The organism is Roseobacter denitrificans OCh 114 (genome assembly GCF_000014045.1).
Classification (GTDB): domain Bacteria; phylum Pseudomonadota; class Alphaproteobacteria; order Rhodobacterales; family Rhodobacteraceae; genus Roseobacter; species Roseobacter denitrificans.
The window spans coordinates 3915206-3972876 of sequence record NC_008209.1 but is presented as its reverse complement, the minus strand read 5'-3'; the positions used below and the strand labels follow the sequence as shown (position 1 = coordinate 3972876).

Genomic DNA, 57671 nt, shown 5'->3' with positions numbered 1-57671 from the left:
TGGCAACCACGTTGATCTGGTCAGCGCTGAAACCGGCACGCAGAAACTGCAGCTTGTGGCCAGCGGTGTGGTGCAAACGCGCGATACCGCCGGTGTGCTGGGCAAGGTCTATGGGCGCGCGCCGCTTTGGCATTTTGCGCAGGCAACGCCGCTGACCAGGGCGGGGCCGCAGATCAGCGCTCTTGCGGAAACTGTCGGCTCCGGAAAAGACCCGCTTGACGGGTTGCATGCGCTCAGTGCGGCGATCCTGAAGAAGGTGCCATATGAAGCGGGGCACACGAATTCAGCGACCCCGGCCGAAACGGCAGTGACCCTGGGCAAGGCCGTTTGTCAGGATCACGCAAACATCTTCATCTCTGCTGCCCGGATCGCCGGGCTGCCTGCGCGCTATGTCAGCGGATATCTGTTGATGAATGACACGGTTGATCAGGATGCCAGTCATGCCTGGGCCGAGGTGCACCTCGACAGCCTTGGGTGGGTCGGCTTTGATGTGTCCAATGGTGTCTGCCCGGATGAAAGATACATCCGCATTGCCATCGGGCGCGATGCCCATGACGCCGCACCGGTTTACGGCTTGCGCGGCGGGTCCGGTGCGGAAAGCATGATGGTGTCCCTGCAGGTGCAGCAATAGCCCCGCGCGGTGTGGGCGCGCGCACCGGGCCATGGCGTGCATCAGACGCTTCAGGTGTTGATCAGGTCTGACAATTCGCTGGCCGCCGCGAAAAGGCTGTCGATTTTGGCGACGAGGTCTTCAAGGCTCTGGCGTTGCAGGGGGGCGTGGACGGACAGGGTCGAGACCAGCCGCTTTTGCGTGTCATAAATCGGGACGGCAACAGCGGCCATGCCTTCCATGAACTCTTCGTCATCCGTGGAAAAACCGCGTTTGCGGGTCAGGTCAAGCTCTGCCTTGAGTGCGTCCCGGTCGGTGATTGTGCCAGGGACATATTCATCCAGTTCCAGATTGGCCAGCAACCTTTCGAGATAGGCGGGGCGCAATGCCGACAGGTACATCTTGCCGCTGGCGGTGCAGTGAAAGGGCACGTTCGAGCCGACAGGCAGTTGAATGCGCAAAGGCCAATGCGTTTCCACCCGGTCGAGATAGGTCATGCCTTCGCGGTCGGGAGTGGAAATGTTGCAGGTCTCCCCGATCTCCTCGGCAAGGCGGCGCAGGATGACGAGGCGCAGCATGCGTACCCGTTGTGACGAAACGGTATTGACGGCCAGTTGCCGCAATCGAGGGCCGGGACTATAGGACCGCCCGTCGATATCGCGTTGTAAAAACCCTGCTTCCTCCGCGGTATGAAAGAGACGGTGCAGGGTTGGTTTGGGCAGGTTCAGCGTATCTTTCAACGCTGAAGGCGTGACCGGAACCCCCACCCGGGCGACCTCTTCGAGCAGGACCAGCAGCCGCAAGTTCGTCGGGATCTGGCCGTGCTTTTCAGGGGAACGGTCGTCAGGCATAGGGGTTCCGTCTCAGGTTACTGCATGAAGCCAACCAACCACAAAGCGGTGATCGGCGTGAGGGCGACAAATATCCAAACGATCAGCAGCGATGCAAGGTACATCGTGGAGAATCTGAGCAGCCGGAAATATGGCACCCCGGTAACCCCTGAGGCAACATATAGGTTCAACCCGTAGGGCGGCGTAATGAACCCAATTGACGCACCGACAAGGAAGACAACCGCAAAGTGGACCGGATCGACACCGACAGATACAGCAATTGGCGCGAGGATCGGCGCAAGGATGATCGTCACCGGCAGGGATTCAAGGATCATGCCCGTGATGAAGACGATTGCCATCGCGGTAAACAGCACCGCGTAGTATCCGCCCATTCCTGTCACGAAAGCGCCGATGTATTCCTTCGCACCCAGCGATGACAGGACCTGTTGCATGGCGACCGACACCGCGATCAGGGGCACCAGAATGCCTGTGATCTGCGCGGAGCGGGACACAATGGCCGGCACGCTCGGCAAGGTGAACCCTTCGACGACAAACATCGACAGAAAGCTCTTTTGTTCAACGGGGACATCTGCGTCACTGCCCAAGACCTTGTTGAGCGGATAGCACAGCAGACCCACGAACACACAGAAACCAACGGTCACACCCGCAGCCTCGGTCGGGGAAAACTTGCCGGTGTAAATGCCCCAGAGCACCAGGCCGATGGCAAAGAACCCGAGCCACGCCCCGAACGCGGTCTTGATCACCCGCTGAAAGGACAGACCGATCAGGATACCCCAGCCGTTGATGGTGCAGACGATGAACGCAACCGTCATCATGGCAAGAACCATCAGTGTTCCGGGCACGATACCCGCGATGAACAATTCGGAAATCGGCAGGTTCATCAGGAACCCGTAGACGATAAAGATGATTGACGGTGGAATGATGATCCCAACCGTGCCGCCCGCCGCCGCCGTGGCCGCAGAGAAGCGTTCGTCGTAGTTGCCCTTGACCATTTCAGGATGCAGCATCGACCCGATGGTGGCCGTTGTGGCCGAGTTCGACCCCGAGATCGCCGCGAAAAGCCCGCAAGCCGCGATGGATGCCATGGCCAAACCGCCGCGCAGCCACCCCAGACAGGAATAGGCAAAATTCGACAATCGTCGCGCGATGCCGGATTGGTTGATCAAATCCCCGGTCAGGATGAAGAGGGGCATGGCAAGCAGGGCAAAGCCTTTGCTGAACACGTTGATCAACTCGTTGCCCGTGTTGGCCAGTGGCAGACCGATCACAAAGCTGCAGCCGATGACCCAGTAAAAGATGACGAGCAACACAGGCGTGCCGAGCATGAACAAAGCCGTGACGCCGAGCGAAATAAGGGTAATCCAGGATCCATCTGTCATTATACGTCTCCGCCGATAACAGCTTGTTTGATGATGGGGGTGCCGGAGCGGAAGTTGTTCCAGTCCTCCAGCCAGTTCCCGATGACGCGCCCGGACATGAGCGTGAATGCAATCGGGACGGTCAGGTAGAACCACCATTTCATGACATCATCGACCCCGTCGACCAGTTGGAAATTGTCTGCGGACAGTGCGGTAAAGCGCAGCGAGGTGGTAATGGCGATCCAGCAGAACCCGAGCCACAAAGCGGCATCCAGCGTGAGTGTAAGCATCTGCCCAGTGGGCGGCATTTTTGCGCGAAACTCACTGAAGCTCAGGTGCGTGCGCAGTTTCACGTTATAGGAGCAGGCGAACCATGCCATGACCATGAAGAGGAAAGGGGGCACGGTCGTTGAACCGGACCATTGATGCGAAAACACAAAGCGGTCGATCACACCCCAGCAGATGATACCCGCGATGATCAGGTACATGGTAACTGACAGGCCGCGTTCCAGATGTTTTTCGGCGAATGGAACATATTTGTAGAACAGATGCGCCAGATACCCGCCAACAAGCGTGGCCACGAAACAGAACAGCCACATGCCGTCTTTGTCAAACGCGCTTCTCTTTTCCCAGGAACTTCCTGAAAAAAGAGTGGGAACGATAGCAATCGCTTCAGAAACAATAGACATACAGATCTCCCCCTCACTGTAGGAATTCCACCATTATGAGGTGGTATTTTGAGATAAGAAGGCCGACCCGAACGCCTTTTCGGGTCGGCCCTTTCTCATTGTGTGTCAAGCCTGGTTCAGGCTTTCCACCACCGGCGCGGCTCAACATTCTCGGGCAGGGTGTCACCCGGAATCTTGCGGACTTCGTTGTAGATGTCCTGATAAGTGTCGAGGCCACCGGACCAGCCGTTAAGCCGCTCGCGCCACTGCTCCCACAACTGTGGTTGATACTCTGGCGAACACATTTCCTCGGCTTTCTTGATTTCCGCGTCAGACAGGAATGCGTTGCGCACGTCGTTCTGGGCAAAGATCGTGTTTGGCAGCTGGGGATCGGATTGGCCAACGGTGTTGATCAGCGCGACCTCATTCGCGGCTTGTACATGGACCTGCGCGAGATAGGACGATTCCATCACGGCGTCCTGCAACTCGCCACCAAGGCTGTCGAAGACGGAGGCAGACATTGCCGTATGCTCTGTGCCGCAGAAGAAGTTCAGGTGAACCGACTGCGATACAACCGGCGCCATGTTGGCATAGGCCACCGCGGACGCCCATGTTTCGGCCCCATCAATCAGACCCTGCTTGAGGCCATCAAGGGTTTCTTCCCACGCCACCGGAACCGGGTTCAGGTTCAGCGCTTCCATGGCGATCCGGCCAAGCTGTGTCCCTGTGACACGGTTCTTGGTGCCTGCAAGCTCTTCAACGGATGTCACCAGCGGCTTGTCTGCGAAGTTCAGGCCCAACTGGATACCGCGCAGTTCTGCGTGGCTGAACAGGAACTTCAGTCCGTGGCGTTTTTCATAAGGCTCACGCAGCAGTGCCTGCGACGCGGGTGAATAGAGGAAGTAATACTGATCCGCGCGGTTGCGGAACATATAGGCGTAATCTAGCACGTTCAGATAAGGCGCACCGCCCGCAGAGTTCTGCGTGGATGCCGCATAGATATCGACGATACCCTGCTGCGTTTTCTCAACGCAGGATGTTTGACCGCAAATCTGGTTGTCGCCGATGAACTCGACGCGAATCTCGCCGTCTGTGCGGCTTTCAAGATCGCGCGCGAATTCCAGACAGCCGGCGCGTTCAATCAAAAGGTTGCGGGCATTGAAGCCGGACGCACCGAACTTCAGCGTAAATTTCGGCTCTTTCGCGAACCGCTTTTCATATGTGGATTCAGCAGCTTTTGCCAGATTTGCAAAGCTCATCGCACCGCCGAACGTACCGGCCGCCAGAAGCGTAGAGCTCATGCCATAGCGGCCAGCGATCTTGAATAGATCGCGACGCGATATGCCATTGATGTTGTTTGATGTTTTCATGCGTTCCTCCCTGAACGTCGATTATTGAGACATTTCGTCCCAAAAAACACTAGTATGGTTAATTGTTTTTGCCTAGAGTTTTTTTTACTCTACATGTGGGAGAACGGTGTGGAAGCAGATTTTATCATTGTCGGAGCAGGTTCAGCCGGTTGTGTCCTCGCCAATCGTCTGAGCGCTGATCCCAAAAACAAGGTGATCCTGTTGGAGGCAGGCGGGCGCGATCTGAACCCGTGGATTCACATCCCTGTTGGATACTTCAAAACCATCCATAATCCAAACGTTGATTGGTGTTACAAAACCGAACCTGATCCGGGCCTGAACGGGCGGTCCATTGAATGGCCGCGTGGCAAGGTGCTGGGTGGGTCATCATCGCTCAACGGGTTGCTCTACGTCCGTGGTCAGCCGCAGGACTATGATCGCTGGCGGCAGATGGGCAATACCGGGTGGGGCTGGGATGATGTTCTGCCGCTGTTCAAGCGCGCCGAATGCAATGAACGCGGTGCGGATGAGTTTCACGGCGATCAGGGGCCGCTTTCAGTCTCGAACATGCGCATCCAGCGGCCCATCACGGATGCCTGGGTCGCGGCGGCGCAGGCTGCGGGCTACAAATACAACCCCGATTACAATGGCGCCGAACAGGAAGGCGTCGGCTTTTTCCAGTTGACCAGCCGCAACGGGCGGCGGTGCAGTTCGGCGGTGGCCTATCTGAACCCTGTCAAGAAACGGCCCAACCTCAAGATTTTAACGCATGCGCAGGCGGACAAGGTCGAGATCAACGAGGGCCGCGCGGTTGGTGTGACCTATACGGACCGGTCAGGTCAGCAACAGATGATCCATGCCCATCGTGAGATAATCCTGTGCGGCGGGGCGATCAACTCGCCGCAGCTTTTGATGCTGTCCGGGATTGGCGATGCGGAGCAATTGGGCGAACACAACATAGAGGTCAAAAAAGCCCTGCCGGGTGTTGGCAAGAACCTGCAGGACCATTTGCAGGCGCGTCTGGTCTATAAATGCAACGAACCCACCCTCAATGATGAGGTGACAAGCCTGATCGGACAAGCCAGGATCGGGCTGAAATACGCCTTGTTCCGGTCGGGTCCCATGACCATGGCGGCGAGCCTTGCCACCGGATTTCTGAAAACCCGCGATGATTTGGAAACGCCGGACATCCAGTTCCATGTACAGCCCTTGTCGGCGGAAAATCCCGGCAAGGGGGCAGACAGGTTTTCGGCCTTCACGATGTCGGTGTGTCAACTGCGTCCTGAAAGCAAAGGTGAAATCAGACTGGCCTCGGCCAATGCGCGCGCCTATCCCAAGATCATCCCCAATTACCTCTCGACCGAGACGGATTGCCGGACGGTGGTTGCTGGCGTCAACATCGCCCGCACCATTGCGCGCCATGCCCCGCTGACGTCCAAGATTTCGCAGGAGTTCCGCCCGCATGAAAGCCTGGACATGGATGACTTTGACGCCACGCTCGATTGGGCGCGCAACAATACCGCGTCCATCTATCACCCCACGGGTACGTGCAAGATGGGCGATGGCGCGGATGCGGTCGTGGATCACAAACTGCGTGTTCACGGTATCGACGGGCTGCGTGTTGCAGATTGCTCGATCATGCCGGAGATCGTGTCGGGCAACACGAATGCGCCCGCGATCATGATCGGCGAAAAGGCCTCTGATCTGGTGCTGGAGGTTGCGTAACCTCTGCCTTGGAGCCGGGCTGGCGTAGGGGCGGGATTTACGTGTAGCTTGATGCCATCCGGCAGTGCTGCTGCCCGGTGCAGGTTACCGTTGGGGTTTCCTGTCAGGCTGATTGAGATGGCACAGTGACGACAAGGTTTTTCTCGACTGCAAAGCGCCCGCCGCACCTCGGTCCCTATCCGATGGAACGCTTGCAGCGTGGCGCAATGCCCGATCTTGCAACCGTGCCGGCGATGCAGCCCTTGTCGTTTGAAACCCACGATGACCCGCTGTCGATCATTCATGCGATGGATGAATATCAGGCCACCATGGATGCGATCCGCGACGGTTTGGTAAACCGAACCCGTGCGACCTGCCCGGAAGATCCGCGGGAAAGGGCCGAGCACCTGAAAGCCTTCGGGTATTTCAGTGACGCATCCATGGTGGGCGTTGGGCCTGTTCCCCGAAGCGCCTTGCTCGATCAGCCTGTGCGAAATGCGGGCATTGATCGTTTGGCGCAGGAACTCAAGACCAGGCAGGTCAAGACGCTGGCGTCCGGCATTGATACGATCATGGCGGATTTGCAGGAAAGCGTGCAGGCTCCCCCCAGCACCATCGTGGATCATGAACACGCGCTGGTCTTTCTGTACGACATGCCGCGCGATCCACGCGCCGATGAAACGGGCGCCGCCTGGATTCAGAGTGCGCAGGCGCATCGGGCCTGCCTGCGCGCGTCCGAAACGGCGGTCGTTCTGGCCGAATACATCAGGTTGCTGGGCTGGGATGCCAAGGCGCATACCGCGACCAGCACGGATGTTGATCTGAACCAGTTGACGGTCGCCGCAGGGCTGGCTGTTGTAGACGACGGCACATTGGTGAACCCCTTTCTGGGGGATCGTTTCGGCGTTGCGGTCGTAACGACGAGTTTGCCTGTGGCGCATGACCAACCCCTGCGCCCATTGCCCGAACAAGGATGGCTGAAAACAAACGCACCAGCTTGGTGGGTTGGCTATGGCACCGCAAAATCAGCACTGAACAGGGACCCGTTTGCGCGGCGCGATTTTGCCCAAGGACCGCACCCTTTCGAGACGCTGAAACGGGTTGAGCAGCCGACGACCTATATTGACGAGGCACATGTCGCGCGGGTGCCCAAGCGGGCGGACATGTTCGCGCGCGCGCAATTCGGTGATCTGGGCAAGGCGGTGCAGAAGGCCGCCGCCGGGGGCTATTACGCGCGCAAATCGGCCCCTTCGATGGCACAACGGCGGATGTTGGGTGCTTTGATCCCGTTTCAGGATGGTGCCGTGGCTGGCGAAAAGCAGACCGGAACGGCAGAAGAGAACGCCGCGAATATCAAAGCCGCAAGCTATTTTCTGGGCGTCGATGCGGTTGGCATCAGCCGCTGCCCCGACTGGACGTGGTATAGCCACGATGCAACGGGTGCTGTGCTGGACCCGCCGCACGATCAGGCGATCAGCATGATCATAGATCAGGGTTTCGAGACGATGGAGGGGGCCTCGGGCGATGACTGGATCAGCGTGGCGCAATCCATGCGGGCCTATCTGCGGTTCTCGCTGCTCGGCGGGGTGATCGCGCGTCAGATCAGGCGCATGGGATACAAGGCCAAGGCGCATACGGTCATGGACGGCGAGGTGTTGCAACCGCCCCTGTTGCTTTTGTCTGGTCTGGGTGAGGTCAGCCGAATTGGCGAGGTGATCCTGAACCCCTTTCTGGGGCCGCGCCTGAAATCCGGGGTGGTTACGACCGATATGCCGCTTGCGCATGACAGGCCGATTGATTTCGGGCTCCAGCGGTTTTGCGAAAGCTGCAACAAATGTGCGCGCGAATGCCCCTCGGGCGCAATCACTGCAGGGCCGAAAAAGATGTTCAACGGCTATGAAATCTGGAAATCGGACAGCCAGAAATGCGCAACTTATCGCATTACGACCAAAGGCGGGTCGATGTGCGGGCGCTGCATGAAAACTTGCCCGTGGAACCTTGAAGGGTTGTTTGCAGAAAAGCCGTTTCGCTGGGCGGCGATGAAAGTGCCAAAGGCCGCACCGGTGCTGGCGCGGTTGGATGACGCTTTGGGCAATGGGGGGCTGAAGCCCGTCAAAAAGTGGTGGTGGGACATCGAGCTTGACCGGGACGGCGGCTACCACCCTGCGCGTGCGCCGGTGAATGCGCGGGATCTGCAGGTCGACCTCGACCTGAAACACGCCGATCAGACGCTGGCGGTATACCCGGCACCGCTGGCCCCGCCGCCTTGGGCCTACCCGTTTCCCATGGACCGTGAGGCGGGGATCGCGGCCTATCAGAACCTGATATCCGCAGCGGAATACAAGCGTCGGCGCAAGGCCGGTGAAACAGGTGCCTGGGCGCATGCTTACGCGGCCGACGCCAATGACAGCCCTGTTGTTCAGGTGCAGGTCGCACGCGTTACACATCTGACGGATAAGATCAGCCACTACGTGCTGAAAGCGACAGATGGTGCGATGCTGCCCCGCTGGGACGCCGGGGCGCATCTGGATATTGTCATCGCGCCCGATACCCTGCGCCAGTATTCCCTGATGGGGGATCCGGCAAATCGCCGGTGCTATGAAATTGCGGTGTTGCGCGAAGACAAAGGCAAAGGCGGTTCGCGGCTGCTGCACCGCATTTTCAGCGAGGGTCGAAAGGTCTTTGTTTCCAGACCCATCAACCATTTCCCGCTGGTGTGCGACGCCGACCACAGTTTTCTGATGGGCGGGGGCATCGGGTTGACGCCCATGATTGCGATGGCCCATGCGCTTCATGCTGCGGGGCGCTCGTTCGAGGTGCATTACTCGGTCTCACATCAGAAAACGGCTGCATTCGTGCCGCTGCTGTACTCCGTGCCATGGGCAGACAGGGTGCATATTCACAACAGCCAGAATGGTAGGCGGGCACCGCTTGATGCGATTTTCCGCGCCCCCCGGACAGGTGCGCATGTCTACGCATGTGGCCCTGATCGCTATATGTCGGCCGTCATGGCGGCGGCTGAAAAGGCGGGTGTCTCTGAGGAGGCGCGCCATCTGGAGTATTTCACGGTTCCCGACCTGCCGGAGTATCAAAACCATGATTTCACGCTGGTGTTGAAAGACGGTCGGCGCATCCCGGTGCCTGCGGATCAATCTGCCGCGCAGGCGCTGATTGCAGCGGGCGTCGCCGTTGATCTGAAATGTTCTGACGGTCTGTGCGGCGTGTGCAAATGCGGCGTCATCTCGGGTGAGGTCGAGCATCGCGATTTTGTCCTGTCCGCCAAGCAGCGCAGCGATCAGATGATTTTGTGCCAGTCGCGTGCGCTGCAGGATGGCGGTGAATTGGTGCTTGATCTGTAAACCACGCCGCCCGCGTTTGTGGATCAGGCGGGGAGCGCCCTCATGCGGCTAGGCTTCATTTTGCGGCACCGGTCTGCGGGTCGCGCAGCCTCGCCTGCTCTATCGACTTGAAAGTACCATCCGGGCGTTCGCCGACAAGCGTGATCGTGGAGATTGTCAGCGGTACAATTTGCGCTGGCGCGAAATGCGCCTCGGCCTGCGCCATCACCCTGTCGCGGATGTCTTTGGGAAGCGGACCGCTCAGCGTCATGTGAAACCGGAACGAGTCCATCACATGGGCATATCCCCATTTTTCGAGGTTCTGGCGATGCGCCTGCGTCATATTCGGTTTGGTTTTTCGCAGACGCTCCGCTTCGCTCATGGGCGCGCGAAGAGCGTCAAGCCGCGTGACGCAATTGGCTGCAAGGCTTTGCAAGGCATCCGTATTTCCAAACGGTACCAATGCCACAAACCCGCCGAGACGTCTGACCTCCAGCCCCTCCAATGCGACGGGCGCGAGGTTCTGAGCCAGATCGCGAAACGCACAAGTCAGGTCATCTTCCGTGACCCCGTCCACCAGAAAGAACGGCGCTTTCAGCGTGGCATGAAACCCGTATCTGCGCGGGGTTGCGACGATATCAAGGTCGGGTGTCCCAACGGGCTGGCCTGTTGCGATGTCCCATCCAAGCCAGCGCGCACCAAGCTCGGCAAACTGCCCGGGCGGTGGCGTGTAGTAGATGGCATAGCGGGTGTAGGTCATCCTGTGTCCGGTGGCTTGGTTGCACCGCTGTTCTGACATGGCGATTGCAGGCTTGCCAAGACCAAAAGGCGCATCACCCCGCCGCGCCCCTTGCAAATACGCACGCCCTCTGGGCAGATAGGCGCTGAAAGCGGCAGTAAAGGATGTTTCGATGCGCGCAATGCAAGTGACGGAACTTGGCAAACCCCTCAGCCTGCGAGACATACCGCACCCCTCCGCCGGGGCCGGGCAGGTTGTCGTCAAGGTGCATACCTGCGGTCTGAACTTTGGCGATTTGCTGGCAATCAAAGGCACCTATCAGGAACGGCCCGACGTGCCCTTTACCCTTGGTATGGAGCTCTGCGGGACGGTCACGGAGGTGGGGCAGGGCGTAACCAGGTTCACGGCCGGCCAACGGATCGCTGCCTATTGCGGCTTTGACGCCTTGGCGGATTTCGCGGCCATTTCCGCCGATATCTGTGTGCCGATCCCGGATGTCATGTCCGATGAAGATGCCGCCGCTTTCCTGATTGCCTATGGGACCAGCCATGTTGCGCTCGATTACAAGGCGCATCTGCGTGCGGGGGAGCGGTTGCTCGTGCTTGGGGCCTCGGGCGGCGTCGGGCTGACGGCGGTCGAGTTGGGCAAACTGATGGGCGCAGAGGTGATCGCCGTGGCGCGCGGGGCGCAAAAGCTAGAGGTGGCCAAGGCGGCAGGCGCGGATCATCTGATCGATTCCGAGACGGATGATATTCGGGACTGCGTCAAGGCATTGGGCGGCGCGGATGTGGTCTATGACCCGATTGGCGGTGATCAGTTCAAGGCGGCCTTGCGGGCGTGCCGACCGGAGGCGCGCCTGATCCCGCTGGGGTTTGCCTCGGGCGAGGTGCCGCAAATTCCGGCCAACCATCTGCTGGTCAAAAACCTGACGGTGATCGGCTTTTACTGGGGCGGTTATACGCGGGTGAACCCAAAGGTCCTGACAGATAGTTTCGAGGTGCTGACTGATTGGTATGTGGCCGGCAAGATCAAACCACATGTCAGCCACGTCCTGCCGCTGGAGCAGGCCAATGAGGCGCTTGACCTGCTGCGCACGCGCAAGGCGACCGGCAAGGTTGTGGTCCGGGTGGCGTAAGGGGCCGGGCGTGCAGGTTTTCGAAGGGATCATAAGCGATCGCGGTTCAAAATATGCCGTCTCCGGCGGGCCCTGTGCAGATGAAACAGCGGCCAAAGCCTTTGTTGAAGCGCTGCTGCGGCGCAAGAAATTTTCCAAGGCGACGCATCATTCATGGGGCCTTTTGACGTCCAGCGGTCCGCTCAAGAACGATGATGGTGAGGCCGGGGCCGGTATGGTGATCCTGCGCATGTTGGAGCGCGAAGGGCTGCAGGACGAAATCGTTGTCGTGACGCGCTGGTATGGCGGCAAGCATCTGGGCGGAGACCGATTTCGCCATGTGCAGGACGCTGTGCGGTATTATCTGGAGCGACGCGACGCTATTGACGTTTGATCGGGCCGCGCGCCACCACGCGGGCTTTTTGCTGTTCGCGCAGGAACACGAACAGACCGGAACCGAGGATGAGCGCGATGCCCGCCCAGACCTCCCAGACCGGGAGTTGCGCAAAGATCAGCCAGCCCCAGAAAACCGCCAGAGGCAGCCCGACATATTCAAACGGCGCGACGGTTGCGGCATCCGCGATACGGTAGGCCTGGCTCAGGCAATAGCCGATGATAGCGGCATTGGCGCCCATCCCGAGGATGAACCACCAGTCTGCCCCGCTGGGCCAAATCCACGCGCGGAGCAGGAATTGCAAAGACGGGTTTTCCGTACCCGCCGCGAACCGGCCATCCCCGGCAACAAGATAGAACCCCAGCGAGACCACGATGAATGACATATGGATATAGACCGACAGCGCAGAGGCTTTGCTGCTGACGCCAAGCTTTCGCGTCATCAACTGGTTGAGCGCATACATCAAGGCGGCAAAGACCGGCAGCAACAGGACAAGGCGCGAGACCTCGAGCGTTTCTGCACCCGCCCAGGGCCGCTGCATCAGGATCACACCGCAAAACCCGACCAGAACGGCCGTCATGCGCAGGATGCCGACCTTCTCCCCCAGAATAGGGATCGACAAAAGGGTGATCAAAAGTGGTGCGGCAAAGAACAGCGCCGTTGCATCCGCCAGCGGGAGCGCGGCAAGGGCTGCAAAATAGCTCATGTTCGCCGCAACGATAAGCAGGCCGCGTATCGCGTGCAGCACAGGCTGGCGGGTTTTCAGAATGCGCCATCCGCCTTCCATCTGGACCAGAAACATCGAAAACGCGAGCCCCAGAGCCGAGCGCAGAAAGACGAGTTCATGCAGCGGGTAGTCACCGGAAAGCTGCTTGATCAGCATGTCATTGACCGAAATGGCCAAAACGCCGAATAGGATGAACAGGATCGCAAGGCCTGACTTATTCTCAGCAGATGTGGTCATGAGCCACCCATATCATGCAAATGATGCAGGTCTTGCACAGATGCGACACGCCGTGCTGCATCCGGGACGTCGGGGCACAGCGCAATTCTGCTCTGTCCATTCGGCGCATGCGGGACTATCTCTTCGGGGGATTATGTGGGGAGGCGCTTTTATGACGGCCATTCTTGAAATCAACGACCTGCGCAAGGTTTACGCTGATGGTTTCAAAGCGCTCAAAGGTGTGAGCCTTGAGATTGAAGAAGGCGAGATCATCGCCCTGCTGGGGCCGAATGGGGCTGGTAAAACGACGTTGATTTCCACCGTTTGTGGCATCACACAAGCCAGTGGTGGCACCGTTTGCGTTGGTGGGTTCGATATCAAGAAGGACTTTCGCGCCGCCCGCAGTATGATCGGTCTGGTTCCGCAGGAGGTCAACCTTGAACCCTTTGAGCGCGTGATCAACACCGTGCGCTTTTCACGTGGGTTGTTTGGCAAAGCGAAGGACGACGAGAAGGTCGAAGCAATCTTGCGCCAACTGTCCCTCTGGGAAAAACGCGACAACCAGATCCGAGAATTATCTGGGGGCATGAAGCGGCGTGTGTTGATCGCCAAGGCGCTCAGTCACGAACCCCGCCTGCTGTTTCTGGATGAACCAACGGCAGGTGTGGATGTCGAATTGCGCAAGGACATGTGGGAGATTGTTGCGGGCCTCAAGGCGTCCGGTGTGACGATCGTGCTGACGACCCATTACATCGAAGAGGCCGAAGCCATTGCGGACCGGGTTGGCGTGATTGCCAAGGGTGAGTTGCTGCTGATCGAGGAAAAATCCGAGTTGATGAAGCGCATGGGTCAAAAGCAGCTTCAGGTGCAACTGACCCAAAGGCTCGAAAGTATTCCCGCGTCCTTGGCGACATACAACCTCAGCCTCGCTCCGGACGGCTGTTCTCTGACCTATACCTATGACACGCGCGGCGAACGCACGGGCATTACCTCGCTGTTGGCGGATGTGTCCGCCGCGGGTCTGGTGTTGCGCGATGTGGTCACGCGGCAAAGCAGTCTGGAGGATATTTTCGTTGACCTCGTCCACCGTGAAGAGGAGGCCGAGGCATGAACCTGATCGCTGTAAAGACCATTTTCAGATTTGAAATGGCCCGGTTTTTCAGAACCATCGCACAAAGCCTGATCTCCCCTGTCCTGTCGACCTCGCTTTACTTTGTGGTGTTTGGCGCGGCCATTGGCAGCCGTATTCAGGAAGTCGACGGCGTCAGTTACGGCGCGTTCATCGTGCCGGGGCTGATCATGCTGTCGGTGATCACGCAGGCGATTTCCAACGCCTCTTTCGGCATCTATTTCCCCAAGTTCATCGGCACGACCTACGAACTCCTGTCCGCCCCGGTCAGCTTTCTTGAGATTGTCGCAGGCTATGTGGGGGCGGCGGCTGCCAAGGCGATGTTCATCGGTGTGATCATTCTGGGCACGTCCTTTGTTTTCGTGGACATTCAGATCGCGCACCCCATCGCGATGGTGCTGTTTTTGATCCTGACCTGCCTCAGCTTTTCGCTTTTGGGCTTTATCATCGGCATATGGGCAAGCAATTTCGAACAGCTGCAACTGGTGCCTTTGCTGGTCATTACGCCTTTGGTTTTTCTGGGCGGTGCATTTTATTCAATTTCGATGCTGCCCCCGCTTTGGCAAACGATCTCGCTTTTCAACCCGGTCGTCTACCTGATTTCCGGGTTTCGCTGGTCGTTTTTCGGCGCTGCAGATGTGCCGATTGGCCTTTCCCTTATGGCGATTGCGGGTTTTACCGGCCTGTGTCTGCTGGTGATCGGCTGGATCTTCAAAACCGGCTGGCGTCTTCGGCAATAAAGTGACGTGTGAAAACTCTTGTCTGATCCGCCTTGTTTGAGGAGGGGCGTCATTCTACATGAGCACTCATGAAACGATGGATACCCTTTCTGAAAGCAGACCCGACGGTCGCCGTGATCCGCCTCTCCGGGGTGATCAGTGCTGCGGGGCGCGGCACGTTGAACGACGAAAGCCTTGCGCCTGTGATTGAGAAGGCGTTCGCGCGCGGCAAGCCTGCGGCGGTCGCGCTTGAGGTGAACTCGCCCGGCGGCAGCCCTGTGCAATCCTCGCTCATAGGGGCGCGGATCCGGCGGCTGGCCGAGGAAAAAGACATCCCCGTCATCGCCTTTGTAGAAGACGTGGCCGCCTCCGGTGGCTATTGGCTGGCTGCGGCGGCGGATGAAATCTATGGCGATGAAAGCTCGCTCGTCGGGTCGATCGGTGTTATCTCCGCGTCTTTCGGGGCGCATGACTTGTTGGCGCGGCAAGGAATCGAGCGACGCGTCTACACGGCGGGGAAATCAAAATCCATGCTCGACCCGTTCCGCCCGGAAAACCCCGAAGACGTGGCCCGCCTTAAAGGCCTGCTCGAGGACATCCATGGCAATTTCAAGGACCATGTCGCTGCGCGCCGCAAGGGTAAACTTACGGACGACCGCGACCTGTTCACCGGCGAAGTCTGGCTGGCGCGCCGCGCTGCTGAGCTTGGGTTGATCGACGGCATCGGGCATCTCAAACCCATGATGACCGAGCGCTTTGGCGAGAAGGTAAAATTCCGCAACTACGGTATGCGCAAACCGCTGCTGACCCGCTTTGGCAGCCGCATCCTGGATGATACGTTGCACAGTATCGAAGAACGCAGCGCCTTCGCGCAGTTTGGTTTGTAACCGAATGATTTTCAAAATCGTCACTCTGTTTCTCGTCTTCATGGGGGTGCTTGCCATGTTCGGCAAGATGCACTGGCTGGGCGGTAAACGCCTTGCGTCGGCCAAATGCAAATCCTGCGGACGCTACCGTATCGGACGGGGCCCCTGCGCCTGTGGCGATAAAGGAAACCGCACATGATGCCTTGGCTGTTGTCCGGCCTTGGGCTGGTGATCCTGCTGCTTGCGGGCGATTCATTGGTCAAGGGTGCGGTGAACCTCAGCCTGCGCCTTGGCGTGCCCGCGTTGATCGTGAGTCTGACGATTGTTGCATTCGGCACCTCTGCCCCTGAGTTGCTGATTTCGGTGCAGGCCGTGCTGGACGGTGTGCCGGGGTTGGCCCTCGGCAATGTGGTGGGGTCGAATACGGCGAATATCCTGCTGGTGCTTGGCATTCCGGCCTTGCTGGCGACGATGCACACCTCGGAGTGTGACACGCGCAAGACCTATATTCACATGATCCTCGCGTCGGTCCTGTTCATCGGTTTGGCTTATCGCGGTGTCTTTGACTGGATTGCGGCGCTTGTTCTTCTGGGCGCTCTGGCGCTGGTGCTTGGGGACGCTTTTCGCGACGCCTACAATCACAGCACGTCAGAATGTGACAACCCCGAAGAAGACCTCGAAGGGGTTGATCCCGACCTGCCCATGTGGCGTATCCTTATCTTTCTCGGGCTGGGCCTGATCGGTCTGCCTTTGGGGGCGAACCTTCTGGTCGAAAATGCCACCGTGATCGCCAAGCAATATGGCATCTCTGACACGGTCATCGGCCTGACGCTCGTGGCGATTGGAACCTCGCTGCCGGAATTGGCAACCACCGTCATGGCCGCGTTGCGCCGTCAGGCAGATGTGGCCCTTGGCAATGTGATCGGCTCGAACATGTTCAATCTGCTGGCGATCATTGGCATTGCGGCCTTTGTCGGCCCGATCCCGGTTGATCCCGAATTCATGCGGCTGGACTTCTGGGTCATGCTGGCGGCGTCCTTCCTGCTTTTGCCTTTCGTCTTTTTCGGATGGAATATCACGCGGGCATGGGGTGTGCTCTTGTCTGTGCTCTATGTCGCCTATCTTGTACTGCTCTTGGCGTGAGACCAGAGCAGGGGGCACTGAAATGAGCAGAGCATTGGTGACAGGCGCCGGGCACCGGCTGGGGCGCGAAATGGCGCTGTATCTCGCCGGGCGCGGCTATGATGTTGCTGTGCACTATGCGTCCTCCGCAGACGGCGCCGGGGAAACGGTGCGCATGATCGAGGCCGCGGGGGGGCAGGGGCATATGCTGCAAGCCGATCTGCTGGACGATGGGCAGACCGCCAATCTGTTCGCGCAGGCGCGCGCGTACCTTGGCGGGGACATCACATGTCTGGTCAACAACGCATCCATCTTTGAATACGACACCATCGACACTGCCACGCGGCAGAGCTGGGACCGTCACATGCAGAGCAACCTGCGTGCCCCTTTCATCCTGACGCAGAAAATGGCGGACCAGCAGATGGCACCGAAAACTGATGATGCAGGCGAGCCCTATGCGTCAGGGGTCATCGTCAACATGATTGATCAGAGGGTGCGCAAACTCTCGCCGGAGTTCATGACCTACACGCTCGCCAAGATGGGGTTATGGGCGCTGACCCAAACGACGGCACAGGCATTGGCCCCTGCGATCCGCGTCAACGCCATCGGGCCGGGCCCGACACTCAAAGGCGGGAGGCAAACCGATGAGCAATTCAGGACGCAAAGAGAAAGCACCGTTCTGAAGCGCGGATCCAATCCCGCAGATATCACCGCCGCTCTCGGGTATATTCTGGATGCGCGCGCGCTGACCGGGCAACTGCTGTGTATCGACGGTGGACAGCATTTAGGCTGGGAAACACCGGACATACTTGGGGTTGAATAGGCCTGAGCGAGAAAAGTTTTACACGTTCCGGATCGCCGTCACAAAACCGTTACAAAATTGCTTGTATTTTCAAACCCTTGCCCGATATATTTAAAAATATATAGTAAAAACAATAGGTTAAGTTTGCGCCTAATTTTTAGGCATTTCGTGGAAATACTAAGAAAACAAGGAAAAATTCTGGTCTGGACCAAGTTATCAGCAGAGTTGTCCACAGCTTCGGTGGACACCTTAAGCCTTGCAGCCACCTGCGTTACAGTGCCGCCGGAAAGGGAATCATGTACAGAGTGCTATGACAGGTAAAGTTGACACTCATCCAAAAGGCGAGGTGCTGGGCTGCGAGGTCATCCAAGGGTATCTCAAGACGCTGGATGTCTCACCGGGCGTCTACCGGATGCTCGATTCTGAAAGCCGGGTGCTCTATGTGGGCAAGGCGCGTAACCTGCGCGCGCGTGTGTCGAATTATGCGCGCCCTACCGGTCACACGCCCCGCATTGCGCGGATGATTTCGCTGACCGCGTCGATGATGTTTCTGACCACAAAGACAGAGACCGAAGCCCTTCTGCTTGAGCAGAACCTCATCAAGCAGCTCAAGCCCAAGTTCAATGTGTTGCTGCGCGATGACAAGAGTTTTCCAAACATCCTCGTTTCTGCGGATCATGAATATCCGCAGATCAAGAAACACCGGGGTGCAAAAAAGGAAAAAGGCAGCTATTACGGTCCCTTCGCATCAGCGGGGGCGGTGAACAGAACGCTGAACCAACTGCAACGCGTGTTCTTGCTGAGAGACTGCTCCAACAGCATGTTTGAAAGCCGCACCCGCCCGTGTTTGCAGTATCAGATCAAACGTTGCTCGGCGCCCTGTGTCGGCAAGATATCCCCGCAGGATTATCGTCAGACGGTCAAGGATGCGGAAAAATTCCTGACCGGCAAAACGACGGATATTCAGGCGCGGCTCGCACATGAGATGTCGCAAGCTTCGGAGGCGATGGAGTTTGAACGCGCGGCGGCCTTGCGCGACAGGATCAAAGCGCTGACGCAGGTGCAGACCGCACAGGGCATCAATCCCAAGGGCGTGGCCGAGGCGGATATCGTGGCACTGCATCTGGAGAACGGGCAGGCTTGTGTGCAGGTGTTTTTCATCCGGGCAAACCAGAACTGGGGCAATCGCGATTATTACCCGCGTGTCGGGGCCGATGTGGAGGCCGCTGAAGTTCTGGAAGCGTTCCTCGGTCAGTTCTATGACACCCGCGAACCGCCGCGCCAGATTATCCTGAGCAATGACATCGAAAATCCGGATCTCATGGCAGAAGCCCTCTCCGGCAAACTTGGCCGCAAGGTCGAGCTGATCGTGCCAAAGCGCGGAGAAAAGGCGGAATTGATTGATGGTGCTCTGCGCAATGCCCGCGAATCCCTTGCGCGCAAGATGGCCGAGACGGCGACACAGGCGCGTCTGATGAAAGGGCTGGCAGAGGCCTTTGACCTCAAGGCGCCGCCCGAGCGGATCGAAGTCTATGACAACTCGCATATTCAGGGCGCGTTTGCGGTCGGTGCGATGATCGTGGCCGGGTCCGAAGGGTTCCTGAAAAACCAGTACCGCAAGTTCAACATACGTGGCGAGGATCTGACACCGGGGGATGATTTCGGCATGATGAAAGAGGTTCTGAAACGACGCTTCAAACGCCTGATCAAGGAAGATCCTGACCGCAGCGAAGGTCATTGGCCGGATTTGCTGCTCATCGACGGGGGCGCCGGGCAGGTCAGCGCCGTGGCCTCGATCATGCGCGAATATGGTGTGGAAGACATCCCCATGGTGGGCGTCGCCAAGGGCATCGACCGCGATGCGGGCAAGGAAGAGTTCTATCGCATGGGCAATCGCCCCTTTGCCTTGCGCCACAATGATCCCGGTCTTGTATTTCATCCAGCGCATGCGGGACGAAGCGCACCGTTTTGCGATCGGCACGCATCGCGCCAAACGGTCCAAGGCGGTGGGGGCCACCCCGCTGGATGATGTGCCGGGCGTCGGCGCTGCGCGCAAACGCGCGCTTTTGGCGCATTTCGGCTCCGCCAAGGCGGTGGCGCGCGCGAACCTCAACGACCTCAAGGCGGTGGATGGCGTCTCGGGCGCGTTGGCGGAAAAAATATATGACTATTTTCACGAACGCGGCTGATCTGTTCACGCCCCGTTCAATGATCAGGGGTTTTCTGCCATTGGCGATATTGCACTTGGTTGATGCTTTCGCACGCAAACCCGGCGGTGTAAGGTGCTGAAATGAGAATGACTATTCCAAACCTGTTGACGATCATCCGTCTGATTGCCGCACCGATGGTGGCGGTCATGTTCCTGTATTTCACGCGACCTTATGCGGATTGGTTCGCCTTGATCCTGTTCGTCACAGCCGCCGTGACGGACTGGTTCGACGGTTATCTGGCGCGCGCATGGAAACAGGAAACGAAACTGGGCACGATGCTGGACCCGATTGCGGACAAGGCCATGGTTGTGATCGCGCTTATGGTGATCATCGGCTTTTCCAGTTGGTCGCCGTGGCTGGTTCTGCCTGCCACCGTCATCCTGTTTCGCGAGGTTTTTGTATCCGGTTTGCGCGAGTTTCTTGGCGATACGGCGGGCACCCTGAAAGTGACCGTGCTGGCCAAGTGGAAAACGACCACTCAGATGGTTGCCATCGCGGTGCTCTTTTCGCACGGCGTCTTTGAACATTATCTGGGCATGTCTGCATGGGGCATGGATCAGGCACTGGTCGATGCTATATTCGCCGGTGTTGAACCGGATCTGCAAGGGCTGCGCTGGAAACATACGGCGATGGAATGGGCCGGATCAATCGGGTTGACCCTGTTGTGGGTGGCGGCAGGTCTGACGTTGATTTCCGGTGTGGACTATCTGATGAAAGCCATGCCGTATCTGAAGGATGACGACAAATGAATGTGCTTTATTTCGCATGGGTTCGGGAACGCATCGGCGTCCCGCGTGAAAACATTGAAACCTCGGCGGCGACGGTCAACGATCTGGTGGCGGAATTGCGCGCCAGGGAAGAGCGTTACGCCGTGGCCTTTGCCGATACTTCCGCCCTACGGGTCGCCATTGATCAGGAGCTGACCGAGTTTGACGCCCCGCTGGCAGGGGCAAAAGAGGTCGCCTTCTTTCCGCCCATGACCGGGGGCTGAGCGATGCGGGTCGTGGTGCAGGACGCTCCCTTTGACTTCGGCCATGAGGCGCAGGCCTTTGCGCGCGGCCACACCAGCATGGGCGCCATCGTCACATTCACGGGTGTTGTGCGGGACACGAATGAAGCCCCGCTTGAGGCCATGGAGATTGAGCATTACCCCGGTATGACCGAGGCGGCGCTGACGGACATTGCTGAGCAGGCCATATCGCGTTGGTCGCTGGGGAACGCGCTGGTCATCCACCGCCATGGCCGCCTGGTGCCGGGGGAGATGATCATGATGGTCGCCACCGCCGCACGCCACCGCAAGGATGCGTTCGAGGCGGCGGAATTCCTGATGGATTACCTCAAGTCCCGCGCGCCGTTCTGGAAGCGCGAAATCACATCGCAGGGCGCATCATGGGTCGCCGCACGCGACGAGGACGAAGCCGCGCTGGAGCGATGGTAGCCGGCACGCAGTAGCGTTGATCCAGGTCATTTCGCAAATATGGATGTCGCAGTATAATCTACCTATCAGAAATAGAGGGAGATCAGACGATGTTCACGACAATTTGTGTAGGCTATGACGGATCGGAACCTTCGGACAATGCTGTTCGGATGGCCTGTGATCTGGCAACGAAATATGACTCATCCGTGCATGTCGTTCATACACCACATCCCGAAACAGTCGCTTTTGCCATGGGCGCGGTCGCGGGCTACCACGTTGCAACAACGATGCCCTCTGCCGAAGAAACCGCCAAATCCGCCGCTGTAATGCTTGAAAAAGCAGTCGAGACGGCCAAGGCGGCTGGCCATACGGGAGAAATCAAAACCCATGTGGGCGAAGGCGATGCAGCGAAATCGCTGATCGAATACGCCAACAGCGTTGATTCAGACCTGATCGTGACCGGACGCCGCGGGCTTGGCAATCTTTCTGCGCTCGTGTTGGGCAGCACGTCGCAAAACGTGGGGCATCACGCAAGCTGTGCGCATCTGACGGTGAAATAGAGGCGCTTGCCTTCAGCCAGCCTGTTGTTTCTGGTTGAGGCGGGCACGCATCTCTTCGGCTTCGTGGCGGGCGTCACGCAGCCCATCCATCGCCGCGCGAAGCTCCGCTTCGGTCTGTGCAAGCTGGTTGGTCAGTTCGGCTTCGCGTTGTTGCAGGTAGGTGATTGCCTGATCGCGGGTTTCCTCCGCCTCATGCAGTTCCTGCGCCATGCGGTCGAGTTGTGCGACATCATCGGCTGCGACACGCGAAAAACGGTGCACCAGCCAGTTTGCAAACCATCCGAGGCAAAATGCGATAAACAGCATGATTGCTGTCGCCACCACGAATTGCGGGCTGGTCATTCTACTGTCCTTTCGACGTGCCGGTTGGCCCGGATCATTCCGTTTCTGTCACTGTATCGCTCTTTTCGGCGATGCTTTCCAGCGCAGATTCGCCCTCTGGCACGCTTGGTTCCGGCCGGATCAGTTTAAATTCGATGCGCCGGTTGGCCTCGCGCCCCTCTTCGGTGTCATTATCCGCAATCGGGTTCGATTCCCCGTAGCCCTTGGCAATGAAGTTTGACGTCAGCACCCTGCGCGCGCGCAACTCGTTCAGCACCGATTGCGCCCGCGCCTGACTGAGCGAGCGGTTCATTTCTTCGCGCCCCTGACTGTCGGTATGGCCCTGCACCTCAAGCTTCAGATCGCCACAGACCCGCAAAACGTCGGCGATCTGATCCATCGTGGTGAGCGCTGCCGCATCTATCGTGGCCGACCCGGGTTCAAAGTTGATCTTTTCCCCGGCCATGATGTCGGCAATCTTTGCCTCGCATTCCTCCGCAGTGGGCAGCGCCGCAACAGGGTCGAGCGCCTCGACATAGGCGACATCGACATCAAAGGCGGCGTCATTGCCCAGCTTCTCCACCATCAATCTCGCAATCGCCTCGCTGGCCTCGGCATTGCCCGAACGTCCTGACAGGGTGACGCGGTCGGGCGTGACCGTAACAGCTCCGCTGTTGAGGAAACCGAGCGCTTCGATGCCGGCAAGAACGCGTATCGACCAATCCATGGGCAGGTCCGCGACATTGCGCGTGGCCGTATAGACGTTGTCTGATCCGAATTTGGCCTTGGCAAAGCTGTCCGCAACATCGCGTATCGCTTCACCCGGCATCCGTCCGCGCAACTGTACCTGCCCTTCGGGGCTGAGGGTTGCGATGAATTCAGACGGGCCGCTGTCTTTTTCATCGGGCAAGGGCAAAACGGCGTTTAGCACGAAGACATCGGGCAGGGTCGCCTCCAACTCCCCGATGACCCGGTCAAAGAGTGCGGGCTGCGTGCCCTCGGCGGCCGCAAGGGTGATGTCTGCGTCGGAAAAGGTGACCGTCCCATCCCCCAAGGCGTTAAGCGCGTCAATGGCGTCTACGACCGCATCGGTCCACGAAGGGGATGGCACGCCCATGCCAACAGTGCAGCGACCCGGACCCGTCAGCCCGGCCCTGAACGCTGCATCCAGAATACGGCCCCGCGCCTCATCCGTATCGGCAGAACAAGCATCAAATCGCGTACCATTTTCGTCTTTCACGAAACGCAGCGTAAAAGGCGTGATCACCGGGCGCGGCGCTGTGATATTCAAAGAGACGCGCAGCGCCGGCGGGGCGATGCGGAACAGATGCGCCTCCATCTGCGCCTTGTCTGCCGCGCTTTGTGCAATGGCGGTGATTGATACGCGACCGGCCTCGACCGACACTTTGGCGCGCGGCAGATCCTTGATGGCGGTGATGGCATAGGCCACGGCGTCCTCCCACCCGGTTGGGGCAGGGTAGTCGGCAGTTTCCAGCAGGTCGGTGATGGGCAGATCGCTCATGGCGGAAAAGCCGTCGATGAGTGCGGCGCGATCAGTGCTTTGCGGGATCAGCCCGATGACCGAAAGACCGGCAGTATTCCTCAGCACTTCTGCGGAAAACCGGGGTGCCTCCAGTTCGGCAACTGCGGCCACTTCCATCTCATCCACGACGCGCGCGGCATCCACGATGGATCCGGCGAGACTCAGGGCCTGAAACCGCAGCGCTTCGGTCGGTGCAACGCCCGCCATCATGACCTGCAGCCCGTCGGCCTCGACTTCGGCCCAGGTCAGCCCGTTGCGATCGAGCAGATAGCGTATTTCAGTCTCTGACCTGTCTTCTATGACATTTACGGAATAGCTCGCCGCCAGCAAGGATGCGCCTGCGGCAATCGCAAAGGTTGTGACAACGAGGTGAGCGCGAGAAAGTGGCATATCATCCTGAAACTGTTAGATGTCGGTTTCTTTGATAGGGGGCGGGCGCACAGGTTTCAATCACAGCAACAGGGCGATGCCAAAGAACACAAGCGGGATCATGCCGGTGTCCCGGTTCGCGCGAAACAGCTGCAACAGCTTTGCGTTGTCGTCCGTATCCAGACCGCGCAGCTGCCACGCCATGTGCCAGCCCATGGCCCATGGCCCGCCGAGCGCAACCACAAGCGCGAGCAAGTTCGCGGCTGGCATGACGGCAAAAATCACGGCGACCCCCATAAGGCCCACGGTCGCCATCAAAAAGCGGCGCAACCACGCCGGGGTCTTGTCCCCAAAGAGCCGCGCGGTGGATTTGATCCCGATCAACGCATCATCTTCGGTGTCCTGATGGGCATAGATCGTGTCATAAAACAGGGTCCACGCGATACCGGCGGCGTAAAGAACCACGGCGGGCGCATCAAGCTGGCCGCTATGGGCCGTCCACGCCAGCAGCGCACCCCAGTTGAATGCAAGGCCAAGGAACACCTGCGGCCACCATGTGAACCGTTTGGCGAAAGGATAGATTGCAACAGGCAGCAGCGCCAGAATACCAAGGCCAATCGCGGCAAGGTTGAACGTGAGCAGAATGCCGAACGCCAGTACCGCCTGCGCGCACATCCAAATGACGGCGCCGCGCACCGTGACCTGACCCGAGGGGATCGGACGCGAGCGGGTACGTTCAACGCGCCCGTCAAAATCACGATCGGTGATGTCATTCCACGTGCAGCCCGCACCGCGCATCAACCAAGCGCCGAGCGCGCAACCTATGGCGATCCACAGATCAAACCAGCTTGCCTGCTGGGTATAGAGCATCGACAGCGCAAGGCCCCACCAGCAGGGCAGCAGCAGCAACCACGTCCCAATCGGGCGATCCGCGCGGCTGAGACGCAGATAGGGGCGCGTCGCCGCCGGGGCATAGAGATCGACCCAGTTGTCTTTTGGCGCATCCGCGACCTGACCATCTGGCGCTTGGGCTGGCTCTTGCATATGTATCTCCGTATGGACCGCTCAGTCACAGCCAAAATCCGGCTCTATGTAGATCACCCTTTGGGGGAGGGGCAATCTGTTCCTGTGTCGCGGGATCAGGCGCATTACCTTTTCGGCGTGATGCGCTTGGGTGTGGGCGCGCATGTTCTGGTGTTTGACGGGCAAAGCGGCGAGTGGCTGGCTGAAGTCGCGCAGGCGGGCAAGCGGGCTGGGGAATTGCGTCTGCTCCGTCAGATACGGCCCCTCTTGATGCCCCCTGACCTCTGGCTTTTGTTCGCGCCGATCAAAAAGGCCCGAACGGATTTCATCGTGGAAAAGGCCGTGGAGATGGGGGCCGCGCGGATCATGGCCGTCCAAACGGAATTTACCAACGCAGGGCGTATTCAGCGCGACCGATTGCAGGCCCATGCGGTTGAAGCTGCCGAGCAATGTGGCGGTACTTTTGTGCCGCCGGTTGATGATCTTGTTCGGCTGGACCGGGTGCTGGATGGTTGGGATACCACGCGAAGCATCATGTTTTGTGACGAAGAACGTGCAGGCGAGCGCCTGACGCTGCCTCAAAACGCGGGGCCCTGGGCGATCCTGATCGGCCCGGAGGGTGGTTTTTCGCCCCGTGAGCGGGAAAAACTCGGCAGCCTTGCGCATGCGCACCCCGTGTCGCTAGGGCCACGTATCCTGCGGGCGGATACGGCGGCGGTTGCCGCATTGACCCTGTGGCAGCAGGCCTTGGGGGACTGGACATGAGGGCGCATGATGACAACGAAAGGACGCAAGATGATCCGTCCTGAAGCCAAAGCGCAGATCATCCGCTGGCGCGAGGCTTTGATCGGGGTGATTGCCGTTTGCATCGGGCTCTTGTGGCTCAGTGATGCAGGGCCTCTGTTCTTGCTGCCCGCACTTGCCGCGCTGATCGGCGGGGCCGCGCTGATCTGGATCGGGGTTCAGCGTGCCAGATTTCGCCACGCGGGTGACGGTCCGGGGTCGGTGCGGGTGGATGAAGGGCAGATCATCTATTTTGGCCCCCTTACAGGCGGCGCTGTGGCCTTGCGCGAACTGACCAGCGTGACGCTTGATCACAGGCATTTCCCTGCGCATTGGCGGCTGCGCGAAGGCACAGCGCCCGAGCTGCTGATCCCGGTGAATGCCGAAGGGGCGGAGGCCCTTTTCGATGCCTTTGCGACATTGCCCGGCCTTCGGATGGAACAGGTGCTGGCCGCTTTGAAATCATCCCGGAAGACCACAATGCTTTTGTGGCAGCGCGACAGACCTGTTGACGTAAAGGCCCGGTTGCATTGACACCCGGTTCATTTCGGCCCATCCCTCAGAAGTCACAGTGAACAAAACACACGGAGCCTCCCCCTATGTCTATTCCTCAGTCTGGCGGCGGCCCAATCACGTCATATGACCAGATGGTTGGCTATCTCGCCAGTGGGTGCAAGCCCAAGGAAGACTGGCGGATCGGCACCGAGCACGAGAAATTCGGTTATTGCAAGGACACGCTACTGCCCTTGCCCTATGAGGGGGACCGCTCCATCCGGGCGATGCTTGAAGGGTTGCGCGATACCTTCGGCTGGGCACCGGTTTCCGAGGATGGCAAGATCATCGGCCTTGAAAAGGACGGCGCGAATGTCAGCCTTGAACCCGGTGGCGCGCTGGAACTGTCAGGCGCGCCGCTCGAGACGATCCATGAGACCTGCGACGAGGTCAACGTCCACCTGCGCGAGGTCAAAGAGGTCGCGGATCGGATTGGCGTGGGTTTCATCGGCTTGGGTGCGGCCCCCATCTGGACGCATGAGCAGATGGATCTGATGCCCAAGGGGCGTTACAAACTGATGAACGATTACATGACCAAGGTCGGCACGATGGGCCGTGTCATGATGCGGCGCACCTGCACGGTTCAGGTCAATCTGGACTTCGGTTCCGAGGCGGACATGGTGCAGAAAATGCGCGTGGCCCTCGCGTTGCAGCCCGTTGCGACGGCCCTTTTTGCGAACTCACCGTTCTTTGAAGGCAAGCCAAACGGCCATAAATCCTGGCGTTCACGCGTGTGGCGCGATCTGGATGCGGCACGTACGGGCATGCTCCCCTTTGTTTTTGAGGAGGGTTTCGGGTTTGAACGCTGGGTCGAATACGCTCTGGATGTGCCCATGTATTTTGTCTACCGCGATGGCAGATACATTGATGCGCTGGGGTTGTCGTTTCGCGATTTTCTAAAGGGTGAACTGTCGGCCCTGCCGGGTGAGGTTGCGACACTGTCTGACTGGGCGGATCACCTGACCACCGCCTTTCCCGAAGCGCGCGTGAAGAAATACATCGAAATGCGCGGTGCGGATGGCGGTCCGTGGCGCAGGCTCTGCGCGCTGCCGGCGTTTTGGGTTGGCCTGATGTATGACCAGACTGCGCTTGATGCCGCATGGGACCTTGTCAAAGGGTTTGACGCCGAGACGCGCGACGCTTTGCGTGTTGCGGCCTCGGTTGATGGTCTTCAGGCAAAGGTCAACGGCATCAGCATGCATGATCTGGCCCGTGAAGCGGTCGCGATCAGCCAGTCAGGCCTTGCCGCGCGTGCCCGCCCGGGTGCCGGTGGCATGGTGCCGGATGAAACGCATTTCCTGAACGCGCTGCATGAGAGCATCGAAACCGGCAAAACATCCGCCGATGAACTGCTCGATCGCTATCATGGCGACTGGAACGGCGACCTGACGCGCATCTACGACGAATACTCCTACTGAAAACAAAAAGCAGCCCGCAAGGGGGCTGCCTTTTTATCGATCGGTTTGGGTGTCTTAGGCAGTCCTGAGTGGACGCGCCCTGGCGGAAGTTCCAGGACGCGTGCGCTGTGGATGCGGCAAATTCGGGAAGGTCCGTTCTGTCATACCGAGTTTCGAGTAAAGCAACCTGCCAAAAGCTGTTTTTATAGCGTATGACGCATGGTCAGGAACACTGCATATCACCTTACATGTTGAAACCCTTGATTTATGGCAACGCTGGGTACTTCTGATTTTTCGCATGACGTTTCATCGAAGGTTTACGCTTTCTTCATATGCCATCCGGAAAAAGGGGGCTAAGCGCCCCCCCCGTCGATATCACCGCAAAATATGCACGCCGCATTTTGCATGGCGCACCACGCGTGCGGCTGTTGAGCCGAGGAAATAGTCCTCGAACCCGGGCTTGTGGGACGCGATGACGATGCAATCAGCGTCATGTGTTTTACTGTATTCCAGAATGCTCGTGTAGGCGTGGCCGTGCACAATGGCAAACTCACATGTGGCTTTCACGCCTGCGGCCATTTCTTTCAGCCCGTTCAATGCGTCTTTCGTGTGCTGCTCCTTCAATCCTTCCGGCAAGTATGTCGTAGCGTAGGAAGGCACCTCTTCCATGACATGCAGCAGTGTGATCTTGCCGCCCTCTTCCAAAAGTTGCTGGGCAACCTTCAAGGATTGGGCACTGCGTTCGCCATGATCGAATACGACTGGAACGATGATATTGGTGTACATTTCAACTTCTCCTTTAAGTTAACCGTACCCTACACCATCTTTACCCGGCAGGCCTTGATCAGGATCAGACCGCCGCCGGTTTCTGCGCCTTTGTCGCTTGGCTGGGCGCAAGACCGTTGTACATGAAAAAAGCCCCGGAGGGGTTCTCCGAGGCTTTGTTTTCAAAGTGCAAACCTCCGGTTATTGCGGGATATCGCCGGTGATCCCTTCAACATAAAAGTTCATGCCAGCAAGGGTTCCATCATCGGCGGTTTCACCCTCGGCCAACCAGACGGAACCGTCCTGCTTGTTGATCGGGCCGGTGAACGCGTGATAGGAGCCGTCCGCAAGAGATGCCTTGAGGGCCATTGCCTCTTCCTTGACATTTGCGGGAACCGCATCCGTGATCTCGCCGATACCCACCATGCCATCACCGATCCCGTGCCATGTGTCGACGCTTTCCCATGTGCCGTCCATAACCGCTCTGGTGCGCGCAACATAGTAATCGCCCCATTCATCCAGGATCGCGCTGACGCGTGGGAATGGCGCATAGGCGGACATATCAGAAGCCTGCCCGAAGGTGATCACATTGCCGGCTTCCTGAGCTGCAGCATGCGGTGCTGTGGAGTCGGTATGCTGCAGGATCACATCGGCCCCCTGTTCGATCAGGGCTGTGGCCGCGTCTGCTTCTTTTGCAGGGTCAAACCACGTGTAGACCCAGATGATCTTGAACTCGACGTCGGGGTTGACCTTGGATGCGTGCAGATAGGCCGAATTGATACCGCGAATAACTTCCGGGATCGGAAAAGATGCAATGTAGCCGATGATATTGCTCTCGGTCATGCTGCCCGCAATGTGGCCCTGCACGGCGCGCCCTTCGTAAAAGCGGGCGGAATAGGTCGACACATTGGGATGCAGACGTTTGTAGCCGGTCGCATGTTCGAATTTCACATCCGGGAACTTGGCCGCGACATTGTTTGTCGCATCCATATAGCCAAAGGAGGTGGTGAAAATCAGGTCCGCACCGTTCAGGGCCATCTGTGTCATGACGCGCTCGGCATCCGGGCCTTCGGCGACGCTTTCGACAAAGACAGTCTCAACGGCATCGCCGAACTCGGCTTCGACCTGTTGACGGGCCTGATCATGTGTAAAGGTCCAGCCACCGTCCCCGACGGGGCCAACGTAGACAAAACCCACCGTGGTCTTGTCTTGCGCGACTGCGCCAGCAGCAAAGCCAAGCGCGAGGGCAGCGCTGGCCAATAGGGTCGTAAGTTTCATATTCAGGTCTTCCCCATGTTAAACCGCCCCTGTGCCGGGGCGCTGATATGCCTCTAGTTTGAGGCGTGAAAGGTCCGGCCCAATGAACCGGGGGCAGCGCTCTTATCCGCAGAGAGGACAACGAGCACGACGATCGTAATAACGTAAGGCGACATTGCCAGATATTCGACGGGAATGGCAACGCCAGCCCCCTGCAAATTAAGCTGCAACTGGGTGATTCCGCCAAAAAGATAGGCACCCAGCAGCACGCGCCATGGCTTCCAGCTGGCAAATACCACCAGCGCGAGAGCGATCCAGCCAACACCTGCCGTCATCCCTTCGGTCCACTGAGGCACACGGATCAGACTGATGTAGGCACCACCCATCCCCGCGCAGGCCCCGCCGAACATGATCGCCAGCGTTCGAATCCGCACGACCTTGTAGCCAAGGGCATGGGCGGCGTCATGATTTTCACCCACGGCACGCAAAACAAGGCCCATGCGTGTGAATTTCAGGGTGGCCCAGACCGCCGCCACAACGGCAATCCCGACGTATAAGATCGGATCATGCGAGAACAAAATCGGCCCGATGATCGGGATATCGCCCAGAAAACCGAAATTCACATCCGGCATGCGCGGCGGTTTTATGCCGACATATCCCTGCCCCAGAAGGGCCGAGAGCCCCAGCCCAAACAGCGTCAACGCCAGACCGGAGGCAACCTGATTGGCCAGCGTCACTTGCGTCAGGAAGGCAAAGAGCAGGCTGAGCAGCGCACCGCCGATGGCCGCCGCGACAAACCCGACCACTGGGGAGTTGGTTTCAACCGCAATCGCAAAACCGCAGATGGCACCGACGATCATCATGCCCTCGACGCCGAGGTTCAGGACACCGGCACGTTCGGCGACCAATTCGCCGGTGGCGGCCAGCAAAATCGGGGTTGCCGCGCTCATCAGAGCGGCGATCAACAGGATCGGGTTGATGGCAGACAAATCCATTATGCAACCTCTGTACGGCCAAAACGCAGCCGGTAATTGGTGAAAAGATCAAGCGCCAGAAGGAAAAACAACAACATCCCCTGAAAGACCTGAATAGCGGCGGCGGGCAGGCCCAACTGGCCTTGTGCGATGTCGCCGCCGATATAGGTCAGCGCCATCAAAAGCCCCGCCAGCACGATTCCGACAGGGTGCAAACGCCCCAAAAACGCGACGATGATGGCTGTGAAACCGTAGCCCGCGTTGAAATCAATACCGACCTGACCGGCGGGTCCTGAGACCTCGAAAAGCCCGGCAAGGCCCGCCAGCATGCCTGATGTGCCGAGGCAAAAGATGATCAGCCGGTTTGGGTTCACGCCGGAGAAACGCGCGGCACGCGGTGCTTCACCGGTGACGCGGATGGCAAAGCCGAGCCGGTGGCGCGCCAGAAGAACATAGGCAAAGATCACCGCGATCATCGCCGCAACAACGCCCCAGTGCATGCCGGTATTCGCGATCAGATCGGCATTGTGGGCAGATGGGTATTGTTGCAGGTTGCGACTTCCGGGAAAGCCCATGCCGTCAGGATTTCTCAGTAACCCCAATGACATGGAAGCAAGGAATTGTTCGGCCACATAGACCAGCATCAGCGAGACGAGGATTTCGTTGGTGCCGAATTTCACCTTGAGCACCGCCGGGATCATCGCCCAGATCCAGCCGCCGAACGCACCGGCCAGAACCATCGCAGGAAAGATCAGCGCACTTTCCGCCGGGTAAAATGCCAATCCGACACCTGCGCCGAACAACGCGCCCATGATGTATTGCCCCTCGGCCCCGATGTTCCATATCCCTGCTTTGAAACCGAGGCTGAGGCCAATGGCGATCAGCACAAGCGGCGCGCCCTTGATCAACAATTGCGGACGGTAGAAGAACGAAAACTCGCCAAACAGCGGGTCCCAGAAAATCGTGACGATGGATTGAACCGGGTCCTTGCCCAAAGCTGCAAACAACAGCCCGCCGAAAAAGAATGTGGCAAGCACGGCCAGAACAGGGGTTGCATAGGCAAAGAGGCGGCTGGGTTGGGGGCGTTTTTCAAGCCTGAGCATGTCGGACCCTTATCTGGCGCATTGGTGGTTGGTTCTGCGGTTTAAACATGCGCCACCTCCATTCCGTGTGCGCCGCCCATCATCAGGCCGATCTGTTCAACCGTCAGCCCTTTTGTGGGACGCGGTGCCGACAGGCGGCCCTCGTTCAGCGCGGCGAAGTGATCGGAAATCTCCATCAACTCATCAAGGTCCTGACTGATGACGATGACGGCGGCATTGCCTTCGGCCAGATCCAGCAGCGCCTGCCGGATCGCAGCGGCAGCAGAAGCGTCAACGCCCCATGTCGGCTGATTGACCACAAGGATTTCGGGGCGCTGCAACACCTCGCGCCCGATCACGAATTTCTGCAGGTTGCCGCCTGACAGCGAGCGCGCCGCGTTGTCCGGACCCGGCGTGCGTACATCGAAGGCGTCGATGATACGTTCGGCAAAGCCGCGCGCGGCGGGCCAGTTGAGAAACCCGTTCTGTTCCAGTTTCTCGCGCGCCGCCCCGGTCAGCATGGCGTTTTCGGTCAGCGACATATCCGGGGCTGCCGCATGGCCCAAACGCTCTTCGGGGGCGGCCAGTATCCCCAGCTTACGCCGTGCGTTTGGCCCTGCCTTGCCGATATCTGCGCCGCGAAAAAGAACCATGCCCGGATCGGCGGGTGTTTCACCGGATAAGGCGGCCAGCAGTTCATCCTGCCCATTTCCGGCCACACCCCCAATGCCGAGGATTTCGCCTTGCCGCAGGGTCAGCGTGATATCGCGCAGCGGCATGCCAAAAGCGGAAGGCGCCGGTCGCGACAGGTTCTTCAGATGCAACAAGGGTTCCCCCAAGGCCACGCCGGACCGTTTCGGCGTGGTCAGCACCTTGCCCACCATCATTTCCGCCATGTCGCGCGCGCTGGTGTCGCGTGGGATGCAATCGCCCACCACCTTGCCCAATCGCAGGATCGTGGCAGCATCGCAGAGGGTGCGGATTTCTTCGAGTTTGTGGGAGATATATAGGATCGACGTGCCCTCGGCACTCAAGGTGCGCAATGTCTCAAACAGGATGTCAACCTCCTGCGGGGTCAGGACCGACGTGGGTTCATCCATGATCAGCAGCTTGGGTGCTTGCAACAGACACCGAATGATTTCAACGCGTTGCCGCTCACCAGCCGAGAGGTCGCCGACAATGCGATCCGGCGAGAGCGGCAGTCCGTATGTATCCGAAACCTTGCGGATTTGCTCGGACAATGCCCCCATTTTCGGGGCGTCTTCCATGCCCAGAGCGATGTTTTCCGCCACGCTAAGGGCATCGAAAAGCGAAAAGTGCTGGAACACCATGCCGACACCGGCAGCACGGGCCGCGCGGGGTTCGGGGGGTGAAAACACCTCTCCGTGCAGGCGCATGTCGCCCGTGTCGGGTTTGACCAGGCCATAGATCATCTTGACCAGCGTGGATTTGCCCGCGCCGTTTTCGCCCAGCAATGCATGGACTTCCCCCGGTTCGATCTGGAGCGATACGCGGTCATTGGCCAGCACGCCCGGATAGGCTTTGGTCAGACCCTGCAAAGATAAAAGGGGTGTCATGCGTATCCTTCCAGGTGGGCCGCGCGTGCGGCGGTGCGCAGCAGATCCGCCGCCACCCCCAGCGCGATCACATGCGGGTGTTTGCCAAGGGACGGGTCACCAATCGGGCAAGTGATCCGGTCAATCGACGCGCCGCTATGCCCCAATCCCTTGAGCCGGGATTTGAAACGCGCCCATTTGGTGGCCGACCCGATCAGCCCGGTCGTGCGAAACCCGTGGTGCAGCAGCCGATGGCAGAGTTCCAGATCCAGATCATGCGAGAAGGTGACGATGATATGTTCAGCCTGTTGCGGTGCATAGGCGACAAGCCGTTCCGGGCGTGCTGCGGTCAATGTGGTGACTGTGTCTGGGATATGGTCGGGAAAGCGGTCCGCAGTCACGTCCACCCATGTCAGTCTGACGCCGGGCAAAGGGGCCAGCACCGATATCAGGGCGCGCCCCACGTGGCCCGCGCCCCAGATCCATATGTCGCGGGTGGGCGTGGTTACGGGTTCAACCATCCAGCCTGAAACCAGCGCAGGTTCCGGCAGCACGCCCGTGTTGCGCGCTGTGGTTTTGATCCGGGCGACGGGCAGCGGCATGTCGCCGGGGCCGCGGGCTATCACATCCTCTGGCAGGGCCTCGGCTGCGGCCAGATCAAAGCTCTCGGTCACGATATCAACCGACCCGCCACAACACTGTCCCATGTCCGGACCCAATGCGTGGCGTGTGATGTTGAAATAGCCGGGTGTGGCGATGTCGCGCGCGGCCGCCATAAGCGCATGTTCCAAAGCGCCGCCGCCGATCGTCCCGGATGCGCCCGCGCGCCAGACCAGCACGGCGGCGCCCACTTCGCGCGGGGCTGATCCGCGCACGCGCGCCACCACAACGCGCGTCACGAGGCCGTGGTGTCTGCACGCGTCGATCAGGGCAGAGCGGTCAAATGACATTAGTCCCAAACCTCTTTGCGGGTGCGATTTATCGCCTTTAAAATCGCCTCGGCAGTCGCCGGGGCCTGCAGGTCCGCATAGGCCGGGCCACAGGATTGAACCGCTTGCGACAGGGCGGAAAATGCCGAAATACCCAGCATCAACGGGGGTTCTCCCACGGCTTTTGAACGGTAAACAGTGTCTTCGGTGTTGGGCGCGTCCCAGAGCGAGACGTTGAACACATCGGGTCGGTCCGAACAGGCGGGGATCTTGTAGGTGGAGGGCGCATGGGTGCGCAAACGGCCCTGATCGTCCCAGACCAGTTCCTCGGTTGTCAGCCATCCGACCCCCTGTACATAGCCCCCCTCGACCTGCCCGATATCAAGGCTGGGGTTCAGAGAGGCGCCTGCATCATGGATGATATCAGCGCGCAGGATGCGGTTTTCCCCGGTCAGCGTATCGACCGCAACCTCTGTCGCCGCGACGCCATAGGCAAAGTAAAAGAACGGGCGGCCCTTGCCCCTGATCCGGTCCCATTCCAGTTTCGGGGTCTTGTAAAACCCGGTCGCAGACAGGCTGACCCGCGCAAGGTATGCCTTTTGTGCGACATCCGCAAAACTGTATTCAGCGCCGGCAACTGACACGATGCCATCGCTGAACACCACATCCGCCGGGTCGCATTGATGCTCCTGCGCCAGCAGATCGGCCATACGGTCTCGAATGGTATCGCAGGCCGCCTGTACGGCCATGCCGTTCAGATCGCTTCCCGATGATGCGGCGGTGGCGGAGGTATTGGGCACTTTGGCGGTATCCGTCGCGGTGATCTTGACCTGTGCGGTGTCGATACCGAAGCGCGCGGCGGCGACCTGCGCCACCTTTTGAAACAACCCCTGTCCCATTTCCGTGCCACCGTGGTTCAGGTGCACTGATCCATCCTGATAGACATGCACCAACGCACCCGCCTGATTAAGATGCGTGAGCGTAAAGGAAATACCGAATTTGACCGGTGTCAGGGCGATGCCCTTTTTGATCCAGCGGTTTTCTGCATTCCACCGTGCGACAGCCTGAACGCGTGCGTCATAGTCACAGTCTGCGCGCAGCCGGGCGATCATTTCCGGGACGATGAAGTCTTCGACCGTTTGGCCATAAGGGGTTTGATTGCGCGCCCCTTTACCCGGTGCTGCGTAAAAATTCCGGTGCCGCACATCGAGCGGGTCGAGATCAAGCGTGGCAGCTACATGGTCCATGACACGCTCAATCCCGAGCACCCCTTGCGGGCCGCCAAACCCCCGAAAGGCCGTCGCGCTTTGCGTGTTTGTTTTCAGCCTGTGGCTGGTGATGCGCACGGCAGGCAAGTAATAGGTATTGTCCGCATGCAGCATCGCGCGATCCGCCACCGGCAGGGACAGATCCTGCGCCCATCCGCAGCGCGCAAGATGTGTGAAATCAATGGCTGTAATACGGCCGCGGGCATCAACGCCAACCTTGTATTCGACACGGAAATCGTGCCGCTTGCCGGTGATGAGCATATCATCATCACGGTCATATCGCATCTTGCAGGGGCGGCCTAGCATGCCTGCCGCCACGGCGCAGGCAACGGCCAAGGCGTTGCCTTGGCTCTCTTTTCCGCCGAAACCGCCGCCCATGCGCCGGGTTTCGACCCGGACCGCATGCATGGGCACGCCCAGGGCTTCGGCCACTTTGTGCTGGATTTCAGTGGGGTGCTGGGTGGAACTGCTGACCAGCATATCGCCGCCTTCTTGCGGGAAAGCGATAGCCGCCTGACCTTCGAGGTAGAAATGCTCCTGACCGCCGATGTCAAGCTGCCCGTCGATCACATGTTCCGCAGCGGCGAAACCGTCTCCAAGGTTGCCGCGTTCGTAGATGCGCGGGCCGTCTTCAAAGCGGCTGTTTGCTTTGAGCGCGTCATCAACCGTCAGCAGCGCGGGCAGGGGGTCGATGTCGATCTCCCCAAGGCGTGCGGCGTGCCGTGCTGCCAGATGCGACGTGGCCACGACGAGGAAAATGGGCTGGCCGACATAGTGTACCACCCCTTGCGCCAAGAGCGGTTCGTCATGGGCGGCGGGGGAGACGTCATTCGTGTGGGGCAGATCCTCTGCGGTCAGCACCGCGACAACCCCTTGCGCCTGTCGCACAGGGTCGAGGTTCATACCCTTTATTTTGCCATGGGCGAGCGCGGATACGCCAAATGCAAGATGCAGCGTGTCGGCGGGGCTGGGGACATCATCGACATAGCGGGCATCGCCGGTGACATGCAGGCGAGCGGCATCATGGGGAAGCGGTTTGGCGACGCTCATGGCGTCACCTCTAACACGGATGTGGTGACGCCCTGATCCTCAAGCCAATAGCGGTGCAGCATGTTTTGCGCTGTCATCATTCGGTATTGCGCACTGGCGCGCATGTCGCTCAAGGGGGCGAAATCCGCGCTGAGCGCCGCCATTGCAGCGGTGACGCTGGCCTCGCACCATTCGGCACCTTGCAGTGTTGCCTCGGCTTGCGACGCGCGTTTTGGCGTGCCTGCCATGCCACCAAAGGCCAGCCGTGCCTGCGCAACACGTCCGCTTTCCACGGTGATCGAAAAGCACCCGCACAGGGCAGAGATATCCTGATCAAACCGTTTGGAAAGCTTGTAGCACCGCAATCGGTCTGGCTGATGCGGAAGGGTGATTTTCTCGACAAACTCGCCGGGGGCGCGGTCCTGTTTGCCGTATTCCAGAAAGAAATCTTCAAGCGGCATGCTCCGTCGCGCCGCCCCACGGCGCAGATGCAGCACTGCCCCCAGTGCGATCAATGCAGGCGAACCATCCCCGATCGGGGAGCCATTGGCGATGTTCCCGCCGATGGTGGCCGCATTGCGCACCTGCACAGATCCGTACCGCCGGATCAGGGCTGCAAAGGACGGGTGCGGGTCGGCCATAGCGGTTTCCAGATCGCTCAATGTGACCGCCGCGCCGATCTCGATTCCGTCATCGGTCGATGTGATCGCCCGCAGGTCAGCGCAGTTGTTCAGAAAGGCGACCGGCCCAAGATCGCGGAAGTCCTTGGTAACCCACAAGCCCACATCCGTGGCCCCGGCGATCAACGTGCCATCGGGGTGTTGCGTGTACCATTCGGCCAACGCGTCCGAAGTCTTTGGTTGCGCGTGACCCGCAGCGGATGCGACCGGCGCAGGGTCGGGGGCGGTGTCCTGCATATGGGGTGGCACGGCTGCATCGCGGGCGGCCTCGCAGGCGCGGATGATCGGCGCATAGCCGGTGCAACGGCACAGGTTCCCGGAGAGTTGCACATCGTCATCGCTCGCCCCATTGAGATGCGCGGTCGCCATGGAGACCACGAAACCGGGGGTGCAAAACCCACATTGGCTGCCGTGATGATCAATCATCGCCTGTTGCACCGGGTGCAGCGTTCCGCAGGGTGCAGAAATCCCCTCGACCGTGCGCAGGGCCTTACCGTTGATCTGCGGCAGGAACAGGATGCAGGCATTCAGCGCTCTGGCACCGGTTTCATCCGTCACCATGACGGTGCACGCGCCGCAGTCGCCTTCGTTGCAGCCTTCTTTCGTCCCTGTCAGTTTTTTATGGTCCCGTAACCAATCCAATACTGTCGTCGTCGGCGATACATCCGAAAGCGCTACAGTTTCTCCGTTCAGGCGAAACGTGATGTTCATTGGGTCAGATCCGCCGCGTTACTCCAGACCTTTGGGCATGCCATGCGTTCGATGCGGCGTAGAACAGCAGGCGGTCAACATTTCATGACGCTATTCAAGGGAGCCGGGTGTGGCAAGAAAAAATATAGGTGCCAAAACCGTCTTTCGGCGCCGTGCTGAAAATATGGTCTCGGCGTGTCCGTGCTCTCTGGCAGCGCTGCGCGCGCTGGCATAGGGTATCGAAATGAGCACACATCCCCGATTCATTCACCTGCGCACCCACTCCGAATACTCCCTGCTGGAAGGGGCGCTGCGCCTGAAAAAACTGCCCTCAATGTGCCGCGATGCGGGCATGCCTGCCTTGGCGTTGACGGATAAGAACAACATGTTTGCCGCTCTGGAGTTTTCAGTTGCCATGTCCGGGGCAGGCGTTCAGCCAATTCTGGGCTGTCAGGTCGATGTGGCCTATGTCACCGCACAGCCGGGGGAGAGGGAACGCGCGCCCGCACCCGTCGTTTTGCTCGCCCAGAGTGAGGCTGGGTACGAGAACCTGATGCGGCTGAACTCGTGCCTTTACATCGACAAGGGCGGGGCCTTGCCGCAGGTGACGCTGTCGGAACTGGAAAGCAATGCCGGCGGGATCATCTGCCTGACGGGCGGGCCGGATGGCCCGGTGGGGCAACTTTTGCAACTTGGTCAGATGCCTGCCGCGCAGGCGCTGATGGACCGGCTGAAAGCGGCGTTTCAAGACCGGCTTTACATTGAATTGCAGCGCCATCCGGGCGAGTCCGGCCAGCCGGAGAAGGAGCGGTTGACCGAGCGCGGCTTCGTGGAAATGGCCTATGCGATGGACCTGCCGCTGGTTGCGACCAATGATGTCTATTTCCCGAACTCAGACATGTATGAAGCGCATGATGCGTTGATCTGCATTGCAGAGGGCGCCTATGTCGATCAGCAGGACGACCGTCGCCGCCTGACCAATCAGCATTATTTCAAGTCGCAATCGGAGATGGTCGCTCTGTTTGCGGACCTGCCGGAAGCCATTGAGAACACCGTTGAAATTGCCAAGCGCTGCGCCTTTCAGGCGTATAGGCGCGATCCCATTTTGCCCAAGTTCGCAGATGACGAGGTCGAGGAGTTGCGCAAACAAGCGCATGCCGGCCTCAAGGCTCGGCTGGAGGTTATTCCCCATGCCGCGAGCGTCGAGGACTATACCAAACGGCTCGATTTCGAGCTTGGCATTATCGAGGGCATGGGCTTTCCCGGCTACTTTCTGATCGTTGCGGATTTCATCAAATGGGCCAAGGAGCAGGGGATACCCGTCGGGCCGGGCCGCGGGTCGGGCGCGGGAAGCCTTGTGGCCTATGCGCTGACGGTCACGGACCTTGATCCGCTACGCTACAACCTGCTGTTCGAACGTTTCCTGAACCCGGAACGTGTGTCGATGCCGGACTTTGATATCGACTTCTGTATGGATCGCCGCGAAGAGGTCATCCGCTACGTTCAGGAGAAGTATGGCCGCGACAAGGTGGGACAAATCATCACTTTTGGTGCGCTTTTGTCAAAGGCTGCGGTGCGCGATATCGGCCGTGTTCTGCAAATGCCCTATGGTCAGGTGGACCGTCTGTCCAAGATGATACCCGTCGAGGGCGTTAAGCCTGTGTCGATCGAAAAGGCGCTGGCGGATGAGCCGCGCCTGCGCGAAGAGGCCAAGAACGAAGAGGTCGTGGCGCGTCTACTGAACTACGGCCAGCAGGTCGAGGGGCTGTTGCGCAACGCCTCCACCCACGCCGCCGGGGTTGTGATCGGCGACAGGCCGCTCGATGCTTTAGTGCCGCTTTATCAGGACCCAAGATCCGAAATGCCCGCCACCCAGTTCAACATGAAATGGGTGGAACAGGCAGGACTGGTCAAATTCGACTTTCTGGGCCTCAAGACGCTGACCGTGATCCAGAACGCGGTTGAACAGATCATGGCATCGGGCAGGCCGCTGCACATTGCCGCCGACGGGACGGAGCTTTATGAACCGGCTCCGGGCACGGAAAACGACATCAATGCGATCCCGCTGGATGATGAACGGTCCTACAAGCTTTATGCCAGCGCCAAGACGGTGGCCGTGTTTCAGGTGGAAAGCTCGGGCATGATGGATGCGCTGAAACGCATGAAACCCACCTGTATCGAGGATATCGTCGCACTTGTGGCGCTTTATCGTCCCGGCCCGATGGAGAACATCCCGACCTATTGCGAGGTCAAGAACGGCCTGCGCGAACTGCAATCCATCCACCCGTTGATCGACGATATTCTTGAGGAAACGCAAGGTATCATCGTTTATCAGGAACAGGTGATGCAGATCGCGCAGGTCATGGCGGGCTATAGCCTTGGCGGTGCTGATCTGTTGCGCCGCGCCATGGGTAAAAAGATCGCCGAAGAGATGGCCAAGGAACGCCCCAAGTTCGAAAAGGGCGCGGTGGCCAATGGCGTCGACAAGGACAAGGCGCGCGAAGTCTTTGACCTACTGGAGAAATTCGCCAACTACGGGTTCAACAAATCGCACGCGGCGGCCTATGCGGTCGTCAGCTATCAAACGGCGTGGCTCAAGGCGAACCACCCGGTGGAGTTCATGGCCGGTGTCATGAATTGCGATATCCACCTGACCGACAAGCTGGCGATCTATTTCGAAGAGGTGCGCAAGCGGCTGGAACTGCCCTGGGTGCCGCCCTGCGTGAACCGCTCTGATGCGACGTTCAAGGTCGCGGATGGGGCGCTGGTCTATGCGCTTGGCGCGCTAAAAAACGTCGGCGTGGAGGCGATGAAGCTGATCACAGACGGGCGACGTGCCGACCCCGGCGACGAGGGCAGTCCTGACAAACCCTTCGCCACGCTCTTTGATCTGGCGCGGCGGGTGGACCTGAAACGTGTGGGCAAACGCCCGCTTGAGATGCTCGCGCGCTCCGGGGCGTTTGACGCATTGGACGCCAATCGGCGGCGCGTCTTTGGGGCGTTGGATGCGCTGGTGAATTATTCGGCGGCGATCCATGAGCAGAAAGCCTCCAATCAGGTGTCTCTCTTTGGCGAGGCGGGCGATGATCTGCCCGAACCGCGCCTGCATCCGGTGGACGACTGGCAACCTGCCGAACGTCTCAGCGAGGAATTCAAGGCGGTCGGCTTCTACCTCTCTGGCCACCCGCTGGATGATTACATGGGTCAGCTGAAACGCAAATGGGGCAACGACCGCGGCGTGCCGTTCATGACCCTTGATGAGTTGACCGAAAAAGTTACCGAACGGGGGGCCATGAATGCGCGCCTTGCGGGTATCGTCGCCGGTCGGCAGGAACGTAAATCGGCGCGCGGCAACCGCTTTGCCTTTGCGCAGATGTCGGACCCGACCGGTGCCTATGAGGTGACGCTGTTTTCCGACACGCTGGAGGCGGCCCGCGATTACCTGGAGGCCGGATCGAAAGTCGTCGTTACGGTTGAGGCGACGATGGAATCCGATCAACTTAAACTTCTGGGCCGCTCTGTGGGGCCGATTGACGCCGCCACGGCGGATGTCAGCAGCATGGGGCTCAAGGTCTTTGTCGACGCACCCGAAGCGGTGGCCGCCGTCGCAACAGTGCTTGAAGGGGCGGGCCGCGCGGTCAAGGGTCGTGCGCAGGGGCCGGTCATGCTGTGCCTGATGGGGGCGGATTTGCCGGGCGAGGTCGAGGTTGAACTGGGGCAGGATTTCATCGTGAACCCGCAGATCAAGGGCGCGATCAAATCCCTCTCCGGCGTGCTGGAGGTCGAGGAAATCTGACGGCGTTTGGCCTTTGCATCGCCTGACGCAAGGCGTCCTGATCAGTAGTGCGGCGGGCGTTCATCACCCAGAACCACGCTGCCGGAACCTTGCGCCTCGCGTTCGCCTTCCCGCTGCATCAGCATGAAAACACGACGGGTCAGCACCGCGATTTCACTTTCCTGCCGGGCAACCACGTCGGACAGGTCTTCGACGGTGCGGGTCAGATGGGCGATCTGTTCTTCGAGCTTTTCCATGCCCCAGCCCCTAGCATGCACACCCGGCGCGATAAAGAGCCTGCGCGCCCATCTTGTTTGTAGCCGTTGCATCCGCTAGACCGCGCGCGACCAGACCAGCCAAAGGGACCCCTCATGGCCAAGCCCAAAAAGACACCCCGCCCCAAGGCGCAGACGCCCAAGGGCTTTCGCGACTATTTCGGTGCCGAAGTCAGCCAGCGCGCAGAGATGCTGCAAAGGATTGCCGGGGTCTATCATCGTTATGGGTTTGATGCGCTGGAAAGTTCAGGCGTGGAAACGGTTGAGGCTCTGGGCAAGTTCCTGCCCGATGTGGACCGCCCCAACGAGGGCGTGTTCGCCTGGCAGGAAGACGCGGACGCGGACAAGCCCGGCGACTGGCTCGCCCTGCGCTATGATCTGACGGCCCCCTTGGCGCGGGTCTATGCCCAGCACCAGAACGACCTGCCCAAACCTTACCGCCGCTATGCGATGGGCCCCGTCTGGCGCAACGAAAAGCCCGGTCCGGGGCGGTTCCGCCAGTTTTATCAGTGCGATGCGGATACGGTCGGCGCGTCTTCTGTTGCAGCGGATGCCGAGATCTGCGCGATGCTCTGCGATTGCCTTGAGGCGGTGGGGATCGAGCGCGGCGACTACGTGGTGCGGATCAACAACCGAAAGGTGTTGAATGGGGTGCTTGAGGTAATCGGCGCGCTAGGTGACGAGCCGCGCCTGTCACAACATTTTCAAGAAATGGCAGAAAACCTTGGTAAAAAGATGACAGCGGCAAAGGTTGGAATTGTCTTACGCACTATCGATAAATTGGATCGCTTGGGGAAAGAGGGTGTTCGTTCCTTGCTGGGGCCAGGACGCAAAGATGAGTCGGGTGACCTTACATTTGGAGCCGATTTGTCAAAGGCTCAGATCGACGTCGTTATGAGCTTTCTGGAAGCAAAAGGCGGAACAAACTCAGAAACTCTGATTAACCTCAGAGAAATTGTAGGGCGTTCTAGAATTGGCAAGGAAGGTGTTGATGAACTCGAAAAGATATCCGAGCTGCTTTCCGCAGGATCCTATGGCCCCGACCGCATCGTCATCGACCCTTCTGTCGTGCGCGGCCTTGGCTACTACACGGGTCCGGTCTATGAGGCGGAACTCACCTTCGAAATTCAAGACGACAAGGGCCGCACGCGCAACTTTGGGTCCGTCGCAGGGGGCGGGCGGTATGATGATCTGGTGAAACGCTTTACCGGGCAGGAAGTGCCTGCGACGGGCGTGTCCATCGGGGTGGATCGGCTGCTGGCCGCTCTGCACGCCAAGGGGCGTTTGGACACCACAGACGTAGGTCCCGTGGTCGTCACCGTCATGGATCGCGACCGTATGGCGGATTATCAGGCGATGGTCGCTGAACTGCGGCAGGCGGGCATCCGTGCGGAGGTCTATCTGGGCAATCCCAAGAACTTTGGCAATCAACTCAAATATGCCGATACGCGCAACAGCCCCGTCGCCGTGATCGAGGGCGGCGACGAGCACGAAAAGGGCGTGGTGCAGATCAAGGACCTGATCCTTGGTGCCGAAATCGCCAAAAGCGCCACGCTTGAGGAATGGAAGGACCGCCCCAGCCAGTTCGAGGTGCCGCGCGCAGAGCTTGTTGCAAAGGTGCGTGAAATTCTGGCGCAGCACGGGTTGGAAAAATGACAACGCGTGCAGCGACGCTGGCGCGTGCGGCGGACCTGTGTGCGTCTTTTGAGGCGGCTGGGGCGCAGCGGATCGAGACGCCTGTTTTGCAACCTGCCGAGGCGCTCCTTGATCTCTACGGCGAGGAAATCCGCGCCCGGGCCTATGTAACATCCGATGCGCTGCGGGGCGAGCAGATGCTGCGCCCGGATTTTACCGTGCCCGTGGTCCAGATGCACATGGCGCATGGGGCAGAACCTGCGCGCTATACCTATGCCGGCGAAGTGTTCCGCCGGCAGGAGCACGACCCGTCGCGCGCGAATGAATATTTTCAGGTCGGCTATGAGGTCTTTGACCGCGAAAACCCGGCGGCTGCGGATGCAGAGGTGTTTTGCCTGTTTGAAACTGTGCTCTCTCCGTTGCGCCTGCGCGCAGCGACGGGGGATATCGGCATCCTGACCGCTGCCGTGCGGGGCCTGCGCACGACGGACGCCCGGAAATCCGCGCTTTTGCGGCACATCTGGCGCCCGCGCCGGTTCCGCAGCCTGCTGGATCGCTACGCCGGTCGGATCAAGCCGTCAAAACAGCGGTTGGAATTGTTGGCAGGGCGCGCCGCTGCCCCGGATGCACCCCTGATCGGCAAACGCAGCCAGAGCGAGATCGACGCGCGGATCGCCCTGCTGCATGCCGATGCCGCGACCGCCCCCCTGAGCGAGACCGAAGTGGACTTGCTGGATGCGCTGGTCAATGTGCGCGAAACCATGCCCTTTGCCGTGCAGCAGCTGCGCGATCTGGCTGTGGATATGCCAAGTATCGAACAGGCGGTTGCACGGTTGTCCGACCGCGCCGAGGCGCTGGCCAAACGTGGCGTGGACGTCGACGCGCTGCCGTTCGAGGCGAGCTATGGGCGTACGTCGATGGAATACTACGACGGTTTTGTCTTTGGCTATTACCACCCGAAACGTCACGATTTGCCCGCAGTGGCCACAGGCGGGCGCTATGATGCGCTGACCCGTCGTTTGGGCGAGGGCGCGGAAATCCCCGCCGTCGGAGGGGTCATCCGGCCCGACCTGATGCTGATGCTGGAGGGCGGCGCATGACCGTGAAACTGGGTGTCCCGTCCAAAGGGCGGTTGATGGAAAAGACCTTTGACTGGTTCGGCCAGCATGGTGTCACCCTGTCGCGGGCGGGGTCGGATCGCGAATACGCCGGGGCAGTGGATGGTATCGAGGGCGTGGCGTTGATCCTGCTGTCCGCAGGGGAGATGCCGCGTGAACTGGCCGCCGGGCGGATACATTTCGGCGTTACGGGCACCGATCTGGTGCAGGAGAAACTGCCGCTCTGGGATCAGATGGTCGAACCGGTGCGCGAACTCGGCTTTGGGTTTGCGGACCTTGTGCTTGCGGTGCCGCAGGCCTGGGTGGATGTGGATACGCTGGATGATCTGGATGCGGTGGCCACGGCGTTTCGCCACACCCACGGCATGCGACTGCGCATCGCCACGAAGTATCACCGACTGGTGCGCGAATATCTGCGGCAGGGCGGCGTCGCGGATTATGCGCTGGTTGACAGTCAGGGCGCGACCGAGGGCACGGTGGCCAATGAAACGGCCGAAGCAATCGCGGATATCACTTCGAGCGGAGAGACCCTGCGCGCCAACCACCTCAAGATTCTGTCTGATGGTCCTGTGTTGCGCTCGCAGGCGACGCTGTGGCGCAGCAGAACTGCCGTATTTGACAAAAAGGATCGTCAGATCGCCGATCAATTGATCGAAAGGATCGGCGGATAGAGCCGGTTACAAAACCCCGATTTCAGCTAAGGCGCGGTTCAACTCGACAGGCAGAGGCTCCTCAGCGGCACGCCCCTTGGGCAGGTCCGGTGGCGCGTCGCAAACCGGTAGATAGCGCCAGCCCTGAAAGGGGCGTTTCAGGCTGGTCTGGGTGCGGATAATCGTGGGATCAAGGACGATGGCGCAACGTCTTATTCCGTCCTGACCCATGTATTCATCAAGGCGCAGCACGGTCTGGCGGCACTGAATCACACCTTTGATCACCCAATAGATCGAGCCGCCATTCACGATTTCAGCCTCGCGTTTGGGCCACATGCGGGTGACGTGACGCGGCAGACCCTCCGGCGTCTGGGCGCGTTTTGTCGCTTGCCACGCGGCCAGATCCTCAATGTTTTCCGTCCCGACGGACAGTTTGATCAGGTTCACCATCTTATCCACAGATTTACCCACGGGTTTGCCCCCAGAATCCCCAGCCTCACGCGATATAGGGTAGAGTGTTAACGGCAAAGATCAAAGTGTTGTGGTTGCTTTGCGTTTCAGTGTAATGTGTTGCCCTGCACTCCTATTTGGGGTGTCACGACATAAACGAGGCGTTGCGTTACGCAAAAGCCCTCCTTTTCCAGTGGCTTGTAACACGATCTCAGGTTACGGCGAGAGGGACAGGGCTGCAAATGCCAATGCCATGCCAGCTATCTTTTCGAGGAGTCCGCCATGACCCGATTTGCCGCCCCCATCGCCGAACAGATCTGGGACATGAAGTATCGCTTCAAGGCGGCAGATGGCGCACCCCTTGATGTCACGGTCGAGGACACATGGCGGCGCATCGCGCGCGACCTTGCGCGGGTGGAAAAGACGCCCGAGGTCTGGGAAGAGAAATTCTATGCCGCCTTGGAAGATTTCAAATATCTGCCCGCGGGGCGCATCACGGCCGGGGCAGGCACCGCGCGATCGGTGACGCTATTTAACTGTTTTGTCATGGGCACGGTGCCCGACAGTATGGGCGGCATTTTCGACATGCTGAAAGAGGCCGCGCTGACAATGCAGCAGGGCGGTGGGATCGGCTATGATTTCTCGACCATTCGGCCCAAGGGTGCAGACGTGAAGGGCGTTGCGGCGGATGCCTCTGGCCCCTTGTCGTTCATGGATGTCTGGGACGCGATGTGCCGCACGATCATGTCGGCAGGGTCGCGCCGGGGGGCGATGATGGCCACCATGCGCTGTGACCACCCGGACGTTGAGGATTTCATCGCCGCCAAATCAGACCCCGCGCGGTTGCGCATGTTCAATATGTCGGTGCTGATCACAGATCCATTCATGGAGGCGGTCAAGGCGGACGGACCGTGGGATCTCGTCTTTGACGGCAAGGTCTATCGCACGGTGCAGGCGCGCGATCTGTGGAACCGGATCATGCAGGCGACCTATGACTATGCCGAACCCGGCGTGATCTTCATCGACCGGATCAATCAGGCAAACAATCTGAGTTACTGCGAGACGATTGCGGCAACCAACCCGTGCGGTGAACAGCCTTTGCCGCCCTATGGCGCCTGTTTGCTTGGCTCAATCAACCTCGCGCGGCTCGTCAGCAATCCGTTCGAGGACACAGCCGCCCTGGACGAGGCCGCGCTGGATGATCTGGTGGCCACCGCTGTGCGCATGATGGATAACGTGGTGGATGCGTCGAAATTCCCACTCGAGGCGCAGGCGCGCGAGGCGCAGGCCAAACGCCGCATCGGGCTGGGTGTCACCGGGCTGGCGGATGCACTGTTGATGATGGGCTTGCGTTATGGGTCAGACGAGGCGGCGCGTCAGACCGACCGCTGGTTGCACAGTATCGCCCGCGCCGCGTATCTGGCGTCGGTGGATTTGGCACGGGAGAAGGGCGCTTTTCCTCTATTCGATGCGGATAAATATCTGGCCTCCGGCACGATGCAGGCGATGGATGAAGACGTGCGCGACGCGGTGCGTGAACATGGCATTCGCAATGCTCTGCTCACGTCGATCGCACCGACGGGTACGATTTCGCTTTATGCGGGCAATGTGAGTTCCGGGATCGAGCCGGTCTTTGCCTATGCCTATACGCGGAAAGTTCTCCAGAAAGATGGGTCGCGGACCGAAGAGGAGGTTGTTGACTACGCCGTTCAGCTGTGGCGCGAAAAATTCGGCGACAAGGAATTGCCCGACTATTTCGTAAACGCCCAGACGCTGGCCCCGCTTGAGCATGTCAAAATGCAGGCAGCGGCGCAGAAGTGGGTGGATTCGTCGATTTCCAAGACGATCAACTGTCCTGAGGATATCGGGTTCGACGCGTTCAAGGACGTTTACATGGAGGCGTGGGATAGTGGCTGTAAGGGCTGCACGACGTATCGGCCCAATGCGGTGACCGGGTCTGTTTTGAGTGTGTCGGAGGAGAAGCCGAGTAAGCAAGATGCGGACTACAGAGCGTCGCTCATTAGGTTGATTGAAAAGTCTGGAAAAACGATGCGACAAGTGTCTCTGGAAGCAGAACTGAGCCATGGGTATCTTCATGGGGTGATCAAAGAGGGCAAAGAGCCATCCGTCGATAGACTGAGGAAAATTGCGGACGTACTTGGTGTAAGTTTCACAGACATCGCAGGTGATACGACTAAGGCCCCAGAAGTCATCACAACCTCGGACGCCGAACCGCAGCAACCCCATGGCGATGTGATCTACATGTCCGAACCGCTGGACCGCCCAAGCGAGTTGGAAGGCAATACCTATAAAGTGAAATGGCCCGACAGCGAGCATGCGCTTTACATTACCATCAACGACATCGTGCTGAACGGGCACCGGAGGCCGTTTGAGGTTTTCATCAACTCCAAGAACATGGAGCATTTCGCCTGGACCGTCGCGCTGACGCGGATGATTTCGGCGGTATTCCGGCGCGGGGGGGATGTGTCCTTTGTGGTCGAGGAACTCAAGGCGGTGTTCGATCCGCGCGGCGGCGCGTGGATGCAGGGCAAATACATCCCGTCGATTCTTGCGGCCATCGGTGGCGTGATCGAACAGCACATGATCGCGACGGGGTTCATCGCTGGCGAGGGGCTGGGCCTGAAGACCGACCCCAAAGCCGCCGTTGTCGGACTGGAAACGTCCCGCGGGCAGGCATGCAGCAGCTGCGGCCAATTTGACTTGCGTATGATCGAGGGCTGCATGACCTGCGGATCTTGTGGCTATTCCAAGTGTGGTTGACACCAAGAAAGTGTGATTATTATGTGTTTGACATAGCATAACGTGTCCATTCCCGAGGTTTTTTGACCTCTCGACACACATCAAATGGCCACCGAGAGCACGGCTTTCGGTGGTTTTCTTTTGTATTCAATGCGTTGCCGGATTTCGGCGCATGAGCTGTCTTTAAGCGGACTGTACCGTGTGAGCATTGTGCCAAGGGCTTGCTCTGCGTCACAGATATTCCCTAAAAGTTCCGCAGGGTTCCGGAACCTTTCACATATCACCGCCCAACCGCTTTCAGCTTGGGCGACTTGCGTGAAGACGTATTCGCGCCTTGAAAGGACGCCGCCATGACCCGCTGTACAACGACCATTCCGTTTCACAACCTGATCTTCATGGACGACATCACCAATCTCCGCGATATCGAGGAGCGCTGGCAGAAGTTCCTCAAACACGTTCGCCGAGAAGCGCAGCAGGCCGATCTGGCGGCGGGGAAAATTACGGACGAAGATCTGGTTCCGTCCTACAACCTGCTCGACGAGATTGACCGCCGCCGCATCAAACGCCGCTCCGTGCGTCTGCTCGAACGCGCGCATTCCAAGACGGGTATGTATCACCTTAGTGAAAAACACCGCGCCCGCCTGACGCCCCTGCGCGGCGGCTTGCCGGTCGCCAAAATTACCACTGAGCACGAAGCCGACGAGATCGCAGCAGCCCTTCACGCCGAGATGCCATGGATGGCCCCCGCGACGGAAGAGGTATGGCACGGCTTGCGCGCATCAGCGCGTGAGGGGCTACCAGGTGTTCGTTTCAATCCCTTGGTGCTGGTTGGTTCACCCGGGGTCGGCAAGAGCTTCTGGGCCCGACGACTGGCGCATCATCTGAATGTCCCAACGACGAAGATCGAAGCCACGGGAGAACCCGCCGCGTTCTCTATCGTGGGTCTGCAAAAGGGCTGGGGCAGCGCATCGCCAGGTAAGCTGGTGCAAACCGTGCTGCGGGACCGTCACGCCGGGCCGTTGGTGATCGTGGACGAGGTCGAGAAGGCTGACGAGGTGCGTTCAAACAAAGGCTCACGCCATACGCTCACCGATGCCTTGCTGCCCCTGTTGGAACGGATGACAGCTCGCGAATGGCAATGCCCGTTCTTTCAGATACAAATGGACATGTCCTGGGTGAACTTCGTCCTGACCGCCAACAGCCGCAAGGGCTTGCCTGAACCCTTTCAAAGCCGCAGCGTCGTTCTGGACCTGCCCGACCTGACGCCGGAGCACCTTCGGCACTTCGCGATCGCCGAGGGCACGCGACGCGGCCTCCCTGGACCGGCGCTGGCAGCTCTGGTCGATGTCTTCGATTGCGGCGCCATCTCGAATGCGCGATTAAGCCTACGCACGGTCAGCCGGATGTTGGACAGGGCGGAGACCTTGGCCCATCGACCGATGCTGAACTGAAAGGGTGACTGATTTGGATGAAATTTTTCAACCCGCAAAAAGCCGTCCAAAGGTGATCGTATTGCACCCCGGGTCGGTCAAAAATGGTGCTGAACCTATGTGTGGCGTCCTTGATGGCATCAGTGAGGCCGCACTTGCGACTGGGTTGCCCATCATCGTGATCGCTTCATCTGTAGGCAGCATACCAGCCCCCCTTAAGGACATAGAAGCCCCACGGATTACCGTCGCTCAAGACAGCCAGCAGGCAGTGAACATTATAACGAAAATGGCGTTTTGCGAGCTGTCTGATGCATTGTGGGTCACGGGTGTGATGGAAAACGGTGCCACATTGAAAGGCGTTTCCAGAACTCCGTTAGAAGAAGCGCTTCCCCGTCTCCAAAACCTATCAAATAGCCATCGCCACGCCCCGCTCCGGGGAAATATACCAGCTGAACCCGAGATGGCGCATACAATCCTGATGCCGCTGGACCTCGATCTTGGCTCCATGGAGGATCCCCACAGGCTTTTGACCCATGGGCGTTTCATCTTTGACATTGTTTTGCTGCTCGAAGGTCGGGTTCCAGCGGCCGGCTTCGCAGTGAAGACCCTTGAAAAACTTGTAGCGGACTTCGCGCCAATCGTTACCAGCTTGGATGATGATTTCCTTGACGGGGCTGAAGAGCTGCGCACGAATTTACGTCGGCTCTCGGCAGGAGGTGCGAAATCGGTGATTGCCGTATCTCGCCATTTGGATGAGGGACCAGATTACCAGTTTGTTAAGGATCAGGTTAAACGGGCAGGGCTTCTGTGGCACCAAATCACCTGGAACGATTTGGTCAACATAAACATCGGGACACCCGGCGCGCTTAGGCTTGAGTGAACGCATCAAATTGCTTGATGGGAGCAATTGTGTGATTTCAGTATTTTTAAAACGGGCGGGAAGCGGTCATGCTCTGCTTATGCGGAGTGCATGGCGTTCAGTTGGTAGAGCAGTCACTCAGAACTGGCTTTTTTATCAAAAAAGGTGGGCGTGCTCGGTTGTTTGGTGACCGATGGCTATTGGCAAGCTTTAAGCAATGACCTGCATCACTTTTGCAAAGTGTTGAAGCAGTCCGATCAGGCCCCCGGTGCCTGGTTTTACAATAGCTCCTTGGCAGTCTACCTATAGGTTGAGCGGACGGTGAAATCATGGACGATTTGCATGGATCACCGCGAATTTGAACATAGGTTTTTTGTACATGGATTTGAGAATTCTAAGTTCTCTTGAAGCAAGGATGCCTTGGACTCTTGCCAACCGAGCGATGAAGCGAGCCGGTTTGGACGGGTCCCAAGGTTGGGACGGTGCGCGCGCAAAATATTCATCGACAGACCATCCAGAGGCCGAAACGTTCTTGATTGGTCTACTGCGGCAACATGCTCTCTGCGGCGAAAAAATGACCAAGTTTTATGCGGTTGGGGATGCAGTCAAAGCGGAGCTTTTGGAGGCAATAAACGGACTGTCCCCCGCGGATCATGCGTTTGCCGAAAGATATCCCTTGGTGATGAGCGAAGCGGAACTTACTGAGCAGACTTCTGAACCGGTTCTAGTCTCTGTGGAACGGACCGACGATGGAGTCGGGGCAGTCTTCGCTCAAACCATAAAGCTGACTTCGCGCGAGCAAATACCCATCGGAGAGGTCTTCAATGACCCGGACACTGTCAGGGAACGCTACGACGAGGTGATTGGCCTCAAGTTTGAGGCGGTACAGATGTTCAACATCATTTGGGTGCCGCACCATGACGGTTTGGTCGAGGTTCGAACCGACTTTCCCAGGGGCATGCGGCAGGAGCTGGCACACGAAATTCAATCGCAATTCAAGGCAATAGCGAACAGCTTGGTAGAAGGGTCCCCTTTGGAGCAGCCGATTGACTTGTTTCCACTGATTTCGTCAATCTACGAGACGGTGGGTGAGGGTACGGTGGTGGAACTGAGTTTCAAGACCTCTACCGCATCTATCAAGAACGAAAAGATGCGCCGAACTAGACTCTGCCTGCGTGATGAGCTGTATCACAAGGGCGGGAAGGATGCGCTCGGAACTAGGATTGAGCCTTTCAAGGTGAGCATCCGCTGGGAGTTCCAGCACGAGGGCCAAGCCTACCAACCTGAACTGACACTAGCAGGGACGTCTCGCGGTCAGCAAACCGCAGGTGGACCCGAAAAAGGCCAGCTCGTTTCGGGAGCGGTCATTAAGAACTGTATCGGTATGGTGGACTATGAGCATGTGAAAGCCAAAATGGTGGCTCACATGCCCAGCGACGAAGGAGAAGCTGCGAGCTAGCTTGGATTGACGTGGAAGTTGCAGAGATAAAGAGCGCGATCGAAAAAGGCTGGGGACAAACCCCTGTCGGTACGGTGTGCCTTGTTCTTGTTGACCGCATCTTGGGTTTGCAGCCCCAAGCTTCGGCTGCGCTTACCTACCAGAACATCCTCGATTTGGTCGGGGAAGACACCGTAACACCCGAACTAGTCGCAGCGTTAAATCTGCTCACCACGGCCGAGTTTGCGATTTTGGACGCCGGTGGATTCTTTATCGACGAGGATGACAACAGTCATGAGTTGACCGCCGAGGAGTTTCAGAACGTCCTTACTCGCAACTTTTTGGTACACCCAGACACCGGCTACCCAGTTGAGGATGCTGCAAACAAGGTGTGTCCGTTTTTTTCGCTCAAGAACGCGGAGGCCCGTTCCTGATGGCCTCTGACATGACACTCAGTACCGTTCTAGCTCTACACGATGGCACGGCCCTAGCGGCTGCTCTACGCTATACCCTCGCACAAACGCATGATGCCCGACTTGAAGCCGTTAGGACAGTACTTGACCACGCCTGCAATGAGCTGGAAGTGAATAGCCATCTCAAACAAGACCTATCGGAAGACCAGTTGACGATCGAAATTTGCCAATACATGCGCGGATTGGGTTTCGAACCTCGGCACGATGAGCAAGCTGGCGGACACTGCGACATTCTCATTCGCGGCAAAGACATGTTCATGTGGGTCGCTGAGGCCAAGTGGCACACGAGTTATTCGTGGCTTGATCAAGGATTCCAACAACTCGCAACGCGTTATTCCACGGGCGTACCCGGCCAGGATCAAGGCGAAGTCATCATCTACTGCAGAAATCGAGATGCACACGCCATGCTAAGCAAGTGGCGCGATGAACTGACTGATCGAAATACCGCAGTTGAAACTGCAGACGATGAAAGCGGAAATCCACTCGTATTTTGGTCCATCCACAAGCATGAAAAAACGGGGTTAGATTATCGTGTTCGACACAAAGTTGTAACGCTGCACCACGAACCGGCAGACAAGAAAAAAGCCGCGTGAGCTTCTATTCAATTAGTGATCTTGGACGCACCTGTGGCATCGTTTTCCGTCCGCGGAACAGCTTAAAGCCATATGCGACGAAAGCCTGCAAAGCGTGCTGCGACTGCAAAAAAAATGCCCTTTGCTCTTGTGACCGCAACGGGTTGTTCGAGCTAAACAGCTTGTCCTCGCCCAAATCTAAAGCTCGATGTTTTCACCGCGTTTCAGCATGTCATAAATTACCGGATATAGCAGTCCGAGGCTCTGCTTGTCTGACTTGAGCAGGAGCGTAGCTAGAGAGGCATGCGACTTCATCGCACGGGCCACAGCCGCTTCCACTGTGCCTGGCAAGTTACCCTTCAGCGCTTGCTCCTTGGAGTTCTTCTCCACCTGCGCCATGACCAACTCGTTTTCCGAGGCGATTGCCGCGATCTGGTTCACAAAGCTGATCTGGTCCTCGATAGGTGTGGCCTTGCCAAAAATAGTATTCAAGCGTTCGATGATCTCTTGAATATAGACTGGCACGGCACCCGGAGCAGGTGAACCACCTGCACCCACCGGCTTCAAGACGTCGGGCTCCACCGGTTCGTCAGGCGCCTCTCGATCCTTTATCTCGTATCCAGTGAGTGTGATCCCGCGAAGGTCGACGTTCTCCGGTGGCACGCCGTCCAGACGGTTCGCCAAGAGCTTTGCAAAGGCAGCGAAGTTTTCGAGGTCAGGGTCTCCGAGGTCGATCAGTTGCGCAATGTAAGAGTAGGTTCGCGCGAAGCGTGCCAGCCCTGCCTTGAACTCCGTCATTTGGCCGATGGCTTCGGCGACCTGTTCCCGATCGTGATCGGCCCGTTTCATGCCGTCGGAATTGTCCGACACCCGCGCAACCTCAAAGGCATCTTCAGCATTCTGTGCCGCTTCGCGAAGGCTTTTCAAACGTATATTGTATGAGTCGGTCGGCTCTTGGGTTGCCGCGTACATTGCCTTGTGCTCGGTTTCACTGTCGGCATTGAAGGCAGCCGCGGTCTGGTATCGCGCGATGCGAAAGCGGTTCACATGACTGTCATCATAGATGCCCTGCGCGTCCAGCTGATCCTTCATGTCGTAGATTACATCAAGGTCCTGAACCTCTTCGATCTTTGCGCCGCTGTCATATTGCGCGAAGGCGGCTTGCACGCTGTCGGGCTCGTTCACGAAATCGACGATGAAGGTTTGGTCTTTGCCAGGGAATGTCCGGTTGAGGCGCGAGAAGGTCTGAACAATCTCAACCGCGTTGGCGATCTTCTTGTCGACATACATTGCCACAAGTTTGGGCTGGTCGAATCCTGTCTGGAATTTGTTCGCAACCAGCATCACCCGGTATTCGGGGCGGTCGAAAGCGTGGCGCAGATCCTGGCCCTTCACGTCCGGGTTCATGCTGGCTTCTGTGAACTCGGCGTCGTCCTCGACAACGAAGGTATCGCCGCCCAGCTGGTCATCATTAGCATGCGCGACCTCTTGCCCGCTTAGCTTGCCTGAGAAAGCCACCAGAGCACGTATGTCGGCATAGGCGGGATTGTCAGCAATGAAGGCGTCGAAGGCCCGCTTGTAACGCACAGCGGCGGCGCGGGAACTGGTGACAACCATCGCCTTGGCCTTGCCGTCCAGAAGATGGGCCACGTTAGCTGTGAAGTGCTCCATGATGAAGCGGACCTTCTGGGTGACGTTCGTCGGGTGAAGTGTCATCCATGCGGCGAGGGCGCGTTTCGCGGCCTTTCCGTCGACGCGCTTTTCGTCCACGAGCTCCTGACCGAGGTTGAACGCCGTCTTATAGGGCACGTAGCCACGCAGCACATCGAGGATGAACCCCTCGTCGATCGCCTGCCGCATCTCATATTTGTGGAACGACTGCGGAAGGTTGTCGTCGGCGGCGCGCCGCGTGGGATCTGCGGGGCGTCCGAACAGCATCATTGTGGAGTGCTTCGGCGTTGCGGTAAATGCGAAGTGGGAGACATTGGCGGGGCGTTTGCGGGACGTTTGGATCTCGCTCAGAATGTCCTCGATGGTCATGTCCGACATGTCGGTCTTGGACGACAGGGCCAGCGTGGCTTGCAGCTTGGAGGCGGTATTGCCGGTCTGGGAGGTATGCGCCTCATCGATGATCACGGCGAAATTTTTGTCGCTTAAGGACCGCTCGGTCAGGATCGCTTCCATGGCGAAGGGGAACGTCTGGATTGTCACGACGATGATCGGCGTGCCCTTGGTCATCGCCTCGGTCAGTTGTTCGCTTTTTGACTTGGACGAAGTGTCCCTGTCGATGGCGGCGATCAGGCCGGACTGATGGTCGATCTGCTGCACAGCGTCTTGCAATTGACCGTCCAGCACGTTGCGGTCAGTCACGATGATGGCTGCGTCGAACACGGGGCGACCATCGTCATGGCGCAGCTTGATCAGGTCATGGGCCGTCCACGCGATGGTGGAGGTCTTGCCAGAGCCCGCGCTGTGTTCGCACAGGTAGGACTGACCGGGGCCATTGGCCTTGGCGTCCGCGATCATCTTGTTGACCGCGTCGAACTGGTGGTAGCGCGGGAAGATCAGGGTTTCTTTGGTCGTCCAGTTGCCGCGCAGGTCCACGACCTCCTTTTTCTCGACATAGACGAAGCTGTGGAAGATCCGGAGGAAGGCGTCGGGGCGGCAGATGTCCTCCCAGAAATAGGCGACGGGGTATTCGCCATCATTGCGGGGTGGGTTGCCGCCGTGGCCGTCATGACCGCGATTGAAGGGCAGGAAAAATGTGTCCTCGCCCGCCAGTTTTGTGGCCATCCAGATCTCGGAATCCGACATGGCGAAATGCACGATGGCACCGCGCTTGAAGGTGAGCAGCGGGTGCTTGCGGCCACCGTCCACCGGCGCGCGGTCGCGGCGGTATTGGGCCTTGGCGTGCTCGACGGATTGAGTGAAGTCGGTCTTGAGCTCGACCGTGGCCAGCGGCAGACCATTCAGGAACAACACCAGATCAATCGCCAGCGCGCGGCCCGGGTGGTATTTCAGCTGCGGGACGACGCGCAGGCGGTTGGCGGCATAGTTGTGCAGGGTGGTGGCGTTGCGCTGATCCTCGGGGGCGGCCTCGGACATGTCGAGATGGCCTGCGCCTGCGATGTCGAAGCCGCGGCGCAGGACGTGGAGCGTGCCGTGTTTTTCCAGCGCGGCCTCAAGGCGGCTAGCGACCTTGTCGAGGGTCTTGGCGCCATTCATCGCCTCCAGCCGGTCCCACTTAGGGGCTTGGGTGGCCTTCAGCCAATCGGCGAGGTCTTCGGGGTAGAGCGCGCGGTCGGCGTCGTAATCGTCGGTGGTGCCGACGAGCCAACCCTGCGCGCGCAGACGCTCGACGATATAGGCCTCAAGATGCTTTTCATGGTGCAGATCGCTCATGCCATATGCCTCATGTCGATTTTGCCGGTGACGGCCGCGGTGATCAGCGCCGCCCGCTTTTCGCGCAGGAGGGCGATGGAGCGGTCGGTTTTGGTGATGAGGCTGTCGATACGGGCGGTTTGGGTGTCGATGTGATCCGCGATGGCCGCTTGTTCGGCCACAGGCAGTTTGGGCAGCTTCACCTTACGGAAATGACTGAAATTCATGTCCTGCCCATCCCTGATGAAACTAGACGTCAGGCGCAGGGCCTGAATGTAGAGGCCCGATTTCAGTAGGTAGCCGTAGAAGCGCCCTTCCACATGCGGACCGCACTTCAAAACAGAATAGGACGACCGCACATTGCCAACTGCGCGCGCCCGCTCAAGCCCGCCATCCATGCTGCGCATGGAAATCACGAAATCACCCACTTCCACATGTTTGCGCTTATCCAGATGAACGAGGGCCATGGTGACCTGCCGTTGTTCAAGCCGTTCAAACTCGGCCAAGGGTATCACCCCGTATTTCTGGGTCGCCGAGAGCATCTGGGTCCCTTCTCGGGCGCGCTCCTTGCTTTCGGTGAAAAGCGCCGTCGGTGGCACCACTGTCCAATGTGCGGGAATGTCGCTTAGCCAGTCTTCCCCAGAAGGTTTCATTACCACCGCCGCATCAATGCCCTTGGTGACAGCGTGCGTGATGACGGCGATGCGTTTTTCCTTGAGAAGCGCGATGAAGCGGGTCTTTTTC

48 protein-coding genes and 1 pseudogene (2 of these 49 running past the window's edge) are annotated in these 57671 nt (G+C 58.9%); 28 read left to right on the top strand and 21 right to left on the bottom strand.

The window, feature by feature from the left end:
* Positions 1 to 631 carry the 3' portion of a transglutaminase family protein gene (locus tag RD1_RS18785; RefSeq protein WP_011570156.1) on the top strand. It extends 167 nt beyond the left edge of the window, so the window shows 631 of its 798 coding nt (coding positions 168-798); the start codon falls outside the window, past its left edge; its stop codon occupies positions 629 to 631.
* 50 nt (positions 632 to 681) lie between these two features.
* On the opposite strand, the gene RD1_RS18780 is transcribed toward RD1_RS18785, so the two are convergent.
* The 4 genes from RD1_RS18780 to RD1_RS18765 all read right to left on the bottom strand — a co-directional run bounded on the left by RD1_RS18780 (position 682) and on the right by RD1_RS18765 (position 4857).
* Complete coding sequence (locus tag RD1_RS18780; RefSeq protein WP_011570155.1) at positions 682 to 1461, bottom strand: IclR family transcriptional regulator; 780 nt, start codon at positions 1459 to 1461, stop codon at positions 682 to 684.
* Between the two features lie 17 nt (positions 1462 to 1478).
* Complete coding sequence (locus RD1_RS18775) at positions 1479 to 2840, bottom strand: TRAP transporter large permease (RefSeq protein ID WP_011570154.1); 1362 nt, start codon at positions 2838 to 2840, stop codon at positions 1479 to 1481.
* Positions 2840 to 3508, bottom strand: a complete 669-nt coding sequence (locus tag RD1_RS18770) for a TRAP transporter small permease (protein ID WP_011570153.1) — start codon at positions 3506 to 3508, stop codon at positions 2840 to 2842. Before RD1_RS18770 ends, RD1_RS18775 begins: the two co-directional genes overlap by 1 nt.
* Before the next feature lie 116 nt (positions 3509 to 3624).
* Positions 3625 to 4857, bottom strand: a complete 1233-nt coding sequence (locus RD1_RS18765) for a TRAP transporter substrate-binding protein (RefSeq protein ID WP_011570152.1) — start codon at positions 4855 to 4857, stop codon at positions 3625 to 3627.
* 93 nt (positions 4858 to 4950) lie between these two features.
* Here RD1_RS18765 and RD1_RS18760 point away from each other — a divergent pair, with 93 nt between their 5' ends.
* Positions 4951 to 6561, top strand: coding sequence for a GMC family oxidoreductase (locus RD1_RS18760; protein ID WP_044033270.1), 1611 nt, complete (start codon positions 4951 to 4953; stop codon positions 6559 to 6561).
* Positions 6562 to 6743: 182 nt separating this feature from the next.
* Complete coding sequence (locus RD1_RS18755; RefSeq protein ID WP_245897342.1) at positions 6744 to 9899, top strand: reductive dehalogenase; 3156 nt, start codon at positions 6744 to 6746, stop codon at positions 9897 to 9899.
* Between the two features lie 55 nt (positions 9900 to 9954).
* On the opposite strand, the gene RD1_RS18750 is transcribed toward RD1_RS18755, so the two are convergent.
* On the bottom strand, positions 9955 to 10638 hold the full coding sequence (locus RD1_RS18750; RefSeq protein WP_011570149.1) for a DUF1045 domain-containing protein: 684 nt from the start codon (positions 10636 to 10638) through the stop codon (positions 9955 to 9957).
* 151 nt (positions 10639 to 10789) lie between these two features.
* Here RD1_RS18750 and RD1_RS18745 point away from each other — a divergent pair, with 151 nt between their 5' ends.
* Both RD1_RS18745 and RD1_RS18740 read left to right on the top strand, forming a co-directional pair.
* Positions 10790 to 11752: an NADPH:quinone oxidoreductase family protein gene (locus tag RD1_RS18745; protein WP_011570148.1), complete on the top strand. Its 963-nt coding sequence runs from the start codon at positions 10790 to 10792 to the stop codon at positions 11750 to 11752.
* A 10-nt stretch (positions 11753 to 11762) separates the two neighbouring features.
* Positions 11763 to 12125 (top strand): YigZ family protein, encoded by a 363-nt coding sequence (locus RD1_RS18740; RefSeq protein WP_011570147.1) that lies wholly within the window; start codon positions 11763 to 11765, stop codon positions 12123 to 12125.
* Here RD1_RS18740 and RD1_RS18735 read toward each other — a convergent pair.
* Positions 12112 to 13089 (bottom strand): DMT family transporter, encoded by a 978-nt coding sequence (locus RD1_RS18735; protein ID WP_011570146.1) that lies wholly within the window; start codon positions 13087 to 13089, stop codon positions 12112 to 12114. The genes RD1_RS18740 and RD1_RS18735 overlap by 14 nt on opposite strands.
* Positions 13090 to 13240: 151 nt before the next feature.
* Here RD1_RS18735 and RD1_RS18730 point away from each other — a divergent pair, with 151 nt between their 5' ends.
* The 10 genes and pseudogenes from RD1_RS18730 (at position 13241) to RD1_RS18680 (ending at position 21893) form a co-directional block, all read left to right on the top strand.
* Positions 13241 to 14179 (top strand): ABC transporter ATP-binding protein, encoded by a 939-nt coding sequence (locus RD1_RS18730; RefSeq protein WP_011570145.1) that lies wholly within the window; start codon positions 13241 to 13243, stop codon positions 14177 to 14179.
* Positions 14176 to 14937 (top strand): ABC transporter permease, encoded by a 762-nt coding sequence (locus RD1_RS18725; protein WP_011570144.1) that lies wholly within the window; start codon positions 14176 to 14178, stop codon positions 14935 to 14937. Before RD1_RS18730 ends, RD1_RS18725 begins: the two co-directional genes overlap by 4 nt.
* Positions 14938 to 15005: 68 nt before the next feature.
* Positions 15006 to 15803, top strand: coding sequence for a S49 family peptidase (locus RD1_RS18720; RefSeq protein WP_011570143.1), 798 nt, complete (start codon positions 15006 to 15008; stop codon positions 15801 to 15803).
* A 174-nt stretch (positions 15804 to 15977) separates the two neighbouring features.
* Complete coding sequence (locus RD1_RS18710) at positions 15978 to 16925, top strand: calcium/sodium antiporter (protein ID WP_011570142.1); 948 nt, start codon at positions 15978 to 15980, stop codon at positions 16923 to 16925.
* A gap of 22 nt (positions 16926 to 16947) precedes the next feature.
* Positions 16948 to 17727, top strand: coding sequence for an SDR family oxidoreductase (locus RD1_RS18705; protein WP_011570141.1), 780 nt, complete (start codon positions 16948 to 16950; stop codon positions 17725 to 17727).
* A gap of 289 nt (positions 17728 to 18016) precedes the next feature.
* Positions 18017 to 19895, top strand: a pseudogene (gene uvrC / locus RD1_RS18700) (excinuclease ABC subunit UvrC).
* 101 nt (positions 19896 to 19996) lie between these two features.
* Positions 19997 to 20665, top strand: a complete 669-nt coding sequence (gene pgsA, locus RD1_RS18695) for a CDP-diacylglycerol--glycerol-3-phosphate 3-phosphatidyltransferase (protein WP_011570140.1) — start codon at positions 19997 to 19999, stop codon at positions 20663 to 20665.
* Positions 20662 to 20907, top strand: coding sequence for a molybdopterin converting factor subunit 1 (moaD, locus tag RD1_RS18690; protein ID WP_011570139.1), 246 nt, complete (start codon positions 20662 to 20664; stop codon positions 20905 to 20907). The genes pgsA and moaD overlap by 4 nt, the downstream gene beginning before the upstream one ends.
* A 3-nt stretch (positions 20908 to 20910) precedes the next feature.
* Positions 20911 to 21354, top strand: coding sequence for a molybdenum cofactor biosynthesis protein MoaE (locus RD1_RS18685; RefSeq protein WP_011570138.1), 444 nt, complete (start codon positions 20911 to 20913; stop codon positions 21352 to 21354).
* A gap of 89 nt (positions 21355 to 21443) precedes the next feature.
* A complete protein-coding gene (locus RD1_RS18680; protein ID WP_011570137.1) occupies positions 21444 to 21893 on the top strand; it encodes a universal stress protein in 450 nt (149 codons plus the stop codon).
* 12 nt (positions 21894 to 21905) lie between these two features.
* On the opposite strand, the gene RD1_RS18675 is transcribed toward RD1_RS18680, so the two are convergent.
* Genes RD1_RS18675 through ubiA form a run of 3 tightly spaced genes read right to left on the bottom strand, consistent with a single transcriptional unit; the run spans position 21906 to position 25170 of the window.
* Positions 21906 to 22235, bottom strand: coding sequence for a hypothetical protein (locus RD1_RS18675; protein ID WP_011570136.1), 330 nt, complete (start codon positions 22233 to 22235; stop codon positions 21906 to 21908).
* A gap of 34 nt (positions 22236 to 22269) precedes the next feature.
* Positions 22270 to 24147, bottom strand: a complete 1878-nt coding sequence (locus RD1_RS18670) for an OmpA family protein (protein ID WP_011570135.1) — start codon at positions 24145 to 24147, stop codon at positions 22270 to 22272.
* 60 nt (positions 24148 to 24207) lie between these two features.
* The gene (ubiA, locus tag RD1_RS18665) at positions 24208 to 25170 is read right to left on the bottom strand and encodes a 4-hydroxybenzoate octaprenyltransferase (protein WP_011570134.1); all 963 of its coding nucleotides are present in this window, start codon (positions 25168 to 25170) and stop codon (positions 24208 to 24210) included.
* Positions 25171 to 25182: 12 nt separating this feature from the next.
* Between ubiA and RD1_RS18660 the strand changes: the two genes are divergently transcribed.
* The 3 genes from RD1_RS18660 to RD1_RS18650 all read left to right on the top strand — a co-directional run bounded on the left by RD1_RS18660 (position 25183) and on the right by RD1_RS18650 (position 27902).
* Entirely contained in the window at positions 25183 to 25914 is a 732-nt protein-coding gene (locus tag RD1_RS18660) for a 16S rRNA (uracil(1498)-N(3))-methyltransferase (RefSeq protein WP_044033541.1), read from the top strand.
* 30 nt (positions 25915 to 25944) lie between these two features.
* Complete coding sequence (locus RD1_RS18655) at positions 25945 to 26466, top strand: hypothetical protein (RefSeq protein WP_011570132.1); 522 nt, start codon at positions 25945 to 25947, stop codon at positions 26464 to 26466.
* 65 nt (positions 26467 to 26531) lie between these two features.
* Positions 26532 to 27902: a glutamate--cysteine ligase gene (locus RD1_RS18650; RefSeq protein WP_011570131.1), complete on the top strand. Its 1371-nt coding sequence runs from the start codon at positions 26532 to 26534 to the stop codon at positions 27900 to 27902.
* Positions 27903 to 28256: 354 nt separating this feature from the next.
* Here the strand turns inward: RD1_RS18650 and RD1_RS18645 are convergent, their stop codons facing one another.
* The 8 genes from RD1_RS18645 to xdhA form a co-directional block, all read right to left on the bottom strand.
* Positions 28257 to 28667, bottom strand: a complete 411-nt coding sequence (locus RD1_RS18645) for a universal stress protein (RefSeq protein WP_011570130.1) — start codon at positions 28665 to 28667, stop codon at positions 28257 to 28259.
* A gap of 180 nt (positions 28668 to 28847) precedes the next feature.
* A complete protein-coding gene (locus RD1_RS18640) occupies positions 28848 to 29924 on the bottom strand; it encodes a BMP family ABC transporter substrate-binding protein (RefSeq protein WP_011570128.1) in 1077 nt (358 codons plus the stop codon).
* A gap of 53 nt (positions 29925 to 29977) precedes the next feature.
* Positions 29978 to 30898: an ABC transporter permease gene (locus RD1_RS18635; protein ID WP_011570127.1), complete on the bottom strand. Its 921-nt coding sequence runs from the start codon at positions 30896 to 30898 to the stop codon at positions 29978 to 29980.
* Positions 30898 to 31980 (bottom strand): ABC transporter permease, encoded by a 1083-nt coding sequence (locus RD1_RS18630; protein WP_011570126.1) that lies wholly within the window; start codon positions 31978 to 31980, stop codon positions 30898 to 30900. The genes RD1_RS18635 and RD1_RS18630 overlap by 1 nt, the downstream gene beginning before the upstream one ends.
* A 41-nt stretch (positions 31981 to 32021) precedes the next feature.
* Positions 32022 to 33536, bottom strand: a complete 1515-nt coding sequence (locus RD1_RS18625; protein ID WP_011570125.1) for an ABC transporter ATP-binding protein — start codon at positions 33534 to 33536, stop codon at positions 32022 to 32024.
* Entirely contained in the window at positions 33533 to 34465 is a 933-nt protein-coding gene (xdhC, locus tag RD1_RS18620; protein ID WP_011570124.1) for a xanthine dehydrogenase accessory protein XdhC, read from the bottom strand. The genes RD1_RS18625 and xdhC overlap by 4 nt, the downstream gene beginning before the upstream one ends.
* Complete coding sequence (gene xdhB / locus RD1_RS18615) at positions 34465 to 36762, bottom strand: xanthine dehydrogenase molybdopterin binding subunit (RefSeq protein WP_011570123.1); 2298 nt, start codon at positions 36760 to 36762, stop codon at positions 34465 to 34467. The genes xdhC and xdhB overlap by 1 nt, the downstream gene beginning before the upstream one ends.
* Positions 36759 to 38132 carry a xanthine dehydrogenase small subunit gene (gene xdhA, locus RD1_RS18610; protein WP_011570122.1) on the bottom strand — a complete coding sequence of 458 codons (1374 nt, stop codon included), beginning with the start codon at positions 38130 to 38132 and terminating at the stop codon, positions 36759 to 36761. The genes xdhB and xdhA overlap by 4 nt, the downstream gene beginning before the upstream one ends.
* A 223-nt stretch (positions 38133 to 38355) precedes the next feature.
* On the opposite strand from xdhA, the gene dnaE reads away from it, so the two are divergent.
* Positions 38356 to 41907 carry a DNA polymerase III subunit alpha gene (dnaE, locus tag RD1_RS18605; RefSeq protein WP_011570121.1) on the top strand — a complete coding sequence of 1184 codons (3552 nt, stop codon included), beginning with the start codon at positions 38356 to 38358 and terminating at the stop codon, positions 41905 to 41907.
* Between the two features lie 41 nt (positions 41908 to 41948).
* Here the strand turns inward: dnaE and RD1_RS18600 are convergent, their stop codons facing one another.
* The gene (locus RD1_RS18600) at positions 41949 to 42143 is read right to left on the bottom strand and encodes a SlyX family protein (RefSeq protein ID WP_011570120.1); all 195 of its coding nucleotides are present in this window, start codon (positions 42141 to 42143) and stop codon (positions 41949 to 41951) included.
* A 114-nt stretch (positions 42144 to 42257) separates the two neighbouring features.
* On the opposite strand from RD1_RS18600, the gene hisS reads away from it, so the two are divergent.
* The 3 genes from hisS to hisG are packed head-to-tail and all read left to right on the top strand — an operon-like array spanning position 42258 to position 45585.
* A complete protein-coding gene (gene hisS / locus RD1_RS18595) occupies positions 42258 to 43817 on the top strand; it encodes a histidine--tRNA ligase (protein WP_011570119.1) in 1560 nt (519 codons plus the stop codon).
* Positions 43814 to 44896 carry an ATP phosphoribosyltransferase regulatory subunit gene (locus RD1_RS18590; RefSeq protein ID WP_011570118.1) on the top strand — a complete coding sequence of 361 codons (1083 nt, stop codon included), beginning with the start codon at positions 43814 to 43816 and terminating at the stop codon, positions 44894 to 44896. The genes hisS and RD1_RS18590 overlap by 4 nt, the downstream gene beginning before the upstream one ends.
* Entirely contained in the window at positions 44893 to 45585 is a 693-nt protein-coding gene (gene hisG, locus RD1_RS18585; protein WP_011570117.1) for an ATP phosphoribosyltransferase, read from the top strand. The genes RD1_RS18590 and hisG overlap by 4 nt, the downstream gene beginning before the upstream one ends.
* 6 nt (positions 45586 to 45591) lie before the next feature.
* On the opposite strand, the gene RD1_RS18580 is transcribed toward hisG, so the two are convergent.
* Positions 45592 to 46023: a DUF1489 family protein gene (locus RD1_RS18580; protein WP_085978950.1), complete on the bottom strand. Its 432-nt coding sequence runs from the start codon at positions 46021 to 46023 to the stop codon at positions 45592 to 45594.
* Positions 46024 to 46296: 273 nt separating this feature from the next.
* Here RD1_RS18580 and RD1_RS18575 point away from each other — a divergent pair, with 273 nt between their 5' ends.
* The 6 genes from RD1_RS18575 (at position 46297) to RD1_RS18550 (ending at position 53567) form a co-directional block, all read left to right on the top strand.
* Positions 46297 to 48795 carry an adenosylcobalamin-dependent ribonucleoside-diphosphate reductase gene (locus RD1_RS18575; protein ID WP_011570115.1) on the top strand — a complete coding sequence of 833 codons (2499 nt, stop codon included), beginning with the start codon at positions 46297 to 46299 and terminating at the stop codon, positions 48793 to 48795.
* Between the two features lie 329 nt (positions 48796 to 49124).
* Entirely contained in the window at positions 49125 to 50225 is a 1101-nt protein-coding gene (locus RD1_RS18570; protein WP_011570113.1) for an AAA family ATPase, read from the top strand.
* 13 nt (positions 50226 to 50238) lie between these two features.
* Positions 50239 to 51084 (top strand): hypothetical protein, encoded by an 846-nt coding sequence (locus tag RD1_RS18565; protein ID WP_146120764.1) that lies wholly within the window; start codon positions 50239 to 50241, stop codon positions 51082 to 51084.
* A 358-nt stretch (positions 51085 to 51442) separates the two neighbouring features.
* On the top strand, positions 51443 to 52522 hold the full coding sequence (locus RD1_RS18560) for a hypothetical protein (RefSeq protein ID WP_143090258.1): 1080 nt from the start codon (positions 51443 to 51445) through the stop codon (positions 52520 to 52522).
* 11 nt (positions 52523 to 52533) lie between these two features.
* Complete coding sequence (locus RD1_RS18555; protein WP_011570111.1) at positions 52534 to 52935, top strand: hypothetical protein; 402 nt, start codon at positions 52534 to 52536, stop codon at positions 52933 to 52935.
* An 11-nt stretch (positions 52936 to 52946) separates the two neighbouring features.
* The gene (locus RD1_RS18550) at positions 52947 to 53567 is read left to right on the top strand and encodes a hypothetical protein (RefSeq protein WP_143090259.1); all 621 of its coding nucleotides are present in this window, start codon (positions 52947 to 52949) and stop codon (positions 53565 to 53567) included.
* Positions 53568 to 53744: 177 nt separating this feature from the next.
* On the opposite strand, the gene RD1_RS18545 is transcribed toward RD1_RS18550, so the two are convergent.
* A complete protein-coding gene (locus tag RD1_RS18545; protein ID WP_011570109.1) occupies positions 53745 to 56948 on the bottom strand; it encodes a type I restriction endonuclease subunit R in 3204 nt (1067 codons plus the stop codon).
* Positions 56945 to 57671 carry the 3' portion of a restriction endonuclease subunit S gene (locus RD1_RS18540; protein ID WP_011570108.1) on the bottom strand. It continues 518 nt past the right edge of the window, so the window shows 727 of its 1245 coding nt (coding positions 519-1245); its start codon lies beyond the right edge, outside the window; it ends in the stop codon at positions 56945 to 56947. Before RD1_RS18540 ends, RD1_RS18545 begins: the two co-directional genes overlap by 4 nt.

Bases quoted from the DNA above. Each gene is read 5' to 3' on its own strand.
- RD1_RS18780 (WP_011570155.1), bottom strand. From the start codon at position 1,461: ATGCCTGACGACCGTTCCCCTGAAAAGCACGGCCAGATCCCGACGAAC.
- RD1_RS18775 (WP_011570154.1), bottom strand. From the start codon at position 2,840: ATGACAGATGGATCCTGGATTACCCTTATTTCGCTCGGCGTCACGGCT.
- RD1_RS18770 (WP_011570153.1), bottom strand. From the start codon at position 3,508: ATGTCTATTGTTTCTGAAGCGATTGCTATCGTTCCCACTCTTTTTTCA.
- RD1_RS18765 (WP_011570152.1), bottom strand. From the start codon at position 4,857: ATGAAAACATCAAACAACATCAATGGCATATCGCGTCGCGATCTATTC.
- RD1_RS18760 (WP_044033270.1), top strand. From the start codon at position 4,951: ATGTGGGAGAACGGTGTGGAAGCAGATTTTATCATTGTCGGAGCAGGT.
- RD1_RS18755 (WP_245897342.1), top strand. From the start codon at position 6,744: ATGGAACGCTTGCAGCGTGGCGCAATGCCCGATCTTGCAACCGTGCCG.
- RD1_RS18750 (WP_011570149.1), bottom strand. From the start codon at position 10,638: ATGACCTACACCCGCTATGCCATCTACTACACGCCACCGCCCGGGCAG.
- RD1_RS18745 (WP_011570148.1), top strand. From the start codon at position 10,790: ATGCGCGCAATGCAAGTGACGGAACTTGGCAAACCCCTCAGCCTGCGA.
- RD1_RS18735 (WP_011570146.1), bottom strand. From the start codon at position 13,089: ATGACCACATCTGCTGAGAATAAGTCAGGCCTTGCGATCCTGTTCATC.
- RD1_RS18730 (WP_011570145.1), top strand. From the start codon at position 13,241: ATGACGGCCATTCTTGAAATCAACGACCTGCGCAAGGTTTACGCTGAT.
- RD1_RS18725 (WP_011570144.1), top strand. From the start codon at position 14,176: ATGAACCTGATCGCTGTAAAGACCATTTTCAGATTTGAAATGGCCCGG.
- RD1_RS18720 (WP_011570143.1), top strand. From the start codon at position 15,006: ATGAAACGATGGATACCCTTTCTGAAAGCAGACCCGACGGTCGCCGTG.
- RD1_RS18710 (WP_011570142.1), top strand. From the start codon at position 15,978: ATGATGCCTTGGCTGTTGTCCGGCCTTGGGCTGGTGATCCTGCTGCTT.
- RD1_RS18705 (WP_011570141.1), top strand. From the start codon at position 16,948: ATGAGCAGAGCATTGGTGACAGGCGCCGGGCACCGGCTGGGGCGCGAA.
- pgsA (WP_011570140.1), top strand. From the start codon at position 19,997: ATGAGAATGACTATTCCAAACCTGTTGACGATCATCCGTCTGATTGCC.
- moaD (WP_011570139.1), top strand. From the start codon at position 20,662: ATGAATGTGCTTTATTTCGCATGGGTTCGGGAACGCATCGGCGTCCCG.
- RD1_RS18685 (WP_011570138.1), top strand. From the start codon at position 20,911: ATGCGGGTCGTGGTGCAGGACGCTCCCTTTGACTTCGGCCATGAGGCG.
- RD1_RS18680 (WP_011570137.1), top strand. From the start codon at position 21,444: ATGTTCACGACAATTTGTGTAGGCTATGACGGATCGGAACCTTCGGAC.
- RD1_RS18675 (WP_011570136.1), bottom strand. From the start codon at position 22,235: ATGACCAGCCCGCAATTCGTGGTGGCGACAGCAATCATGCTGTTTATC.
- RD1_RS18670 (WP_011570135.1), bottom strand. From the start codon at position 24,147: ATGCCACTTTCTCGCGCTCACCTCGTTGTCACAACCTTTGCGATTGCC.
- ubiA (WP_011570134.1), bottom strand. From the start codon at position 25,170: ATGCAAGAGCCAGCCCAAGCGCCAGATGGTCAGGTCGCGGATGCGCCA.
- RD1_RS18660 (WP_044033541.1), top strand. From the start codon at position 25,183: ATGGACCGCTCAGTCACAGCCAAAATCCGGCTCTATGTAGATCACCCT.
- RD1_RS18655 (WP_011570132.1), top strand. From the start codon at position 25,945: ATGATCCGTCCTGAAGCCAAAGCGCAGATCATCCGCTGGCGCGAGGCT.
- RD1_RS18650 (WP_011570131.1), top strand. From the start codon at position 26,532: ATGTCTATTCCTCAGTCTGGCGGCGGCCCAATCACGTCATATGACCAG.
- RD1_RS18645 (WP_011570130.1), bottom strand. From the start codon at position 28,667: ATGTACACCAATATCATCGTTCCAGTCGTATTCGATCATGGCGAACGC.
- RD1_RS18640 (WP_011570128.1), bottom strand. From the start codon at position 29,924: ATGAAACTTACGACCCTATTGGCCAGCGCTGCCCTCGCGCTTGGCTTT.
- RD1_RS18635 (WP_011570127.1), bottom strand. From the start codon at position 30,898: ATGGATTTGTCTGCCATCAACCCGATCCTGTTGATCGCCGCTCTGATG.
- RD1_RS18630 (WP_011570126.1), bottom strand. From the start codon at position 31,980: ATGCTCAGGCTTGAAAAACGCCCCCAACCCAGCCGCCTCTTTGCCTAT.
- RD1_RS18625 (WP_011570125.1), bottom strand. From the start codon at position 33,536: ATGACACCCCTTTTATCTTTGCAGGGTCTGACCAAAGCCTATCCGGGC.
- xdhC (WP_011570124.1), bottom strand. From the start codon at position 34,465: ATGTCATTTGACCGCTCTGCCCTGATCGACGCGTGCAGACACCACGGC.
- xdhB (WP_011570123.1), bottom strand. From the start codon at position 36,762: ATGAGCGTCGCCAAACCGCTTCCCCATGATGCCGCTCGCCTGCATGTC.
- xdhA (WP_011570122.1), bottom strand. From the start codon at position 38,132: ATGAACATCACGTTTCGCCTGAACGGAGAAACTGTAGCGCTTTCGGAT.
- dnaE (WP_011570121.1), top strand. From the start codon at position 38,356: ATGAGCACACATCCCCGATTCATTCACCTGCGCACCCACTCCGAATAC.
- RD1_RS18600 (WP_011570120.1), bottom strand. From the start codon at position 42,143: ATGGAAAAGCTCGAAGAACAGATCGCCCATCTGACCCGCACCGTCGAA.
- hisS (WP_011570119.1), top strand. From the start codon at position 42,258: ATGGCCAAGCCCAAAAAGACACCCCGCCCCAAGGCGCAGACGCCCAAG.
- RD1_RS18590 (WP_011570118.1), top strand. From the start codon at position 43,814: ATGACAACGCGTGCAGCGACGCTGGCGCGTGCGGCGGACCTGTGTGCG.
- hisG (WP_011570117.1), top strand. From the start codon at position 44,893: ATGACCGTGAAACTGGGTGTCCCGTCCAAAGGGCGGTTGATGGAAAAG.
- RD1_RS18575 (WP_011570115.1), top strand. From the start codon at position 46,297: ATGACCCGATTTGCCGCCCCCATCGCCGAACAGATCTGGGACATGAAG.
- RD1_RS18570 (WP_011570113.1), top strand. From the start codon at position 49,125: ATGACCCGCTGTACAACGACCATTCCGTTTCACAACCTGATCTTCATG.
- RD1_RS18560 (WP_143090258.1), top strand. From the start codon at position 51,443: ATGGATTTGAGAATTCTAAGTTCTCTTGAAGCAAGGATGCCTTGGACT.
- RD1_RS18550 (WP_143090259.1), top strand. From the start codon at position 52,947: ATGACACTCAGTACCGTTCTAGCTCTACACGATGGCACGGCCCTAGCG.
- RD1_RS18545 (WP_011570109.1), bottom strand. From the start codon at position 56,948: ATGAGCGATCTGCACCATGAAAAGCATCTTGAGGCCTATATCGTCGAG.